The sequence below is a fragment of the Sphingobium sp. B11D3B genome, assembly GCF_025961735.1.
Lineage (GTDB): Bacteria > Pseudomonadota > Alphaproteobacteria > Sphingomonadales > Sphingomonadaceae > Sphingobium.
Genome location: NZ_JAOQOF010000001.1, coordinates 3,582,546 through 3,638,666, shown reverse-complemented (window position 1 = coordinate 3,638,666; position 56,121 = coordinate 3,582,546). Strand labels below are relative to the sequence as shown.

At 65.7% G+C, this 56,121-nt stretch carries 55 protein-coding genes and 1 tRNA gene (1 of these 56 cut by a window edge); 32 read left to right on the top strand and 24 right to left on the bottom strand.

The features are described 5' to 3' along the window. Window positions 1–45: 45 nt before the first annotated feature. Window positions 46–999 carry a hypothetical protein gene (locus tag M2333_RS16855; RefSeq protein WP_264612519.1) on the top strand — a complete coding sequence of 318 codons (954 nt, stop codon included), beginning with the start codon at window positions 46–48 and terminating at the stop codon, window positions 997–999. A 192-nt stretch (window positions 1,000–1,191) separates the two neighbouring features. Then, window positions 1,192–2,520, top strand: coding sequence for an MFS transporter (locus tag M2333_RS16850; RefSeq protein WP_264612518.1), 1,329 nt, complete (start codon window positions 1,192–1,194; stop codon window positions 2,518–2,520). A 21-nt stretch (window positions 2,521–2,541) separates the two neighbouring features. Here the strand turns inward: M2333_RS16850 and M2333_RS16845 are convergent, their stop codons facing one another. Continuing rightward, window positions 2,542–3,819, bottom strand: coding sequence for a sugar MFS transporter (locus M2333_RS16845; RefSeq protein WP_413716511.1), 1,278 nt, complete (start codon window positions 3,817–3,819; stop codon window positions 2,542–2,544). A 203-nt stretch (window positions 3,820–4,022) separates the two neighbouring features. On the opposite strand from M2333_RS16845, the gene M2333_RS16840 reads away from it, so the two are divergent. The 4 genes from M2333_RS16840 (at window position 4,023) to M2333_RS16825 (ending at window position 10,234) form a co-directional block, all read left to right on the top strand. Continuing rightward, window positions 4,023–5,132, top strand: coding sequence for an aldose epimerase family protein (locus M2333_RS16840; protein ID WP_264612653.1), 1,110 nt, complete (start codon window positions 4,023–4,025; stop codon window positions 5,130–5,132). After that, window positions 5,129–6,925, top strand: coding sequence for an IlvD/Edd family dehydratase (locus tag M2333_RS16835; protein WP_264587788.1), 1,797 nt, complete (start codon window positions 5,129–5,131; stop codon window positions 6,923–6,925). The genes M2333_RS16840 and M2333_RS16835 overlap by 4 nt, the downstream gene beginning before the upstream one ends. A gap of 18 nt (window positions 6,926–6,943) precedes the next feature. Further along, window positions 6,944–7,801 (top strand): SMP-30/gluconolactonase/LRE family protein, encoded by an 858-nt coding sequence (locus tag M2333_RS16830; protein WP_264612516.1) that lies wholly within the window; start codon window positions 6,944–6,946, stop codon window positions 7,799–7,801. Between the two features lie 129 nt (window positions 7,802–7,930). Further along, window positions 7,931–10,234, top strand: coding sequence for an arylsulfatase (locus M2333_RS16825; RefSeq protein WP_264612515.1), 2,304 nt, complete (start codon window positions 7,931–7,933; stop codon window positions 10,232–10,234). A 68-nt stretch (window positions 10,235–10,302) separates the two neighbouring features. On the opposite strand, the gene M2333_RS16820 is transcribed toward M2333_RS16825, so the two are convergent. Next, on the bottom strand, window positions 10,303–10,539 hold the full coding sequence (locus M2333_RS16820) for a twin transmembrane helix small protein (RefSeq protein ID WP_181560534.1): 237 nt from the start codon (window positions 10,537–10,539) through the stop codon (window positions 10,303–10,305). A gap of 24 nt (window positions 10,540–10,563) precedes the next feature. After that, on the bottom strand, window positions 10,564–11,454 hold the full coding sequence (gene gluQRS / locus M2333_RS16815; protein WP_264612514.1) for a tRNA glutamyl-Q(34) synthetase GluQRS: 891 nt from the start codon (window positions 11,452–11,454) through the stop codon (window positions 10,564–10,566). 96 nt (window positions 11,455–11,550) lie between these two features. On the opposite strand from gluQRS, the gene M2333_RS16810 reads away from it, so the two are divergent. Together M2333_RS16810 and murA are read left to right on the top strand one after the other, a co-directional pair. Next, a complete protein-coding gene (locus tag M2333_RS16810; RefSeq protein ID WP_264573529.1) occupies window positions 11,551–12,117 on the top strand; it encodes an HNH endonuclease in 567 nt (188 codons plus the stop codon). 62 nt (window positions 12,118–12,179) lie between these two features. After that, window positions 12,180–13,463 carry a UDP-N-acetylglucosamine 1-carboxyvinyltransferase gene (gene murA, locus M2333_RS16805; RefSeq protein ID WP_264573530.1) on the top strand — a complete coding sequence of 428 codons (1,284 nt, stop codon included), beginning with the start codon at window positions 12,180–12,182 and terminating at the stop codon, window positions 13,461–13,463. Window positions 13,464–13,831: 368 nt separating this feature from the next. On the opposite strand, the gene M2333_RS16800 is transcribed toward murA, so the two are convergent. Next, window positions 13,832–15,283 carry a sigma-54-dependent transcriptional regulator gene (locus tag M2333_RS16800; RefSeq protein WP_264612513.1) on the bottom strand — a complete coding sequence of 484 codons (1,452 nt, stop codon included), beginning with the start codon at window positions 15,281–15,283 and terminating at the stop codon, window positions 13,832–13,834. A gap of 147 nt (window positions 15,284–15,430) precedes the next feature. Here M2333_RS16800 and M2333_RS16795 point away from each other — a divergent pair, with 147 nt between their 5' ends. The 9 genes from M2333_RS16795 to M2333_RS16755 all read left to right on the top strand — a co-directional run bounded on the left by M2333_RS16795 (window position 15,431) and on the right by M2333_RS16755 (window position 21,284). Beyond that, on the top strand, window positions 15,431–15,553 hold the full coding sequence (locus M2333_RS16795) for an aa3-type cytochrome c oxidase subunit IV (RefSeq protein ID WP_181560539.1): 123 nt from the start codon (window positions 15,431–15,433) through the stop codon (window positions 15,551–15,553). A 23-nt stretch (window positions 15,554–15,576) separates the two neighbouring features. After that, on the top strand, window positions 15,577–16,704 hold the full coding sequence (locus M2333_RS16790; RefSeq protein WP_264612512.1) for a Re/Si-specific NAD(P)(+) transhydrogenase subunit alpha: 1,128 nt from the start codon (window positions 15,577–15,579) through the stop codon (window positions 16,702–16,704). Next, window positions 16,701–17,177 carry an endonuclease domain-containing protein gene (locus M2333_RS16785; RefSeq protein WP_319801318.1) on the top strand — a complete coding sequence of 159 codons (477 nt, stop codon included), beginning with the start codon at window positions 16,701–16,703 and terminating at the stop codon, window positions 17,175–17,177. The genes M2333_RS16790 and M2333_RS16785 overlap by 4 nt, the downstream gene beginning before the upstream one ends. 3 nt (window positions 17,178–17,180) lie before the next feature. Next, complete coding sequence (locus M2333_RS16780) at window positions 17,181–17,465, top strand: NAD(P) transhydrogenase subunit alpha (RefSeq protein ID WP_264573533.1); 285 nt, start codon at window positions 17,181–17,183, stop codon at window positions 17,463–17,465. Next, entirely contained in the window at window positions 17,465–18,883 is a 1,419-nt protein-coding gene (locus M2333_RS16775) for an NAD(P)(+) transhydrogenase (Re/Si-specific) subunit beta (RefSeq protein WP_264585690.1), read from the top strand. The genes M2333_RS16780 and M2333_RS16775 overlap by 1 nt, the downstream gene beginning before the upstream one ends. A gap of 19 nt (window positions 18,884–18,902) precedes the next feature. Then, complete coding sequence (locus tag M2333_RS16770; protein ID WP_264571221.1) at window positions 18,903–19,598, top strand: aspartate/glutamate racemase family protein; 696 nt, start codon at window positions 18,903–18,905, stop codon at window positions 19,596–19,598. An 89-nt stretch (window positions 19,599–19,687) separates the two neighbouring features. Beyond that, entirely contained in the window at window positions 19,688–20,284 is a 597-nt protein-coding gene (locus M2333_RS16765) for a nuclear transport factor 2 family protein (RefSeq protein ID WP_264612510.1), read from the top strand. 22 nt (window positions 20,285–20,306) lie between these two features. Then, window positions 20,307–20,843, top strand: a complete 537-nt coding sequence (locus M2333_RS16760) for a nuclear transport factor 2 family protein (protein WP_264612509.1) — start codon at window positions 20,307–20,309, stop codon at window positions 20,841–20,843. 15 nt (window positions 20,844–20,858) lie between these two features. After that, complete coding sequence (locus M2333_RS16755; protein ID WP_264612508.1) at window positions 20,859–21,284, top strand: VOC family protein; 426 nt, start codon at window positions 20,859–20,861, stop codon at window positions 21,282–21,284. 154 nt (window positions 21,285–21,438) lie between these two features. Here the strand turns inward: M2333_RS16755 and lon are convergent, their stop codons facing one another. From lon to M2333_RS16720, 7 genes are all read right to left on the bottom strand, one after another. Continuing rightward, window positions 21,439–23,883, bottom strand: a complete 2,445-nt coding sequence (gene lon / locus M2333_RS16750; RefSeq protein WP_264612507.1) for an endopeptidase La — start codon at window positions 23,881–23,883, stop codon at window positions 21,439–21,441. Further along, window positions 23,883–24,299, bottom strand: coding sequence for an Hsp20/alpha crystallin family protein (locus M2333_RS16745; protein WP_264612506.1), 417 nt, complete (start codon window positions 24,297–24,299; stop codon window positions 23,883–23,885). The genes lon and M2333_RS16745 overlap by 1 nt, the downstream gene beginning before the upstream one ends. Window positions 24,300–24,507: 208 nt before the next feature. Then, entirely contained in the window at window positions 24,508–26,985 is a 2,478-nt protein-coding gene (locus M2333_RS16740; RefSeq protein ID WP_264612505.1) for a TonB-dependent receptor, read from the bottom strand. Beyond that, complete coding sequence (locus M2333_RS16735) at window positions 26,967–27,950, bottom strand: FecR family protein (protein WP_264571229.1); 984 nt, start codon at window positions 27,948–27,950, stop codon at window positions 26,967–26,969. Before M2333_RS16735 ends, M2333_RS16740 begins: the two co-directional genes overlap by 19 nt. Continuing rightward, on the bottom strand, window positions 27,940–28,482 hold the full coding sequence (locus M2333_RS16730; protein ID WP_264587800.1) for a sigma-70 family RNA polymerase sigma factor: 543 nt from the start codon (window positions 28,480–28,482) through the stop codon (window positions 27,940–27,942). Before M2333_RS16730 ends, M2333_RS16735 begins: the two co-directional genes overlap by 11 nt. 305 nt (window positions 28,483–28,787) lie before the next feature. Then, on the bottom strand, window positions 28,788–31,997 hold the full coding sequence (locus M2333_RS16725) for an autotransporter domain-containing protein (protein WP_264612504.1): 3,210 nt from the start codon (window positions 31,995–31,997) through the stop codon (window positions 28,788–28,790). 150 nt (window positions 31,998–32,147) lie between these two features. Continuing rightward, window positions 32,148–32,483, bottom strand: coding sequence for a c-type cytochrome (locus tag M2333_RS16720; RefSeq protein ID WP_264612503.1), 336 nt, complete (start codon window positions 32,481–32,483; stop codon window positions 32,148–32,150). Between M2333_RS16720 and M2333_RS16715 the strand changes: the two genes are divergently transcribed. The 5 genes from M2333_RS16715 (at window position 32,473) to M2333_RS16695 (ending at window position 35,363) form a co-directional block, all read left to right on the top strand. Then, the gene (locus tag M2333_RS16715) at window positions 32,473–32,646 is read left to right on the top strand and encodes a hypothetical protein (RefSeq protein ID WP_264612502.1); all 174 of its coding nucleotides are present in this window, start codon (window positions 32,473–32,475) and stop codon (window positions 32,644–32,646) included. The genes M2333_RS16720 and M2333_RS16715 overlap by 11 nt on opposite strands. Before the next feature lie 30 nt (window positions 32,647–32,676). After that, the gene (locus M2333_RS16710; RefSeq protein ID WP_264612501.1) at window positions 32,677–33,105 is read left to right on the top strand and encodes a GFA family protein; all 429 of its coding nucleotides are present in this window, start codon (window positions 32,677–32,679) and stop codon (window positions 33,103–33,105) included. 136 nt (window positions 33,106–33,241) lie between these two features. Further along, window positions 33,242–33,469, top strand: coding sequence for a hypothetical protein (locus M2333_RS16705; RefSeq protein ID WP_413715145.1), 228 nt, complete (start codon window positions 33,242–33,244; stop codon window positions 33,467–33,469). Window positions 33,470–33,483: 14 nt separating this feature from the next. Then, window positions 33,484–34,413 (top strand): EamA family transporter RarD, encoded by a 930-nt coding sequence (gene rarD, locus M2333_RS16700; RefSeq protein WP_264612500.1) that lies wholly within the window; start codon window positions 33,484–33,486, stop codon window positions 34,411–34,413. Beyond that, window positions 34,410–35,363 carry a DMT family transporter gene (locus M2333_RS16695; protein WP_264612499.1) on the top strand — a complete coding sequence of 318 codons (954 nt, stop codon included), beginning with the start codon at window positions 34,410–34,412 and terminating at the stop codon, window positions 35,361–35,363. The genes rarD and M2333_RS16695 overlap by 4 nt, the downstream gene beginning before the upstream one ends. Here the strand turns inward: M2333_RS16695 and M2333_RS16690 are convergent. The 7 genes from M2333_RS16690 to M2333_RS16660 all read right to left on the bottom strand — a co-directional run bounded on the left by M2333_RS16690 (window position 35,326) and on the right by M2333_RS16660 (window position 40,737). Then, entirely contained in the window at window positions 35,326–35,985 is a 660-nt protein-coding gene (locus M2333_RS16690) for a class I SAM-dependent methyltransferase (RefSeq protein ID WP_264577419.1), read from the bottom strand. The two genes, M2333_RS16695 and M2333_RS16690, sit on opposite strands and share 38 nt — an antisense overlap. A gap of 78 nt (window positions 35,986–36,063) precedes the next feature. Beyond that, complete coding sequence (locus tag M2333_RS16685; RefSeq protein WP_264612498.1) at window positions 36,064–37,050, bottom strand: zinc-binding alcohol dehydrogenase family protein; 987 nt, start codon at window positions 37,048–37,050, stop codon at window positions 36,064–36,066. 51 nt (window positions 37,051–37,101) lie between these two features. Next, window positions 37,102–37,875 (bottom strand): exodeoxyribonuclease III, encoded by a 774-nt coding sequence (xth, locus tag M2333_RS16680; RefSeq protein ID WP_264612497.1) that lies wholly within the window; start codon window positions 37,873–37,875, stop codon window positions 37,102–37,104. A 98-nt stretch (window positions 37,876–37,973) separates the two neighbouring features. Continuing rightward, window positions 37,974–38,297: an iron-sulfur cluster insertion protein ErpA gene (gene erpA / locus M2333_RS16675; RefSeq protein WP_181560559.1), complete on the bottom strand. Its 324-nt coding sequence runs from the start codon at window positions 38,295–38,297 to the stop codon at window positions 37,974–37,976. 122 nt (window positions 38,298–38,419) lie between these two features. Next, window positions 38,420–39,109: a M23 family metallopeptidase gene (locus M2333_RS16670; protein ID WP_181560560.1), complete on the bottom strand. Its 690-nt coding sequence runs from the start codon at window positions 39,107–39,109 to the stop codon at window positions 38,420–38,422. A 93-nt stretch (window positions 39,110–39,202) separates the two neighbouring features. Next, complete coding sequence (locus M2333_RS16665; RefSeq protein WP_264612496.1) at window positions 39,203–40,009, bottom strand: ferritin-like domain-containing protein; 807 nt, start codon at window positions 40,007–40,009, stop codon at window positions 39,203–39,205. Then, window positions 40,000–40,737, bottom strand: a complete 738-nt coding sequence (locus M2333_RS16660; RefSeq protein WP_264612495.1) for a sulfite exporter TauE/SafE family protein — start codon at window positions 40,735–40,737, stop codon at window positions 40,000–40,002. Before M2333_RS16660 ends, M2333_RS16665 begins: the two co-directional genes overlap by 10 nt. 190 nt (window positions 40,738–40,927) lie before the next feature. Between M2333_RS16660 and M2333_RS16655 the strand changes: the two genes are divergently transcribed. The 7 genes from M2333_RS16655 to M2333_RS16625 all read left to right on the top strand — a co-directional run bounded on the left by M2333_RS16655 (window position 40,928) and on the right by M2333_RS16625 (window position 46,631). Beyond that, the gene (locus M2333_RS16655) at window positions 40,928–42,148 is read left to right on the top strand and encodes an MFS transporter (RefSeq protein ID WP_264612494.1); all 1,221 of its coding nucleotides are present in this window, start codon (window positions 40,928–40,930) and stop codon (window positions 42,146–42,148) included. Window positions 42,149–42,234: 86 nt separating this feature from the next. After that, window positions 42,235–42,717 carry a UPF0262 family protein gene (locus M2333_RS16650; RefSeq protein WP_264612493.1) on the top strand — a complete coding sequence of 161 codons (483 nt, stop codon included), beginning with the start codon at window positions 42,235–42,237 and terminating at the stop codon, window positions 42,715–42,717. 18 nt (window positions 42,718–42,735) lie between these two features. Next, window positions 42,736–43,473, top strand: coding sequence for a glycoside hydrolase family 25 protein (locus tag M2333_RS16645; protein ID WP_264593899.1), 738 nt, complete (start codon window positions 42,736–42,738; stop codon window positions 43,471–43,473). Next, entirely contained in the window at window positions 43,470–43,949 is a 480-nt protein-coding gene (locus tag M2333_RS16640) for a cytidine deaminase (protein WP_264612492.1), read from the top strand. The genes M2333_RS16645 and M2333_RS16640 overlap by 4 nt, the downstream gene beginning before the upstream one ends. Window positions 43,950–44,006: 57 nt before the next feature. Further along, on the top strand, window positions 44,007–44,561 hold the full coding sequence (gene dcd / locus M2333_RS16635; RefSeq protein ID WP_181560566.1) for a dCTP deaminase: 555 nt from the start codon (window positions 44,007–44,009) through the stop codon (window positions 44,559–44,561). An 86-nt stretch (window positions 44,562–44,647) separates the two neighbouring features. Then, on the top strand, window positions 44,648–45,427 hold the full coding sequence (locus M2333_RS16630; protein WP_264612491.1) for a metallophosphoesterase family protein: 780 nt from the start codon (window positions 44,648–44,650) through the stop codon (window positions 45,425–45,427). Between the two features lie 373 nt (window positions 45,428–45,800). Beyond that, window positions 45,801–46,631, top strand: a complete 831-nt coding sequence (locus M2333_RS16625; protein WP_264612490.1) for a 23S rRNA (adenine(2030)-N(6))-methyltransferase RlmJ — start codon at window positions 45,801–45,803, stop codon at window positions 46,629–46,631. A 426-nt stretch (window positions 46,632–47,057) separates the two neighbouring features. Here the strand turns inward: M2333_RS16625 and ctrA are convergent, their stop codons facing one another. Continuing rightward, window positions 47,058–47,771 carry a response regulator transcription factor CtrA gene (ctrA, locus tag M2333_RS16620; RefSeq protein ID WP_181560569.1) on the bottom strand — a complete coding sequence of 238 codons (714 nt, stop codon included), beginning with the start codon at window positions 47,769–47,771 and terminating at the stop codon, window positions 47,058–47,060. Between the two features lie 337 nt (window positions 47,772–48,108). Here ctrA and M2333_RS16615 point away from each other — a divergent pair, with 337 nt between their 5' ends. Then, window positions 48,109–48,792: an RluA family pseudouridine synthase gene (locus tag M2333_RS16615; protein ID WP_264574917.1), complete on the top strand. Its 684-nt coding sequence runs from the start codon at window positions 48,109–48,111 to the stop codon at window positions 48,790–48,792. A 9-nt stretch (window positions 48,793–48,801) separates the two neighbouring features. On the opposite strand, the gene M2333_RS16610 is transcribed toward M2333_RS16615, so the two are convergent. Further along, window positions 48,802–49,566, bottom strand: coding sequence for a queuosine precursor transporter (locus tag M2333_RS16610; RefSeq protein ID WP_413716510.1), 765 nt, complete (start codon window positions 49,564–49,566; stop codon window positions 48,802–48,804). Between the two features lie 132 nt (window positions 49,567–49,698). Here M2333_RS16610 and M2333_RS16605 point away from each other — a divergent pair. Beyond that, window positions 49,699–49,775, top strand: a tRNA-Arg gene (locus M2333_RS16605). A gap of 34 nt (window positions 49,776–49,809) precedes the next feature. Here M2333_RS16605 and M2333_RS16950 read toward each other — a convergent pair. The 3 genes from M2333_RS16950 to M2333_RS16590 all read right to left on the bottom strand — a co-directional run bounded on the left by M2333_RS16950 (window position 49,810) and on the right by M2333_RS16590 (window position 53,593). After that, entirely contained in the window at window positions 49,810–50,910 is a 1,101-nt protein-coding gene (locus M2333_RS16950) for a GGDEF domain-containing protein (RefSeq protein WP_319801317.1), read from the bottom strand. Between the two features lie 124 nt (window positions 50,911–51,034). Then, entirely contained in the window at window positions 51,035–52,093 is a 1,059-nt protein-coding gene (locus tag M2333_RS16595; protein WP_264612489.1) for a TauD/TfdA family dioxygenase, read from the bottom strand. Window positions 52,094–52,114: 21 nt separating this feature from the next. Then, complete coding sequence (locus tag M2333_RS16590; protein ID WP_264573560.1) at window positions 52,115–53,593, bottom strand: FAD-dependent oxidoreductase; 1,479 nt, start codon at window positions 53,591–53,593, stop codon at window positions 52,115–52,117. 146 nt (window positions 53,594–53,739) lie between these two features. Between M2333_RS16590 and M2333_RS16585 the strand changes: the two genes are divergently transcribed. Continuing rightward, entirely contained in the window at window positions 53,740–55,143 is a 1,404-nt protein-coding gene (locus M2333_RS16585) for an MFS transporter (RefSeq protein WP_264612488.1), read from the top strand. A 122-nt stretch (window positions 55,144–55,265) separates the two neighbouring features. Here M2333_RS16585 and pgi read toward each other — a convergent pair whose 3' ends face one another. Then, window positions 55,266–56,121 carry the 3' portion of a glucose-6-phosphate isomerase gene (gene pgi / locus M2333_RS16580; protein ID WP_264573562.1) on the bottom strand. It continues 659 nt past the right edge of the window, so the window shows 856 of its 1,515 coding nt (coding positions 660–1,515); its start codon lies beyond the right edge, outside the window — the gene reads right to left on this strand; it ends in the stop codon at window positions 55,266–55,268.

The following is a 56,121-nucleotide window of genomic DNA, read 5'->3' as shown; positions in this document are numbered from 1 at the left end:
TTCAGCCGAAGGGAACCGCAAGCGATGCCCAAAAGGGAGACGAGCATGAACCGACTGAGCCAGATTTCCTCGATTGCCGCGCTCACCTTCATCCTTGCGGGATGCCAGGTGTCGCCCGATGCGGACAATCAGGCCAATGGCATGAACGCGGCGCAGGCGGACGAAGCCCTCGATAACGCGCTCAATGCCAATGACAGCGGCACCACTTCGGTACAGCCGGAATTTCTCGGCACGCTCGTTCCCCCTGCCCCTGGCGAGCAGGGCGGCCTGCCCGATGACCGCACCCCGCTCAACGAGGCGGCCGCGCGCGTGCCGACCAGCGTCGAGGCTTCCGGCGCGACCATCCAGCTTTGGGGCCTCGCGCTGGCGCAGGGCCGCTTTGGCGATGCCTACCGGCTCTACGCCGATTCCGGGCGGGGCAGCGGCATGACGGAGGCCCAGTTTTCGAGCGCCTATAACCGTTATAACGATGTCCAGGTTCTGGTCGGCCGGCCCCAGTCGACCAGCAGTCAGCGCGTGAAAGTGCCGGTGCAGATGTATGGCCGCATGCGCGAGGATGGTCGCCCGTTCAACATGATCGGCACGATGACATTGGTGCGCAACCCGGGCGGACAGAAAGGCGAGAGCGGCCAGATGGCCTGGCTGATCGCGGAGTCGGATCTCTCGCCGCGCGGCACGGTGAAGATCATCCCGCCGGGCGGCGAGACAGGCGCCGGCGCCATTCCGCAGGCCTTCCGGGGCAACTGGTCGTCCAGCACCGCGGCATGCGGCAAGCCCGGCGACAATATGCGGCTAGCGGTGGGCGCGGACGACATCACATTCTACGAGAGCGTGGGCAAGGTGACGCAAGCCCGCCCGCTCTCGCCCAATCGCCTGAGCGTCACCGCCACTTACTCGGGCGAGGGCGAAAGCTGGACGGATACTGCCGCGCTGACTCTCTCCGGCGGGGGCGACGTGTTGACCATCGGGTCCGTCAAGCGCGTGCGCTGCCCGAGCTAATGCCCCGCACGAGGCTGGCGCAATAGCAGGACATTTAGCGGCCAGCGTTTGAATAGCCGGGCAGAGAAATGTCCGGATTGATAGCCTTGCGTGTGTCTACGATCCGCTTTACGCCCGCCACCGCCGCCCTGTTTGTCAGACAGTATCCGCCTCCGAAGGGGCGGACATGCAGCGCCGGCAGGGAGAGGCGCGATGAGTCAAACGACCAGGCTGTTGGCAGGCCGGCTTCGCTGGGGCGTCCTCGCCGTGCTGTTTGGCGTCACCGTCATCAATTATGCGGACCGGGCGATCCTCTCGCTGGCGGCGCCCCTGATGACGCGCGATCTCGATATCGATCCGCTGCAACTCGGCATCGTCTTCTCGGCCTTTGGCTGGTCCTATGTCGCGGCGCAGCTGCCGGGCGGATGGTTGCTCGACCGGTTTGGCGTTCGGCGCGTCTATCTCGTTGCCATTGTGGGCTGGTCGCTGTTCACGGCCGCGCAGGGCCTGGTGGTGTTCCTCTCCGGCGCCGCCGCCATCACCGCGCTCTTCCTGCTCCGACTCCTCGTTGGTCTGGCCGAAGCCCCGTCCTTCCCCGGCAATGCGCGGATCGTCGCCAGCTGGTTTCCGGCCAGCGAACGCGGCCGCGCCACCGCCATTTTCACCTCCGCGCAATATTGCGCGACGATCCTGTTCGCGCCCATCATGGCCTGGATAATCGGGGTCATTGGCTGGCCGGAGGTCTTCCTGTTCATGGGCGGGGTCGGGCTGGTCGCGGCCATGGCCTGGGCGCGCACAGTCCACGAGCCCCATCGTCACCCGCGCATCCAGCCCGCAGAGCTGGCACTGATCGTCGATGGCGGCGCCTTGATCGAAAAGGCCGAACCGGCAGGCCGGCCGGATGGCGAGACGGCGCGGCACGTGCGGGCCCTCATTCTCGCCCCGTCGCTTTGGGGGCTCTATCTCCACCAATTCTGCGTGAACGCCCTCACCTATTTCTTCATCACCTGGTTCCCGGTCTATCTCGTGCAGGAGCGTGGCCTCTCGATTATCGAGACCGGGCTGATGACCGCCATTCCATCGATCTGCGGCTTTCTTGGCGGCTTGCTGGGCGGCCTGTGGTCGGACTGGCTGCTCAAGCGCGGGCATAGCCTCACGCTGGCCCGCAAACTCCCCATTGTCACCGGCATGATGGGGTCGCTCGCCATTCTCGGCTGCAATTACACCAGCGCACAGACCATGATCATGATCTTCATGAGCCTCGCCTTTTTCGGCAAGGGCTTCGGCGCGCTGGGGTGGGCCGTCATGTCCGATATCGCGCCACCCGGTGCGGCGGGTTTGAGCGGCGGCATCTTCAACATGTTCGGCAACATGTCGTCCATCGTGACGCCGATCGTGATCGGCTTCATTCTGCAGCAGACGCAATCTTTCGAGCTGGTGCTGATCTTCCTCGCCGGCTGCGGCTTCACGGCCGCCTTCAGCCTGCTCTTCCTGTTCGGCAAGGTCGAGCGCATGAAAGCGCTCGCCCCTGCCGCTGGATAACCCGAAGCAATTTAGTCAGAGTTATTGATCGATCGGCTGCGGCTCGGGCAAGGCGTTGGTCGGCTTCGCACCCCACAACGCATAGAACAGCACGTAGAGTTCGCACGCCGCCGTCAGCAGGAACGACATTTGCAGGCCGTAGCTGTCCGCCAGCCAGCCCTGCACGATGACCAGCGCGCCGCCGGCAATCGCCATGATCAGCAGCCCCGAGCCTTCCTCGGTCAACGGTCCCAGCCCCTTGATGCCGAGCGTGAAGATGGTCGGGAACATGATCGAGTGGAAGAAACCCACGAGGATCAAGGCCCACATCGCCGCCGGGCCGGTGGTGAAGACCGTGACCAGCATCACCACGAACGCACCGATGGAGAAGGCCGCCAGCACCGTCTCCGCCGGAATCTTCTGCATGATCGCCGAACCGACGAAGCGGCCGACCATCATCCCGCCCCACAGGAAGGTGAGGTAGCGACCGGCCTGCTCATGGGTGAGGTTGGCGATGTGCGGCTGACTGACGAAGTTCACGAACAGATTGGCGACGCCGATCTCGGCAATCAAATAAATGAAAATCGCCGGCACGCCGAACACCAGATTGCGGTGCCGCCAGAGCGAGTGGTTGCGGCGCTCCTCCTTGCTCGCGCGATTGGCGGCCGACCCCATGGCGGGCAACGGAAAGCGCGCAATGACGATGGCGAGCACGATCAGCACGACCGCGACGAGGCCATAAGGCAAGATCACCGATTGCGCATCGGCAAGGCGCTCCGCCTGGGTGAGCACGACGCCTGCTTCCGCTGTGCCGCCCTTTGAGCGCCCGAGGATCAGATAGGCGCCGAACAAGGGCGCGAACATCGTGCCCGCCGAGTTCATGGCCTGCACGAGATTGAGGCGCGAGGATGCCGTCTCCGGCGAGCCGACCACCGCAACATAGGGATTGGCGGCAACCTGCAGCAGCGTGATGCCGCTCGCGATCACAAAGAGCATGACGAGGGTGACGCCATAAGACGGCACGCTGGCGGCAAGCATCATGCCCAGCGACCCCGCCGCCATCACCAGCAGGCCGACGACCAGCGACTTCTGATAACCGATCCGCTTGATCAGCCAGGCAGATGGGATCGACGCGACGAAATAGGCGATGAACCAGACCGATTCGATCAGCGTTGTCTGCGTATAATTGAGATCGAACACGCTGCGCAGATGCGGCAGCAGCGTGTTGTTGATGACGGTGATGAAACCCCACATGAAAAACAGGCTGGCCAGCAGCACCAGGGCCGGGGTGTAATTGACCCCGCCGCTGTCCTTGCTCACCCCATTTGCAACCCCTGCCGGTCCGGCCATCGGCTCCATCCCCTCATCAATTTTACCGAGGCGTTTTCGCCGGAATGTCGGCTTGCGTCAATGTCATTTGTCTGACTATAAACCCGCACAGCGCGGATAGAGACAAAAGGATTAGGGCAGGGATGCGAAGTGCATATTGGATAGCGATCATCTCCGGAACGCTGGCGATGGCGATGCCGGTTTCCGTGGTTCAGGCCGCCGAGGCGCACCGCGCAGCTGCCGGCACCCTCGCCGATGGCACCGCCATTGAGGCGGTCACGCTCAAGAACGCGCAAGGCGTGGAAGCGAAGATCATCACTTATGGCGCCACGCTGCAGTCGCTGCTCGTCCCCGGGCGAGACGGCAAGCGGGCTGATGTCGTGCTCGGGTTCGACAGTGCGGCCCAATATGAGGCGCACCCCAATTATCTCGGCGTTACCGTCGGGCGGTTCGCCAACCGCATCGCCAATGGCCGGTTCGCGCTGGATGGCAAGACCTACCAGCTGACGCAAAATGACGGGACCAATTCGCTGCATGGCGGCGGCAAGGGCTTCGATCGCGCCGTATGGAAGATCGTCTCGGTGGAGAGCGGCCCGACCGCGCGTGTCGTGCTCGCCCATGTCAGCCCGGATGGCGATGCCGGCTACCCCGGCAAGCTGGACGTCACCACCACTTACACGCTGGATGAGAGCGGCGCGCTCGGCATTGCCTTCGAGGCCAGGACGGACAAGCCGACCATCGTGAACATGACCAACCATGCGCTGTTCAACATGGCCGGCGAGGAGTCACCCGGCGGCGCGCTCGACCAGTTGCTGACCATACCCGCCAAGGCCTTCACGCCCGTTGATGCCAAGCTGATCCCCACCGGCGAGTTGCGCCCGGTGGCCGGCACGCCTTTCGATTTTCGCAAGCCGCGCCGCATCGCGCAGGACATTCGCGATGGCCGGGACGATCAGATCCGCGCAGGCCGGGGCTATGATCATAATTTCGCGCTCGACAAGGGCGTGACAGCCAAGCCGGAACTGGCCGCGCGTCTCGAAGACCCCGCCTCCGGGCGCGTGCTCGAAGTGCTCACGACCGAGCCGGGCGTGCAATTCTACGCCGGCAATTTCCTGGATGGCACGGTCCCCGGCAAAAGCAGCCGCCTGTACCGCATGGGGGATGGTATCGCGCTCGAACCGCAGAAATTCCCGGATGCGCCGAACCATCCCGATTTCATTTCCGCCCGCGTCGATCCCGGCAAGCCCTATCGGCATGCCATGATCTACCGCGTTTCAATCCAGCAGGGCACACACCACAAATGACAGACCCAAAGGGCTCGCGCCTGCGCTCGCGCGCATGGTTCGACAATGACGACAATATCGACATGACGGCGCTCTATCTGGAGCGTTACCTGAACTTCGGCCTCAGCCTCGAGGAACTGCGCTCGGGCAAGCCGATCATCGGCATCGCCCAGACCGGCAGCGATCTCTCGCCCTGTAACCGCCACCATCTCGTGCTGGCCGAGCGGGTGCGCGAGGGCATTCGCGAAGCCGGCGGCATCGCCATCGAATTCCCCGTCCACCCCATTCAGGAGACGGGCAAGCGCCCCACCGCCGGGCTGGACCGCAACCTCGCCTATCTCGGTCTGGTCGAGGCGCTGTATGGCTACCCGTTCGATGGCGTGGTGCTGACCACCGGCTGTGACAAGACCACGCCCGCCGCGCTGATGGCCGCCGCAACGGTGAACATTCCGGCCATTGCGCTCTCCGTCGGCCCGATGCTGAACGGCTGGCATGAGGGCGAGCGCACCGGATCCGGCACCATCGTGTGGAAAGCGCGGCAGATGCTCGCCGCCGGCGAAATCGACGATGAGGGCTTCATCAAGCTCGTCGCCTCCTCGGCCCCCTCGACCGGTTATTGCAACACCATGGGCACGGCGACGACCATGAACAGCCTTGCCGAGGCGCTGGGCATGATGCTGCCCGGCTCCGCCGCCATTCCGGCGCCCTATCGCGACCGGCAGGAAGTCGCCTGGCGCACCGGCAAGCGCATTGTCGAGATGGTGGCGGAAGACCTCAAGCCGTCCGACATTCTGACGCTCGACGCCTTCCACAATGCCATCGTGGTGAATTCGGCCATCGGCGGCTCGACCAATGCGCCCATCCACCTCGCGGCGATTGCGCGCCATATCGGCGTCGATCTGCCGCTCAAGGATTGGGAGCGGCTCGGCCACAAGGTGCCGCTGCTGGTCAACCTCCAGCCGGCCGGCGAATATCTGGGCGAGGATTATTATCGCGCCGGCGGCGTGCCCGCCGTGGTCGCGCAGCTCATCCGCCACGGCCTGATCCGCGAAGGCGCGCTGACCGTGAACGGCGCCAGCATGGGCGACAATTGCCGGGATGCGCGCATCATGGACGAGCGCGTCATCCATCCGTTCGAGCAGCCGCTGGTCGAGGACGCCGGCTTTCTGGTGATGAGCGGCAATCTGTTCGATGCCGCCATCATGAAGACCAGCGTGATCAGCCAGGAATTCCGCGACCGCTACCTTTCCAACCCGGACGCACCGGGCGTGTTCGAAGGCCCCGCCATCGTGTTCGACGGCCCGGAGGATTATCACAAGCGCATCGATGATCCGGCCACCGGCATTACCGAGAACACGCTTCTCTTCATGCGCGGCGCCGGCCCCATCGGCTATCCCGGCGCGGCGGAGGTGGTGAACATGCGGCCGCCGGCCTATCTCATTACGGAAGGAATCAGCGCCCTGCCCTGCATCGGCGACGGGCGCCAGTCCGGCACCAGTGCCAGCCCGTCGATCCTCAATGCCAGCCCGGAAGCGGCGGCCATGGGCGGTCTTGCCCTGTTGCGCGACGGTGACCGGGTGCGCATGGACCTGAATGCCTGCACGGTGGATGTGCTGATCGCCGACGCGGAGCTTGCCGAGCGCCGTGAAGCCCTGATAGCCAAGGGTGGCTATGCCTATCCCGCGTCCCAGACCCCATGGCAGGACATCCAGCGTTCGCTTGTCGGGCAGCTGGACAAGGGCGCGATTCTGGAAGGCAGCGAGCAGTTCCAGCGCATCGCGCAAACCCAGGGCCTGCCGCGCGACAATCACTAAGGCCGAAAGGGCAGCAGGATGACGGGCTGGCGGATCGTCGAGCGCGACGTGCGCGACGAGCTGGGCGAGGGGACGCTGTGGAGCGCGCGCGACAACGCGCTCTACTGGACGGACATTCTCGCGCCGGCTCTCAACAGGCTCTCGCTCGCCGATGGCACGGTCGACCGCTGGGCGATGCCCGAGCGGCTGGGCTGGGTGGTCGAGCGCGATCAGGGCGGTTTCATTGCCGGGTTCGCGAGCGGCTTTGCGCGGCTCTCGCTCGATCCCCTCACCATCGAGCCAATTGGCAACCCCGAGCCGCATCTGCCGGACAACCGTATGAATGACGGTAAGGCCGATGCCGGCGGGACGATCTGGTGCGGCACCATGCACAGCCGGATCGAGGGCGAAAGCGGCACGCTCTACCGGTTCACGCCGGATGGTCGCTGGACGCCGATGGACAGCGGCTACACCGTCACCAACGGCCCTGCTTTCTCAACCTGCGGCCGCTGGCTCTACCACACCGATACCATGCGCGGGCTCATCTACCGGTTCGCGCGCACGCCGGATGGTGGCATCGCCGACCGCGAGATCTTCGTCCGCTTTGGCGAGGGAGATGGCGGGCCGGACGGCATGACCGTCGATGCCGAGGACGGGCTGTGGGTCGCGCATTGGGGCGCCGGCCGGGTGAGCCGCTTCCGCCCCGATGGCACGCTGGATCACAGCATTTCGCTACCCGCCTCCCAGATCACCAATGTCGCCTTTGCCGGTGAGAAGCTCGACCGGCTTTTCGTTACCTCTGCTGCGACCGGTCTGCCTCCTTCTGACTATGATGGCGCCCTGTTCGAGATCGAGACGCGGTTCACGGGCGTCGCGCCGGGCCTGTTTCCGGCCTGACATCGACGCCAAGCTTCATCCGTCCTGCCCTGATCCTATTAGCGAGTGGCTATAACTTATAGCCTCGCAGGCCGTTGCTTCTACCTGTCTCTCCGCATGACAAGGTGGTTCAAAATAGGGAGAGGAACGATGAGCTATTCAAGGAAGATGGCGTCCAAAGCCGCATGGCGGGGCGCCAGCCGGCTGATTATCGCGGCATGTGCGGGCCTTGGGCTTTCCGCCGCGACGGCGCAACAAGGCGCCAACTCGCAGCAGGCCTCGCCGCCGGTCGGCCCTGACTGGACCTACTATCCGCAGCCGACCAAGGCCCCCAAGGGTGCCCCCAATATCATCCTCATCCTTATGGACGATGTGGGCTTCAGCGCCTCCACCTCTTATGGCGGCCCCATTCCGACGCCAGTGTTCGACAGTCTCGCTGCCTCCGGCCTGCGCTACACGCGCTTCCACACCACCGCCATGTGCTCTCCGACGCGGGCCGCGTTGCTTACCGGCCGCAACCACCATGCCGTCGGCAATGCATCGATCTCCAACGTGTCGATCGATGCCCCGGGCTATACCTCTGTGATGCCGGACAGCGCCGCGACGCTGGGCCGGGTGCTGCGCGATAATGGCTATGACACGTCGTGGTTCGGCAAGAACCACAATATCCCCGACTGGGAAACCGGGCCGATGGGACCGTTCAAGCGCTGGCCGATCGGTCTGGGCTTTGATTATTTCTACGGGTTCAACGGTGCGGGCGCCGACCAGTTCAACCCGACCATTGTCGAGAATATCAACCCCGTGCGGCGCGACCGGACGGACGATAATTATATCTTCGACCGCGATATGACCGACAAGATGCTGGGCTGGCTGGGCGCGCAGCAGGCGCAGGACCCGAACAAGCCCTTCTTCCTGTATGTCGCGCCCGGCGCCATGCACGGTCCGCAGCAGGCCCCGGCCGATTGGGTGGCCAAGTTCAAGGGCAAGTTCGACATGGGCTGGGACAAGATGCGCGACCAGATTTTCGCGCGTCAGAAAGCCATGGGCATCATCCCCAAGGACGCCCGCATGGCGCCGCCCCTGCCCGGCGTGCCGCGCTGGGATAGCCTGCCTGCCGATCAGAAGGCGCTTTACGCGCATATGATGGAAGTGGCCGCCGCGCAGCTTGCCTTCTTCGACAATCAACTGGGTCGCGTGATCGAGCGGGTGCGTCAGGATGGCGAGCTGGACAACACGCTGGTGATCTTCATCAACGGCGACAACGGCGCGGCGCTGCACAATATGTACGGCTCGATCAACGCTTACTCGCAGTTCGCCGGCATCAAGGAAACGCCCGAGACGCTGCTGCCGCAGAAGGACAAGTTCGGTACGGAGGAGAGCTTCGGCAACTATCCGGTCGGCTGGGGCTATGCGCTCAACACGCCCTACCCATGGGGCAAGACGGTCGCCTCCCAGCTCGGCGGGCTGCGTGTGGGGATGGTCGTCTCCTGGCCTGACAAGATCAAGGACAAGGGCGGCATCCGCACCCAGTTCAGCCATGTCATCGACATCGCGCCGACCATCTATGACGTGGTGGGGATTACCCCGCCGGCCACGGTGGACGGTGTGGCCCAGCAGCCGATCGACGGCATTTCGATGAAGTACAGTTTCGATGCCCCCAAGGCCCCGTCGCAACGGCGCGAGCAGTATTTCGAGATGCTGGGGAGCCGCGGTTATTACAAGGATGGCTGGTTCGCCGGGACCGAGGTCAATTGGGAACCATGGGGACCGAACAAGACCGACCCGACCAAGGCCGGCTGGGAGCTGTATAATCTCAACGAGGACTGGTCGCAGACCCGCAATGTCGCCGCGCAGTATCCCGACAAGCTGGCCGAACTGAAGGCGGACTTCGAGGCGGCGGCCCAGAAGTTCCATGTCTATCCGCTCTCGGCCGACTTCTTCGAGCGGCTGAACTACAAATATCGCCCCAACGCCCTCGCGCCCGAGCGGACGCGCACTTATTATACGAGCGACATCCGCTATCCGGCCGTGACCTTCCCGGAACTCAACCCCAACTGGACTGCCGAAGCCCGCGTCAAACTCAGCGGATCAGCGGTCAGCGGGCCAATTCTGACCCAAGGCGCCAAGTTCGCGGGTTATACGCTCGCGATGGAGAACGGCGTGCCGGTCTTCACCTACAACCCCTCGGGCCGCGCGCAGGAACGCAAGGTCCTGCGGGGCACCCAGGCGCTCGGTGCGGGCGACCATGTGATCACCGCCCAGATCGCCCCGGCGAGCGAAGGGCTGACGATCTCGTTGCTAGTCGACGGCAAGTCGCAAGCAACAGCTTCGATCCCCCGCGTCATCAAGATCGTGACCGGCGAAGCGATGATCGGCCACGCGCTGATCGATGATCGCACGGGGCCGCTGAACTTCCCCGATACGATCGAGAAGGTGACGATCACCAGCTACTGAGACCAGCACTTGCCCATGGCCGCCTGCCTATCGGTGGGCGGCCATGTCATTTGGGGTATGCAGGCCGCTTAGCGGCCGCTGTTGACCAGCAGCAAAATGGCCACGATCAGGATCGCGAGTGCCTGGAAGGTCACGCGGCCCATCATCGCCTTGTTCTGGCGCAGGCTGGACTGGCTCGGGCCGGTGCCATCGCCTTTCAGCTCCGCCTCGGTCGTGCGCAGGAACGTCACGATACCGCGAACGAGCATGAAAAGTGCGCCTAGCATGGCGAGCACCAGCAGGATGATCATGAGGGCATTGCCCATAGCTTGTCTCCTTGTGGCCCCGATTTAGGAGGCTTCGACCCTGATTCCAACCGGAAAGCGGCCAGCCCGCAAATCTTCGGCGAGCGCCGGCCCGGAAAGGCCCTGATCGCGCAGTTCCGCGAGGCTCAGGCCATCGGCGCGCTTGGCAAGGCGCTTGCCCGCCGCATCCACGATCAGCCTGTGATGCCGGTAGCGCGGACTGGGCAGGCCGAGCAGCGCCTGCAGGGTGCGATGGGCGTGGGTGGAGGCGAACACGTCCCGCCCCCGAATGACATGCGTGACGCCCTGCGCCGCATCGTCCACCACCACAGCAAGATGATAGCTGGCCGGCCGGTCCCGCCCCTTGATGATCAGATCGCCCAACGCGTCAGGCTCGACGGGGACGGTGCCGGCAAAATCATCCTGCCAGGCCAGTGGACCGGTGCGCGCCAGCGCGGCGCCCATGTCCAGCCGCCAGCTATGCGGATCGCCCGCCGCGATCCGTGCCGCGCGCTCGTCCGGCGACAGCGCGCGGCAGGTGCCGGGATAGAGCGGCCCGTCGGCGCCATGCGGGGCGTGCAGGCTCGCGGCCAATTCCCGCGCGATATCGCCGCGCGTGCAGAAGCAGGGATAGACGACGCCCGATGCTTTGAGTCGGTCCAGAGCCTGCTCATAGGCATCGAAGCGCGTCGACTGGATCATCAGCCCGTCCCAGCCGATGCCGAGCCAGCGCAGGTCTTCATAGATGCCCTCGGTAAATTCGGGCCGGCAGCGGGTGACGTCGGTATCCTCGATGCGCAGCAGGAAGGTGCCGGCATTTTCCCGCGCGAAGTCATGAGCCTGCAACGCCGACCAGCCATGGCCGATGTGCAGGCGCCCGGTCGGGCTCGGCGCGAAACGGGTCACCACATGTCGTGGAGAGTCGTTTTCCATCATACAAGGCCTTGACGAAGACTCATCGTCTCTGCTGTCATATGCACGTCACGCTTCTCTTGGAGAGAGTGCGGCGAAACGAAAGGGGCAAGAGCGCGCATGTATCATCCCGATCGAATACGCCATCCAGAAAATTGCCCGGCGCTCGTGTTGAACGCCGACTACACCCCGCTTTCTTATTATCCGCTGAGCCTCTGGCCCTGGCAAACCGCCATCAAGGCGGTTTTTTTGGATCGGGTGGACATCGTCTCCAGCTATGAGCAGGAAGTTCATTCGCCGAGTTTCCAGATGCAAATCCCCTCGGTGATCGCGCTCAAGCAATATGTGCGGCCGAGCGAGCATCCCGCCTTCACCCGCTTCAACCTCTTCCTGCGCGACAAATTCTCCTGCCAGTATTGCGGATCAACCAAGGATCTCACTTTCGATCATGTCGTGCCGCGCCGCGCGGGTGGCCGCACGACCTGGGAGAATGTCGCCACCGCCTGCTCGCCGTGCAACCTCAGGAAAGGTGGACGCACCCCGCGCGAGGCGCATATGCCGCTGCGCCAAATGCCGATCCGCCCGACGACCTGGCAATTGCAGGACCATGGCCGCGCCTTCCCGCCCAACCATCTGCACGAGAGCTGGCACGACTGGCTCTATTGGGATGTCGAACTGCTGGCCTGAGCCAGGGAACCCGTCTCCGCCCTGCCCCTTGCACGCGGCTCTGGAGCCGCTAAGAAGCCGCGATGGACCGTATTCTCATCCGCGGCGGCAAGCCGCTCTCCGGCAAACTCCCCATCTCCGGCGCGAAGAACGCCGCGCTGACGCTGCTGCCTTGCGCGCTGCTGACCGAGGAACCGGTGACCCTGCGCAACCTGCCCCGCCTGGCGGACGTGGACAGCTTCGGCCATCTGCTCAACCAGCTTGGCGTCTCGACCACCATCGAGGGATCGCGGCAGGAAGATTTCGGCCGGGTGATGACGCTCAAGGCCGCGCGCGTCACCTCGTCGGTCGCGCCCTATGACATCGTGCGCAAGATGCGCGCCTCCATCGTTGTGCTGGGGCCACTGCTGGCGCGCACCGGCGAGGCGACCGTTTCGTTGCCCGGCGGCTGCGCGATCGGCAATCGCCCCATCGACTTCCACCTGCGCGCGTTCGAGACGCTGGGCGCGACGATCGAGATGGCCAATGGCTATGTCCGCGCCATTGCGCCGGATGGTGGCCTTAAGGGCGCGCTCGTCACCCTGCCCTTCCCCTCGGTCGGCGCCACCGAGAACACGCTGATGGCCGCCGCGCTCGCCAATGGCGAGACGATCATCGAGAATGCCGCGCGCGAGCCTGAGATTGTCGACCTGTGCGGCCTGCTTGTCGCCATGGGTTGCGAGATCGAGGGCATCGGTACGGACCGGATCGTCATCCACGGCAAGCAGCGCCTCTATGGCACCACCTATCGGGTGATGGCAGACCGCATCGAGGCGGGAAGCTATGCCTGCGCCGCCGCGATCACCGGCGGGGAGCTGGATCTGATCGGCGCCAATGCCGATGACATGCACGCGATCCTCAAGGGCCTGCGCGATGCCGGCGTCCACATCGAGGAAAGCAAGACGGGCATTAAGGTCGCGGCCGACGGCCCGCTGAAGCCCCTGACGCTGACCACGGCGCCGCACCCCGGCTTCCCCACCGACATGCAGGCGCAATTCATGGCGATGCTGACGCTGGCCGGTGGCGCGAGCGTGCTCACCGAAACGATCTTCGAGAACCGCTACATGCACGTGCCCGAGCTGGCCCGCATGGGCGCGGACATCACCGTAAACGGCCGCACCGCCGTGGTGCGCGGCGTGGAAAAGCTGACCGGCGCCCCCGTGATGGCGACCGACCTGCGCGCCTCGATGAGCCTGATTCTCGCCGGCCTCGCCGCACAGGGAGAGACGGTGGTGAGCCGCGTCTACCATCTCGACCGGGGCTATGAGCGGCTGGAAGAGAAACTGAGCGCGGTCGGCGCCGACATCGAGCGCGACAGCGACGGGTAAGCTCGCGACGGCTAGGCTCGCGCCGGCCGTGCAATCCCCGGCTGAGTGACGTCTGCAGACAAACCCAGACCCTCCCCGAGCGTGCTCGGGGAGGGGGACCGCCGGCAAAGCCGGTGGTGGAGGGGGCAAAATCCGACGCTGCGCATCCGCCCCTCCACCATTTGCTACGCAAACGGTCCCCCTCCCCATGCAGATATGGGGAGGAACCTGGAAGGCGGTTGCAAACCTCCCCTTTTCGTCATTTCCGCGAACGCGGGAATCCAGGGGCGCCTGCGCAGTGCGGCTGGATTCTGGATTCCCGCGCTCGCGGGAATGACGGTGAAGGCTATGCCGCCGATCTTACCAGTGCAGACTTAAAACGGTGCCGCTCAGGCCGCCGTATCGATGCCCAGTTCGGCGAGCTTGCGGTAGAGCGTCGAGCGGCCGATGCCGAGGCGGCGGGCCACTTCCGTCATGCGGCCGCGATAATGGCCGATGGCGAGGCGGATGACGTCGGCCTCGATATCGGCCAACGCGCGCAGATGGCCGTTCGGCTCGTAGAGCGTGACGCCGATGCCGCTTTCCTGCGCGTTGCGGACCATGGGCGTGACCTGCCCGTTCTCGCGCCGCACCGGTTCGCTCTGGTTGAGCTTGCCGGAGAGTTGCGGGAAATCCGCGGCCGTGAGGGCATCCCCCTCGCACAGCACAGCCGCGCGGAAGAGCGTGTTGTGCAACTGGCGGACATTGCCCGGCCAATCGTGCAGGGCGAGCAAATTGATCGCCTCATTGGTGATGCCGAGGCTGCGCATCCCCGGCTGCGCCACCACGCGCTCCAGCAAATGACGCGCCAGCGCGGGTATATCGCCGCGACGATCCCGCAGCGGCGGAATGGTCAGCTGGACGACGTTGAGGCGGTAATAGAGGTCTTCGCGGAAACGCCCCGCCTCCACCTCGTCGAGCAGGCGTTTGTTGGTCGCCGCGATCACGCGGACGTCGACCTGACTGGGCAGGCGCGCGCCGACGGGCTGGATCTCGCCATCCTGCAGCACGCGCAGCAGCTTGACCTGCGCATCGAGCGGCAATTCGCTGATCTCGTCGAGAAAGATCGTGCCGCCATTGGCGGTGCTGAACTTGCCGACATGCCGATCGAACGCGCCAGTAAAGGCGCCGCGTTCGTGGCCAAACAGGTCCGATTCGACCAGATTGGACGGGATCGCGCCGCAATTGACCGTCACCATCGGCGCGCGGGCGCGCGGACTGGCGGCGTGGATGGCGTGGGCGATGACTTCCTTGCCGACACCGCTTTCCCCCTCGATGAGGATGGGCACGCGGGCACGCGCTGCCTTGGCGGCGATGGCCAGGGCGGAGCGGAAGGTGGGCGATGAGCCGACAATCTCGTCGAAGCCGAGCGGTGCCCGGTTCTTCTCGGTGAGCGGACGCAGTTCCCCTGCGCTGCCGGCATGATTGAGCGCGGCTTGCAGCGCGCTCAGGAAACTGTCCGGCGCGATCGGCTTAATAAGGAAATCATGGGCGCCGGCGCGCATCGCATCCACCGCCCGCTCGGCAGAGCCATTGGCGGTGATGACCAGAACCGGTAATTGCGGGCGACGGACGCCGATGGCACGGATGAGGTCGCTGGCCTCGCCTTCCTGCGTCCAGTCGTCAATCATCACGGCATTGATGCGCGCGCCTTCACGGGAATCGAGCAGCTCGAGCGCATCCTCCGCCGTGCTCGCGCTCATCGCGCGCCAGCCCGCCCGATGGGCCATGGCAATATTGAGTCGGCGCTGCGCCGGCTCATCATCGACCAGCAGCAGAACAGGATTTTCGGGATCGGTCATGCTCTCTTCCGCTCGTTGCAGCCGACGGAATTAAAGAGAGGGGGTAAAGAGGCTGTTAAGCCGACCTGTCTTTGCGGCAAGCTGCTTGAGGCCGCCAAATAATGCCGCTAGGACATTGCGAAGACGACAATCTGGAACAGGATAGCCATGGCGCACGAACAGGACATGAATCAGGCAACCGGCAGCTACAGCGGCTTCGTGACGCTGATGAAGTGGGGCACGATTCTCAGCGCAATCGCCGCGCTCATCGTCATCATGATCATCGCCTGATCCCTCCGAACGGGGGGATGTTCATGAAAATCGCCGTCATTCGCGAGACCGCCGCTGGCGAGCGGCGCGTGGCCGCGTCGCCTGAAACCGTCCGCAAGTTCAAGGCGCTCGGGGCGGAGCTGGCGGTGGAAACGGGCGCGGGCCTTTCTGCCAGCGTCTCCGATGCCGAGTATGAGGCCGCGGGAGCGACGGTGACCGACCGGGCTGCCACCGTGCAGAACGCGGGCATTATCCTGTGCGTGCAGGGGCCGGAGCCCGAGAGCATTGCGGGCGCGGCGCCGGGCGCATGGCTGGTCGGATCGCTCAACCCATTTGGCGAGCGCGCGCGGATCGACCGTTATGCGGCCGCCGGGCTGGAAGCGCTGGCCATGGAGTTCATGCCGCGCATCACCCGCGCGCAGAGCATGGACATTCTCTCCTCCCAGTCCAACCTCTCGGGCTACAAGGCGGTGCTGGACGCCGCCGCCGAATATGGCCGCGCCTTCCCGATGATGATGACGGCGGCCGGCACCGTGTCCGCCGCCCGTGTCTTCGTGATGGGCGTAGGCGTCGCGGGGCTGCAGGCCATCGCCACCGCCCGCCGGCTCGGCGCGCAGGTGAGCGCGACGGACGTGCGCGCCGCGACCAAGGAACAGATCGAATCGCTCGGCGCCAAGCCGATCTTCGTCGATGCGGTGAAGGGCATCGAGGGCGAAGGCAGCGGCGGCTATGCCACCGAAATGTCGCCGGAATATCAGAAAGCGCAGGCCGAGCTGGTCTCCAGTCATATCGCCAAGCAGGACATCGTCATCACCACGGCGCTGATCCCTGGCCGCGCGGCGCCGCGCCTGATCTCGGACGCGCAGATCGGGACGATGAAGCCGGGCAGCGTGATCGTGGATCTGGCCGTCGAGCAGGGCGGCAATGTCGAGGGCGCGGTGCCAGGCGAAATCGCCCTGCGCCATGGCGTGAAGATCGTCGGCCACCGCAACATGCCCTCGCGCCTCGCGGCGGACACCTCGGCGCTTTTCGCGCGCAATCTCTACAATTTCCTGTCCGCTTATTGGGACAGGGACGCCAATGCGCCGGCGCTGCCGGATGACGACGAGATCGTGAAAGGCATCCGCGTCACCCAGGGCGGCAAGGTGGTGAATGAGAGGCTATTGGGATGAGGACCGATCCTCCCCATGCCCCGCATGGGGAGGGGGACCATTCGCGGACAGCGAATGGTGGAGGGGTTGCACCCCGAACCCTCGCAAGACGGCTACGCGCGTCGATGTCGCTCCCCGAAGTGCTATTATGGCAGCAGCTGCGCCGGCGCTCGCTTGGGCTGCGCTTTCGTCGCCAGCACCCGATCCCGCCCTATGTCGTGGATTTCTACTGCGCACGGCAGCGGCTCGTCGTCGAGATCGACGGCGAAGCGCATAACCGGGGCGATCGCCCGGCGCGGGACGCATCTCGTGATGCCTTTCTGACCGCCAGAGGCCTTCGTCCCTGCCGGATCAATGCGGCCGAAGTTCTCGCCGATCCCGTCGCGGTTGCGCAGGCCATTGCCCAAATGGCCGCCCACCCCCTCCACCATTCGCTGGACGCGAACGGTCCCCCTCCCCATGCGCTGCATGGGGAGGATCATGCCGGAGCCTGACCCATGGACTTCATTGCGATTCTTTCGATTTTTGTGCTGGCCTGCTTCGTCGGCTATTATGTCGTGTGGTCGGTCACGCCCGCGCTGCATACGCCGCTGATGGCAGTGACCAACGCGATTTCCTCGGTCATTATCGTCGGCGCGCTCATCGCGGCGGCGGAGGCTGGCAATCCCCTGGCTGAGTGGCTGGGGCTGATCGGGGTGGTGCTCGCCTCGATCAACATCTTCGGCGGCTTTGCCGTGACCGAGCGGATGCTCGCGATGTACAAGAAGAAGGAGCGCAAGTGATGCTGGCGTTCCTGCCTGTCGGCCCGCTGGCGGCACTCGCTTATCTCATTTCCGGGGTGCTGTTCATTCTGGCGCTGCGCGGCCTCTCTAACCCGGAGAGCAGCCGGCGCGGCAATCGCTTCGGCATGCTCGGCATGTTCATCGCGGTGGGCACCACCGTGGCGACGCATGATGCGGTGGCGATGCCGCGTATCGGCATCGCGATCATCATCGGCGGCGTGCTCGGTTTCGTGATCGCGCGGCGGATCGCCATGACGGCCATGCCGCAGCTCGTCGCGGCCTTTCACAGCCTCGTCGGCCTTGCCGCCGTGCTGGTCGGCGTCGCCGCCTTCCTCAGCCCGGTGTCCTTCGGCATTGCTGACGAGCTGACCGGCGCGATCCATGCCGCCAGCCGCATCGAGATGGCGCTGGGCGTGGCAATCGGCGCGATCACTTTCTCGGGCTCGGTCATCGCCTTTCTCAAGCTCAACGGCAATATGAGCGGCAAGCCGATCCTGCTGCCGGGGCGCCACATCATCAACATCGGCACGCTGCTGGCGATCCTCTTCTTCACCTACGGCTTCTGGCACAGCCAGGCGCCGATGGACTTCTGGATTATCCTCGTCCTCGCCTTCGTCATCGGCTTCCTGCTCATCATCCCCATTGGCGGAGCCGACATGCCGGTCGTGGTGTCGATGCTGAACAGCTATTCGGGCTGGGCCGCCGCTGCGATGGGCTTCACGCTGGGCAACAGCGCGATGATCATCACCGGTGCGCTGGTCGGCTCTTCGGGCGCGATCCTCAGCTACATCATGTGCAAGGCGATGAACCGCAGCTTCCTGTCCGTGATCGCCGGCGGGTTCGGCGCAGAAGCGGCGAGCGGCGATAGCGAGGCCAAGGAGCAGCGCCCATGGAAGCGCGGCAGCGCGGAAGACGCGGCGTTCCTGATGAAGCAGGCGGACAGCGTCATCATCGTGCCGGGCTATGGCATGGCCGTCTCCCAGGCGCAGCACGCGCTGCGCGAGATGGGCGATATGCTCAAGGCGGAGGGCGTGAGCGTCAAATATGCCATCCACCCGGTGGCAGGCCGCATGCCTGGCCATATGAACGTGCTGCTGGCCGAAGCCAATGTGCCTTATGACGAGGTGTTCGAGCTGGAGGACATCAACAGCGAGTTCGCGCAGACCGACGTTGCCTTCGTCATCGGCGCCAATGACGTGACCAATCCCGCGGCCAAGACGGACAAGTCCTCGCCCATCTACGGCATGCCGATCCTCGATGTGGCCAATGCCAAGACCGTGCTGTTCGTGAAGCGCTCCATGGGCGGCGTGGGCTATGCGGGGGTGGACAATGACGTCTTCTACATGGACAACACGATGATGCTGCTCGCAGATGCCAAGAAGATGGTCGAAGAGATCGTCAAATCGCTCGGGCACTGACACGCAAGATGGAGTTTTGATGCGCAAGCTTGGACTGATCGGTGGCATCTCCTGGACGTCCACGGCCCGCTATTACGACCTCATCAACCGCTCCGTGCAGCGCGAGCTGGGCGGGCTGCACAGCGCGACCCTGCTGATCGACAGCCTCGACTTTGCCGATGTCGCCCGCTGCGCCTCGGCCAATGACTGGGATTGCGGGGCCGGCCACATGGTCGGCGCAGCCAAGCGGCTGCAGGCGGCCGGCGCGGAAGCGCTGATGATCTGCGCCAACAGCCTGCACAAGGTGGTGCCGCAGATCGAGGCGAGCGTGGACCTGCCGGTCATCCACATCATCGACGAGATTGGTGCGCGGCTGAAGGCGGACAAGGTGAAATCGGTCGCGCTGGTCGGCACCAGCAATGTGATGAGCGACCGCGATTATCGCCAGCATCTGGTGCAGGAGGGCGGCGTCTCACTGCTGCCCGCCGAGGCCGATCTGGCCGAGGGCATCGACAAGCTCGTCTATACCGAGCTGGCTGCCGGCATCATCACCCGCGAGGCCGAGCGCTACATGAAGACCGAGCTGACCAACATCGCCAAGGAGGATGTGCAGGCCGTGGTTCTCGCCTGTACGGAGCTCGACCTGATCGTGGATGTGAACGCCAATGTGCTGCCGATCTACGACAGCACGACCATCCATGCCGAGGCCGGCGCCCGCTTCGTGCTGGGCAAATAGCCGGGCCGCTTTGGGCTTGTGCCGGGGTTCGCGCCGGGCGATACATACGGTCCTAATGGTTTAAAAGACCAAGCGAGAGGATCTGCCCGATGCGTGTCTCCCCGACCAAGATCTCGTTGCCTTTGATCGCCGCTGCGCTGTTGCTGGGCACGGCGCCTGCTCATGCTCAGATGCGTGCACTCAATGACGCGGTGGTGGCGCATCCCGACCCCGAATCGCTGTTCACGAGTCCCGACCCGAAGCTGCATCGCAACAAGCAGACCGCGCTCAAGATCGTGAAGGAGTTGCTGGAGGCCAATCACTGGGACCGCGCGCCGCTGTACCTCACCGATCGCTACATCCAGCACAATCCGATGGCGGGATCGGGCCTCAAGGCGGTGATGGACTTCTTCATGAACGTCGCCAAGCGCACGCCCACGCCGATCCCTGAGAAGATGAAGACGCCGGTGGTGGCGGTGCAGGCCGAGGGCGACTTCGTCACGGTCAGCTTCGTGCGGGAAGTGCCCTACCCCAACGATCCCTCCAAGACCTACACGACGACCTGGTTCGACATGTGGCGCTTTGTAGACGGCAAGGCCGACGAGCATTGGGACCCGGCGACGCTGCCCGCCGCCCCGCCGCCCGCCGCATCCCCGACGGCGGCGCCCGCCGCGCCGTCCCAGCCAGTGCCGCCGCCGGCCGGCTGAACCATAAACAGGGAGAGGACAGATGACGACACGCACAACTCTGACCGGCGTGGCGCTGAGCGCACTCATGCTGGTCGCTCAGCCTGCCCCGCTGCTCGCCCAACATGCCGGGCATGGCGATCAGGCCGATCACGCCCGCATCCTTCAGGAAGTGCAGGACCGCACCCAGATCGAGAAGCTGATGTGGGATTATGTGCGCGCGGCCGACAGCCTGAATGCCGAGGCCTACGCCGCGCAGTTCACGCCCGACGGCGCCTTCAACGACGTCAAGGGCAGCGAGGCGCTGCGCAAGATGATCACCGCCATGAAAACCAGCCAGGAGGAGCGGCGGGCCAAGGGCGAGCACATTGGCGCGATGCATCACATGATGAGCAATCAGACCATCACCTTCATCGACCGCGACCATGCGCAGGTGAACTATTACTGGCAGACGGTGTTCGCCGACCGCGCGCTCACTCCCCCGCCGCGGCTCGCCGCTGCCGGTCGCGGGCGCGACGATGTGGTGCGCGTCAATGGCAAATGGCTGATCCAGCTGCGCAATGTCGCGGTAAAGGACTGACAGCGGAGGCCGCCGGTGCAGCAACAGGTCGCCGTCATCACGCTGGGCATCGGCGATCTGGCACGCGCGCGGCGCTTTTATGGCGAGGGTTTCGGCTGGACGCCGGTGTACGAGGGGGAGGACATCCTCTTCTACCAGATGAACGGCTTCGTCCTCGGGCTTTGGGCGAAGGACGCGTTGGCGCAGGACATGCAGCGTCCGGTGGCTGGCCATGGCGCTGCTTCGGTGGCGCTGGCGCATAATGTCGCGACGCAAGCGGAGGTCGCGCCGCTGATTACCCGGCTTGTCGAGGCCGGCGGCGTACTGCTGCGTGCCGCCGACGCGCCGCCCCATGGCGGCATGCGCGGCTATGTTGCCGATCCGGACGGCCATGCCTGGGAGATTGCGTGGAACCCGGCCTGGCCGATCGATGCCGAGGGGCACGTGACCTTCGCGCTTTGAATGGGGGTTAAGCTGTTTGTGCGCGCCTTAGCCCCTCCCCTTCAGGGGAGGGGTTGGGGTAGGGCTCAACGCCCACGAATGTTCGCAAAGCGAGCGATGCTGCGCATCGCCCCCACCCCCTTCCCCTCCCCTGAAGGGGAGGGGCTGATGGACGTCAGGCGTCCGTCGGCTCGGCAGGCTCCTTGGCAAGCAGGATCGGATCGTCCAGCCCCGCCGCGAGCGCATCCTCGACCGTCTCCAGCCAGATGAACTCCAGTTTCTCGCGCGCATTGGCGGGGATGTCGTCATAGTCGCGCTTGTTGCGGGCGGGGAGCATCACGCGGGTGATGCCGGCACTCGCAGCGGCGACGACCTTCTCCTTGATACCGCCCACCGGCAGCACAAGACCGCGCAGGGAAATCTCGCCGGTCATCGAGGTATCGCTGCGCACCGTGCGGCCGGTGAGCAGGGAGGTGAGCGCCATGAACATGGCGACGCCCGCGCTCGGCCCGTCCTTGGGCGTGGCGCCTGCGGGGACATGGACGTGGATGTCGCTCTTCTCCAACAGTTCCGCCGAGACGCCGAGGCTGTCGGCCCGGCTCTTGAGCAAGCTCAGCGCCGCCTGCGCGCTCTCCTTCATCACGTCGCCGAGCTGGCCGGTGAGGATGAGCCGGCCGGAGCCGGACATCTTCGTTGCCTCGATGAACAGGATGTCGCCGCCGACGGGCGTCCAGGCCATCCCGGTTGCCACGCCGGGCACACTGGTGCGCTGCGCCACCTCATTCTCGAAGATTCGATCGCCCAGCACCTCGTGCAGATCATCGACGCCGATGGAAACCTTGTCCGCACTGCCCTCGGCAATACGCACGGCGGCGTTGCGGATGGTCTTGCCGATCTCCCGCTCGAGGTTCCGCACGCCCGCCTCGCGGGTGTAATAGCGGATGATCTCGCTCAGCACGGCATCGTCCACCGTCACCTGCTCGGCGGTGACGCCATTGGCGGCGAGTTGGCGCGCAACCAGATAGCGCTGGGCAATCGCCAGCTTCTCATCCTCGGTATAGCCCGAGAGGGTGATGATCTCCATGCGGTCGCGCAGCGGGCCGGGAATCGTCTCCAGCATGTTGGCGGTGGCGATGAACACCACCCGCGAGAGATCGAACGGCACGCCGAGATAATTGTCCCGGAAGCTGCCGTTCTGCTCGGGATCGAGCACTTCGAGCATGGCGGCCGAAGGATCGCCCTGCACACCGCGGCCCATCTTGTCGATCTCGTCCAGCATGATGACGCAATCGCGCCGCCCGGCCTTGCGGATCGCCTGGATGATGTTGCCGGGCATGGCGCCGACATAGGTCCGGCGGTGGCCGCGGATCTCGGACTCGTCATGCACGCCGCCCAGGCTCACCCGCTCGAACGGGCGGCCCATGGCCCGCGCGATGGATTGGCCCAGCGAGGTCTTGCCGACGCCGGGCGGGCCGGCGAAGCACAGGATCGGCGCCTTGCCGCCGGGCGCAAGCTTGCGCACGGCGAGATATTCGACGATCCGCCGCTTGATCTTGTCGAGGCCATAATGATCCGCATCGAGCGTCTCGCGCGCCTTGGCGATGTCGATAGGCTGCTCCTCGGGAATGTCCCAGGGCAGCTCCGTCAGCCAATCGAGATAGGTGCGGATGATGCCGTGTTCGGCGGCGGCCTCCGGCATCCGCTCAAGCCGGCGCAACTCCTTGCGCGCTTCCTTCTCGACCGCCTCGGGCATCCTGGCGGCCTCGATCTTCTCGGTCAGCTCCGCGATTTCCGCCGCGCGGCCATCATCCTCGCCGAGCTGGCGCTGGATGGCGGCCATCTGCTCGCGCAGGATCGCCTCGCGCTGGCGGCTGGTCAACGTCTCCTGCACATCCTTGCCGATCTCGGCCGAGAGGCGCAGCACCTGCAGGCGCTGCTCCAACAATCGGGAGACACGGTCCAGCCGCGCGGGCAGCGAGACGGTCTCCAGCAGCTCCTGCTTCTGGGTGGTATCCACGTCCAGATAGGCGGAAACAGTATCGGCCAGCGTTGATGCCGACGCGATGTTCTGGATCGCCTCGGCCAGACCCTGCGGCGCCTGCGGCAGCAGCTGCACCGTCTCCAGCGCCTGTTTGCGCACATGGATCAGCCGCGCCTCGACGTCCGGCGTCTTGTCCTCCTGCTCGGCGAGCTTCTCGACCCGCGCGACCATGAACGGCCAGCCTTCCAGAAACTCGACGATGCGAAAGCGCGTCTCGCCCTGCAGGATGAGGTGATGGGTGTCATCGGGCGCCGTCACATAGCGCAGCACATTGGCGAGCGTGCCCATGGCGTGCATGTCCGCCGGGACGGGCGCGTCGACGCCCGCATCGCGCTGGGTGAGCACGCCAATCGGCAGGCTCTCGCGCACGGCAGCCTGTGCGGCGTTGACCGAGATGGCCCGGCTGAGCGCCAGCGGCATCACCACATCAGGGAACAGCACGAAGCCGCGCACTGGGACGATGATGATCGCATCCTCCGGCAGCGGCCGGAAAGGCTGCGTCTCGCCGGGCGCGGCGCCCTGGGGCTGCGCGGCGCCGGTGGACGTGGGATTGGCGGTGTTCGTGGTCAGAACGTCCATCAGAAGCAGCCTCCATCGACCTTGCTGAGCGTAACGAGCAGGCAGCCATTCACGGCGGCGCGACGCACGCCGTGATACTGGCCGCCGGGGAGGGGCAGGCGGCGCTCGAAGCGGCCCTGCGGCAGTTCGAGGCGATGAATGCGCGCGGTGCGCAGCTCCGGCGGCAGGATGCGCTGGCCGCGCACGATGAGCACGCCATCCTCGATGAATGCCTCCGCCTTCTCGGCATCGACACCGGGCAGCGCCACGATGACCAGCACCTCATGCGCGGTCTCGATCATGTCGGCGGGCGGCTCCCAGGCCGGCGGACCACTGGCGGCGCGGACGGGCGCATAATTCTGCTGCTGGAGGCGCTGCATGCGATCCAGCAGGTCGACCGCATCGGCCCACATCCAGTGCCTGTTCCGCGAAGTCATGCGCGCCCTCTTCCCCTTGGGTCACCGGGCGAGATGCGCGGCGTGCATCCAATAAGGTTGCTCGCCGGACCGATTTCAAGCCCGGGAGAAGGGGGCGGGAAGACTGGGCGGAGGACTGGAGGCGACACAGTGCTCCTGCGAAAGCAGGAGCCTAGAGCAGACAGGGTTGGGCCCTGGGCTCCTGTTTTCGCAGGAGCACGCGGGGGACCTAATAGCGATAATCCACCGCAATGCGCACGGTGCGCGGGCGCTGGGGGGTGGTGTAGCCGCCGGTGCCGGTGCCAAAGGGCGTGCCGAGCGCGAAGCGGTTGCCGGTTGTGTCCAGCAGGTTGGTGAGGGACAGCGCCACTCCCCGTCGCGCATCGCCGTAGCGGGCGGTGACGCCGGTATCGACATAATCGCCCTGCTCGTCGCCCAGCACCGGCCCGATACCAAGGCGCGAGGGGCCGATATATTTGAGCCAGCCGGCCAGCCGCAGATCCGCCGCACCCAGGGGCACGCGATAATCGATGCGCGCCTGCGCAGCATATTCCGCGACATTGGGAATGCTGCCGGGCGAGGCATCCGCGCTGAGCTGGCCGAGCGAGCCCAAAGCGGGAAGCTGGGCCAGGGCATTGGTCACCGGCAAATCGGTGGCCCGCAGCGCGGCGAGCCGGAACGCCTCGGGCGTCAGCGCGATGACGCGGCTGTGATTGTAGACGGCGTTGAGATCGATCTGCAGCCCGTCGAGCGGGAAGAGCGACAGGCTGCCGGCGATGGAGGTGATGCGGCCATTGCCGATATTGGCCGTAGTCGGCAGGCCGGTCCCGTCGATGAAATCGGCCTGAATGTCGCGCCAATAGGCGTAAGCTGCCGAAAGGCTGGCGGCGAAGCCATAATAAGCGCTACCCATCCGCACCCCGCCTTCCAGGCTCTGGATGTGATCGTTGCGGAACTGGCGGACGAACTGGGATTCGATGGCAAGGCCGCCGGGCCGGAAGCCCTCCTCATAGCGGGCATAGACGGTGAGGCCCGGCACCAGATGCGCCAGCACCTCGCCGGAGGGCAGCAGCTTGGTCTCGGTCCGGCTCGCGACAATATCGCCGCCCTGCAGGGCGAACAGCGGCTGCACATCCTCCGCGCTGCCGCTCAGCCGGCTGTGCGTGATCCGCCCGCCGCCGCTCAGCAAAATGCCGCGCGAAACCTCGATGCTGAGCTTGCCATAGCCGGTCAGCTCCGTGACACGATTGCGCACGCCCGTAGTCGCAGCACGCAGCGTGGTGAGCCCGAAGGCGCGGCGCTGCTCGGCTTCATTGTCGATAGCGCTGACGCCGAGCACCCAGCCAAAGCCATTCTCGACCGGACGCCACAGCCGCGTCTCGCTGGTCAGCATCCGGGTGCGGTTGCGCTGCTCAAACACGCGCGGGAGCGTGTCCGTCTGCGTCGCGTCGAACCGCTCGTCCAGCCCGTGGCTGACATAGGCATTGGAGGACTGGAAGCGCAGCCCGCCGAAATCCTTGCGGACCACCAGCGTCGCCATGCCATAATCGGCATTGGCATCCTCGACGACAAAGCTGTTGCGGGTGAGCGGCGGGGCATCGCGGTCGGCATATTGGGAATCGTCGATGAGCGTCGACTGATAGATGCCACCGACATCCACCGTCCATGCATCGCCCAGGTCCAACCGCAGCACGGCGCGCCCGCCAGCAATGCGCGTGCGGTTGACATCGTTCACGCCGCGCACCGGATTGTCGATATAGCCGCCGTCGGTGATGCCATAGCCGGTCAGGCGCAGGGCATGGCCGCGCGTGCCGATCGGCATGTTGACGGTCGCGGCGACATCGGCGCCCGGCTCGCCATGCTGGGTGACGCTGAGCCCCGCGCTGGTCTCAACCGTAAAGCCGCGCGGATCGGGATCATTGGGCACAAGCCGGATGATGCCGCCGAGCGAGCCGGCACCATAGAGCGTGCCCTGCGAGCCCTCCAGCACCTCGACCTGCTTGATGTCCTGCAGGCGCAGATCCGGGTCCGGCGCATTATAGGTGAGGCGCAGGTCGCCCAGATACTGCCCTACCGTCGCCTGCGTTGGCCCGGTGAAGCTGGAATCGGCGATGCCCCGGATGAACAGCTTGTTGCGCCCGGAGCCCAGATGCGTCGAGGCAACGCTGGCCAGGCGCGAGGCGATGGAGTCCGTGCCGCGCTCACCGCCAAACCGCAGGTCACTGCCATCGAGCAGATGCACCGCGCCCGGATAATCCTCATAGCGCTGATCGAGCTTGCTGGCGGTGACGACGAAGGATTCCACTTCGGCCGGCGGGGCCGGAGGGGGTGGCGGAGCGACCGGACGCCTGGGCCTTTGCGCCTGCGCTACGGCAGCGGGCGCGCTCACCGCATCGATCCGCCAGCTCGTGGCGCTCAACTGCACGGCCCGGCTGCGCGTGCCGGCCAGCATCCGCGCAATGGCCTCGGCCGGCGTCATGGTGCCGCGCACGGGCTTGACCTTTGTGCGCCAGAGCGCGTCGCTGGTCACACTGATGCTGATGCCCGCCTGCCGCGCGAGTTGCGGCACCCGATCGGACAGGCGCCCTGCAGGCACGTCGATGGGCCGGGTCTGCGGCGCCTGCGCGGCGGCCGGCCCGGCGACGCCCAGCAGCGCCGCCGTGGCGAACAGCGCCAGCTGGGCACGAGCTATCTTGAGAGCGTCCACCCTCCGCTTTCCTTTGTCGCAGAGGTGCCGGAAAGGGCCGCGAGATCGTTCACCAGCCGTTCCTCGGGCAGATCGGTGCGCAGGGCCCCGCGGAAGCGGATGCCTGCCGCGGCTGGCGTGGTGCGCAGGGCAATGCCGGTGGTGCGCGCGACTTCCGCCGCGACATCATCCAGATGCACACCATCATAGACGAGCTGGCCGGCGCGCCAGCCGCCTACCGCTGCGGGACTGACCGCGCTCAGGTCCGTCGCGCTGCCATCATCCCGCACGGTGAAGCGATAGCCGGCATCGACGCGGATCGCCGCGCCGCGCGGATTGTAGACCACCGCACCTTCCGACACGGCCACGCTGATCCGCCCGTCATTGCGCGCGACATCGAACACCGTGCCCACATCGACCAGCTCGGCGCCGCCGACCGAAACCCGGAACGGCGCAGCATCCTTGTGGACGACGGAGACGAGCACCTGCCCTTCCTCCAGCTCGATCCGGCGCGGATCGCTGCGGCTGAGCTTGACCGAGGAGCCGCCGTTCACCGCAATCTCGCTGCCATCGACAAGCGTGACCACTTGCGAGCGGCCCAGTGGGGTCTTCACCCGGTAGCTATCCGACGACGCCTGAAACAGGCCAATGCCGACCATGCCGGCGATGGAAGCCGCCAGCGCGCCCCCGACCCACAGCCGACGGCTGAAGCGACGCGGCATGGACGGTGTGGCGGGCGCGGCCCGGCCCCCGTCCCGCGCCACGGCGGCGCCCTCCGGCCAGATATCCTCCGGGCGGGCGGGCAAGGTATCAAGATCGGCATCCAGCGCGGCGAGCTGGTGATAGGCGGTCGCATGGGCCGGATCGCTCTCGAGCCAGTCGGTGAAGGCCTCCCAAGCATTGAAGGCCGGATCGCGCTGGCGCATCAGCCAGTCGATGGCCGCAGCGTCCGCCGGGTTCATCCCCGCCTGCCGATCATGCGTCATCGGACTGTCTCCTTGCGGCCAGCAGGGCAGCATAAGCACGGCGCAGATCGCTCTCGACCGTGCTGAGGCTTACCCCCAGCTCGGCGGCAATCTGACGTTGGGGCACGCCATCGAGGCGATAGCGGCGGAAAACCTGCGAAGCGCGCGTGCCCAGCGCGTCCAGCGCGCGGTCGAACCGCCGCAAATCCTCGCGCGCAATCAGCTGCGCTTCCGCAGTCGGCTCGGGTACGACCTCCCCCGTGCCGCGCGCCTCCGTCCAGGCCTGATCGCGGGCCCGCGCCTGCCGCTCGGCACGATAGCGATCGACCATGAGGTTGTTGGCGGCGCGATACAGATAGCCCAGCGGATTGCCGACCGGGCCGGTAGGGCGCTGGGTGACGCGCATCCACAATTCCTGAAACAGATCCTCGGCGGCATCCCCGGCGCCATGGGCAACCAGAAAGCGGATGAGCTGGACGCGATGCGCCATCAGCGCACTGGCCAGCCCCTGCCCTTCGACAGGACCGGTATCGGTTCCCGTTTCACCTCTCATGGTCCGTCCGTTGTGGCTTCCCTGTGCCTTCATCGCCCGGCACCCTGTGTCCCGGGTCGCACCTGAAGCTCCTGCGCGGTATAGCCCGCTGACACCGACGCGCAAGGGCCGGCGCGGCCCGCTCCACACAGGCTCCACGCCCCGTGAGCGAACGGCGCAAGGGGATTGTGAGCCAGCGTGCGTGCGGCGGTCGATCGCAAGGACGGTCATCTCCATTCAACTCCGGGTTGGGCAAGAGGGAGTTGGGGGGGTGGTGGGCACGGTTCCACGCTCCCTCTTGCCCGCACATCGGCCTCAAGAACCGCTTAGAGGCCGATGCGAAGACTGGCGCGCAGCGACAGAGCCCAATTGCCCTGATACTGCTCCGCGCCGAGTTCACCGCCGATCTGGAAGCCGCTGTTGCCGGCGACGCCGCGCAGGCGCCCGACCCAACCGCTTTCCCGATCATCGGGCAGCAGCGTGAACGCCTCGCCACCCTTGAACTGTGCCACCGTGGTGCCGAGATTGCCGCTCACGATCTCGCGGCGACCGGCCTCGACCTCCAGCCGGGACCAGCCGGACCACTCATCCTGGCCGCCCATGTCGATGCCCAGCACCGCCGTACCGGTGACCGCCAGCTCGTCGCTGGTCCGCGAGCGCACGATGAGGTTCATGGCATCGCCGCCGCCCGTCTCGGTGTAGCCATTCTCCTTCAGCCGGAAATAATCGAGCGACACGACCGGGCGGAAGGAGATTCCGCCCTGCGACACCCAGTCGTAGGAGAGCGTGCCCATGGCCGAATAGAGTCGGGCATTGCGATCGCTATTGGCGGTCAGCGTGGTGGCGGTGCCATCCTTCAGCCCGTCGAAACTGCGCTTGCCATCCAGATCGACAAAGCCGACCGACCCGCGCGCCGTCGCCCGCAAGCGCCCGGTCTTCAGGCGCCAGTAGCCGGCGACCTCGATCTGGTTGGCGGTCACCTGATTGGCCGTGTCGCCATCGCGATTGCGGCCCCACAGATAGGCCACCGACGTGCCGAAGCTGCCAAGGCCGGTCTTGATTTCGGCGCCGCCGCCAAAGCCCCAGCCGGAGGTCTCATAGGCCGCCGTGTCACCGCGCCCCTTTTCGACACCCCAAACGAGCTGGTTGATCCAGTAGCCCCATTTGCCTTCATCCTTGAACGGGCCGGTGGGGTCATCCAGCATCCGCCCGAAGGTGCGCGATCCTTGGGTGACGACCTGGAAGGTCCCGCCGGCATGATCCGGCAGGAGCTGGCGCAGGCTGGTGCGGAAGTCCTCGCCATCGGTGATGCCGAGGAAGGCGGTTTCCACCCGTTCGTCCTTGGAGAGGGCGGCATAGATCGCATCGAATGCCGCAGCCTCCGAGCGGTTGAGGCCTAGGTCCGCAGTGGTCTTGCGGCCGAGGGTCACGCTGAGCGTGTTGGCGCTGCTGCTGAGCGTCGCCTTGTAGAGATAGGGCACTAGCGCGGTTTCGGCATTGAGGTTGCCGGCGCCTGTGAGCGTGCCGGCGGTCAGCACCAGATGATTGCCCACTGCATTCTCGATATCGCTGACCCGCAGCACCAGCCGCGAGTCCGCCGCGAAGCTCGCGGTGCCGGCGACCGAGAGATAGGCCGTGCTGTTGCCCGCCGCCCCCAGCGTGATGCCGAGCGCGCCCTTGTCGGTCACGACCAGGCCGCCGATCTGCGCCGGGCCCGTGAGATCGAGTGCGCCGCCCGCAAGGCTGAGCGCCAGTCGGCCGGCATTGGCGAAGGTGCCGGAATAGACGGCAGTGCCGCCAATCGAGAGCGTGCTCGCGGTGCTGCCGAAATCGGTCGTGCCCTTGAAGCGCGACGTGCCGGCAAGGCTCATCGTGCTCGTGCCGGTACCGAAGGCGACATTGCCGGTGTAGACCGCATCGCCGCGTAGTTGGAGCGTGTCGGCTCCGGCCCCGAAGCTGGTGTTGCCGGTGACCGTGCCGTCCGCAATGTCGAACATGTCATTGCCGCTGCCGAAGCGGACATCGCCCACAATGCTGGGCGCGGTGGCGCTGGCGGCGACCTCGGTCTGCTTGACGGTCACGCCGCTGCTATTGGCGGCGAGATCGATAGCGATGTTGCGCCCCGAATCCGCCTTGGCGCCGGTCGCCGAGATGGCGCCGCTATTCTCGATCAGCGTCAGGCGGCCCGAGGCGTCGACGATGGCGACCGCGCTGCCGGCCTCGCCGGTCGTCGCCTTGATCGTGCCGGCATTGCGCAGGGTCGGCAGGCTGGCGCCGGCATCGACGCGTACGGCGGTCGCCGTCGCGCCATCCTTGCTGGTGCCGGTCGCCTCGACCTTGCCGGTAACGTGCAGCAGCGGCGTCGACGCCCCGGCGCCGAGGCGCAGGGCCGTCGCCGAGGCATCGCGGGCGGAGGCCTCGACGCTGCCACTGATGCCGATGCCCCCGGCGATGGTCACGGCGCCACCCTGGCCGCCGACGAGCAGGCCATTGCCCTGCACGCCGGTGTAGAGGCCGCTGCCGGACACGGTGCCGTCGATGATCAGGCCGTAGCCGCTGCCCGTCGCCGGCACCGCACCGATGGCGATATCCCGCCCGGCCGCGCCGATCCGCATCGCCGGTGCCGCGCCATAAGAGCGCACGACGGCGGAGCCTTCCTCGCTGTCCTTGATGCCGTCCTTGTCTTCGTCATCATCGGTGGTGCTGCTGTCTTTGGGGGGTACGGCAAGGATGATGCCGCCCGCGACATTGCCTTCCACGATGACGGCCGAACCGCCCTGCAGCAGGTCGTCCGCATCCAGCTTGGAGGGGTCCGACGGCGGCGTGGTATAGCGATAGCCGGTGGCGCTGATCGCGCCCTGAATGGTCAGCGTACCACCGACATTGCCCAGAAACGCAGCGCCGACCGCATTGACGCCCTGTGCGCCAACGGTGCCAGCAAGGCGGACATTGCCGCTGATGTCTCCGACCTGCACGCCGATCGCACGATCGCCCAGCACGCTGGTCGTGCCATCGTGCGAGAAGGCGCCAGTGAGCGGACCGCCCAGCCGGATGCCGAAGGAATCATTGCCCTCGATCTGGATCGTGGCACCGCGCGCCACGGTGATGGCGCCGGAATAGGCGCCCAGCGTCCGGATGCCGTAGCGCCCGGTTCCGACCGCGAACGGCCCGTCGAGATCGCCGTCATTGTCGCCATCGGTGGGCGTGTAGCTCTCATCGGTGATGATCTTGCCGCTGTGGACGATGCCGCCCGACGTGCCGACATTGGCGACGATGCCCGCGGCATTGTCCGCATTGCTGATCTGGATTGTGCCTTCATTGGTGATCTTGTTGGCACTGTTGACCGTGACCGCAACGCTGCCCGCACCGGTCAGTTCGATCGACCCGGCCGAGCCGATCTTGATATCGTCGGCCGCGCCATTGTTGGCTGTGGCCGTCGCGATTGCGGTGGTCCGCTTGGTCGTGATCGAGGTTTCCGCTGACGCCGCACTGGCAAGAGCGAAGGCGCAGGTGGAAGCAAGCAGGAAATGACGCATGAATACTCCGCTGGTCGTTCAGTAACGGGGAGTGTTCCCTCCCCCCTTGACCAGCAGGACGGAGCCGAGGGCATACAGCCTTGGCTCCGACCGATCTTCTACGCCGCGTGGTGCGGCGACCGGCGGACTGAGGCCCGCCGATCCCGCAGCTTATTGCGGTTTTGCCGCCACGCTCATCACATAAGTGGCGACGTCGTTGATGTCCTTCTCGCTCAACTGCCCCTCATAGCCCGGCATGGCGCCGGCGCCTTTCGTGACGCGCTCGACGATCAACGCGTGGGAGAGGTTGGCATTGCCATCCAGCGACGGACCGATGGGGCCGCTGGCATCAGCTGCGGCGAGCGTGTGACATGCACCGCACACGGTGCTCTCGAACACTTGCTTGCCATGGGCAGGATCGCCAGCCGGCGCATCGGCTGCCTGCGCCGGAATCAAAGCAAGCGGGGCTGCGGCGAGCAGGGCGGCAATCGCTGCTATGCTCGACATCTTGGCGGCGTTTGCGCGTGTCACAGAAAATCCCTCCGTCCGAATCATTGCCATTCTAATCATCTGCGCCCTAAGTCAGGATCGGCAAAAAAGTCCAGAACCGCGCCTGACGCTCAAGACCTTCGTCCCGACGCCTGAACCGGGGCGGCTGAACGGCGGCTGACGCGCGCGGCAAGACGAGAGGAGCAGAGCCATGGGCCAGGCAGACACAACGCGCTTTTCCGACGTGCGCTTTCCGCAAAGCGGCGGGTGCCAGTGCGGCGCGGTGCGCTATGAACTGAGCGCGCCGCCGCTGGGCATCTGGGCCTGCCATTGCAGCCTGTGCCGCAAGCAGAGCGGCAGCGCCTTTGGGCTCTCCATGGGGGTAGCTATCGAGAGCCTGGCGTTCACGCAGGGGACGCCGGCGATCTGGACGCGCAACACCGACTCCGGCCATCGGCTCGACTGCCTGTTCTGCGCTGATTGTGGGTCGCGGCTGGTCCATCGTCGCCATCGACATGAGGGCATGCAGACGCTCAAGCCGGGCACGCTGGACGATACGAGCTGGGTGGTGCCGGGGCGCCATTTCTTCGCGGAGACGGCGCGGGATTGGGTGAGGCCGCTGATTCAGCGCACGGACTAACCCACAACCTAAAACCTATTTGGAATATTTTTTGAGATTGATCATTCCAAATTGACGTGTCCGTGCCTGAGGCTGCAAACACCTCAAGTCTCTGGTGCCCCCTGCACTTGCCAATATCCCCGGTCAGGCCCATGGGATGGGGATGCTTTCGCTGCTCTCCATTCTGATCGGCGCGGTCGCGCTGATTCTTGCCATTCCCGCGATCATCCCCGGCCTTGGCTGGGCCAATTGGGTGATTGTGCCGATGGCCCTGTTCGGGGCGCTGATCGGCCAGTTCGCGGCGGGCACTGGCGCGCGCAATTTCTGCCTCGCCGTCGCCGCCTTCGGCATGTTGCGCCTGTGGGCCGGCGGCGGAATTTTCTGAACGAGAGCGGCAATATGAGCAGCCAATCCACCGACATCGCGGATGCCGAACAGGCGGCCCAACGGCGCGCGGGTCTGCTCGCCGGCGTCGGCGCCTATGCGATCTGGGGCCTGATGCCGCTTTATTTCAAGCTGCTCGGCCATGTCTCCCCCTTCGAAATCGTGGCGCATCGGGTGATCTGGTCCGTCGCCTTCCTCGCCATCGTGCTGGCGGCGATGCGGCAATATCGCGCCTTCGTCGCGATCTTCAGCCAGCCGCGCATTCTCGCCGCGCTGGCGCTGAGCGCGGTGCTCATCGGCATCAATTGGCTCGTCTATATCTGGGCGGTGGATACCGACCATGTCGTGGCGGCGAGCCTGGGCTATTTTCTCAACCCGCTGGTTAATGTGCTGCTCGGCACGCTGGTGCTCAAGGAAGTGCTGCGCCGCCGGCAGGCTGTCGCCATCGGCATCGCGGCGGTGGGCGTGGCATTGCTCGCCATCGGCGAGTGGCAGACGCTCTGGATCAGCCTCGCGCTGGCGATCAGCTTTGCCTTTTATGGCTTGGTCCGCAAGCTGACGCCGGTGCCCTCGACCTCGGGTCTGGCAGTGGAGACGCTGGTGCTGTGCGCCCCGGCCCTCGCACTGGTCAGCTTTTATGCGGCGCAGGGCACGCTGGCGTTCGGCGACGATCGCTGGGTGACGCTCGGCCTGATCGGCACCGGGGCGCTCACCTCCGTGCCGCTGATCCTGTTTGCCATTTCCGCGCGCGCCCTGCCGCTCGTGACCCTTGGGCTGATGCAGTATATCGCCCCCTCGCTGCAGTTCCTGTGCGGGGTGTTCCTGTTCGGCGAGCCGATGTCCGCCGGGCGCTGGGGCAGCTTCCTACTGATCTGGGTCGCCCTCGCGCTGTTCGTGTGGGATAGTCTGAGCGGCCCTCGCGCGCGGCGGCGCACGCTGGCATGAGCAGCGCCGCCGCTGCCGCGGCCCCCTCCGCGCCCGCACGCCGCGACCGGCCCCTGTTCGCGATCATGCTGCGGCTGCTGGCGATGATGATGATCGGCGCGACCTACGCCATCGGCAAGCTGCTGATCGAGCGCGGCGCCAATCTGGCCGAAGTCGTGTTCTACCGGCAGCTCTTTGCCTTCCCCGTCGCGGCGATCTGGGCGGTCGCACTGATGGGCACGGCCCTGCTGCCCAAGGCGCCGATGCGCACCCATATCACCCGCACCAGCCTCGGCATGATCGGCATGTTGCTCAACTTCGGCGCGGTCGCATTGCTGCCGCTGGCGGAGGCGACCTCCATCGGCTTTACCATGCCGATCTTCGCCACCATCCTCTCCGCGCTGCTGCTGCGCGAACAGACCGGTGTCCACCGCTGGAGCGCCGTTCTGCTCGGCTTTGTCGGCGTGGTCATTATGACCCATCCGGACTCCGCCAATTTCGCCTCCGCCGGCGTGTTCGTGGCACTCGGTGGGGCGATGGTGACGGCGCTGGTCGCCATCGTATTGCGCGATCTCGGCAAGCGCGAATCGGCGCCGATCATCGTCTTCTGGTTCACCCTGCTCTCGCTGCCGCCGCTCGGGCTGATGCTGATCTGGTATGGGCAAAGCCACGATCCCGTCGCATGGCTGCTGTTCATCGGCCTTGGGCTGACCGGCGGGGCGGCGCAATTGTTCATGACCTCGGCCCTGCGCTACGGGCCGGTCTCCATCGTCATCCCCATGGATTACAGCCAGATGATCTGGGCCACGCTGGCCGGCTGGCTGCTCTGGTCCTACTGGCCGGAACCTTCAACGTGGGTCGGGGCGGGCCTGATCGCGGCGAGCGGCCTCTACATCGCCTGGCGCGAGCATGTGCGCCGCCGCGCGCTCACCGTCAGCCCGGATGAGGACCGCGCCGGAAGATCAGGCTGAGATTATTGGCCGGCATCTCGACGACGCGCTTCAGCTCGAAGCCCTCGGACGCCGCCGCCGCCTCGACATCGTGCACCCAGCGCAGGCCCCAGGCGGGGTCGCGCGCGCGCAGCGACTCATCGAAAGCGAGATTGCTTGGGGCCGTCTCCGCCTCGCGGCGGAAATAGGGGCCGTAAAGAAAGAGCGGCGCGCCTTCCGGCAACAGCATCGCCGCGCCGTGGAGCAGGCCGAGCGTTGCAGCCCAAGGCGAGATATGCACCATGTTGATGCACAGGATCGCGTCCGCCTCGCCGATCGGCCACGCCTCGGGATCGGCAGCGTCGATCTGCAGCGGCGGAGCGAGATTGGGCAGCGCTACCTCATCCGCCCAGGCGGTGATCGAGGCGCGCGCGACCGGGTCAGGGTCGCTCGGCAGCCAGCGCAAGGCAGGGAAGCAGCGCGCGAAATGCACGGCATGTTCGCCGGAGCCGCTGGCGATCTCCAGCACGAGCCCGGTGGCCGGCAGGGTCTGCGCGAGCAATTGAGCGATGGCATCGCGGTTGCGCACCGTGGCGGGAGCATGACGCTTGCCGCCCCGTGCGGGGGCTTCACCGGTCAGCCAAGGCTTCGACCTGTCATCCATCGATCCATGCTCCCTGTTCAAGCTCACTCTATAACAGACCGGGCGACGAAAAGAGGCATCAAACTGACGTAAAATGGCTCAATCCCAGCGCATGACGGTCTTGCCGATCAGTGCACCGGCCTCCAGCGCGGCGTGCGCCTCGCGCAGCGTGTCGACACTGGCGGTGAGCGTTCGGGTGCGGGTGGAGACGAGCGTGCCCGCATCAACCAGCGCGGCTACCTGCCGCAAAACCGCCTGCTGCTCGGCCATGCGAGAGCCGTTGATCGACTTGGCGAACATGAACTCCCAGTGGACCGAGAGCGCCTTCTGCTTGAACGGCAAGATGTCCAGCGCGGCGGGATCGTCGATGACCATGAGATGGCCAAAGGGGCGTAACAGCGCGGGGATGACCGGCAGATAGGCGTCGGTATGCGTGGTGCTGAAGATGGCATGGAGATCATGCAAGCCAAGCGCCGCCAGTTCGGGCTGAACGTCGCGGCCGATGACATGATCGGCGCCCATAAGCTGCGCGAAGGCGACCGTCTCCGGCCGGGACGCGGTCGCGATGACGGTGGCCGGGGTCAGCGCCTTCAGCAGTTGGATCGCCATCGAGCCGACGCCCCCTGCCCCGCCGATGATCAGCACGCGGCTGTCCGCATCATAGACGATGCCGCGCTCCAGCATCGCCTCATAGGCGGTGAGCGCGGTCAGCGGCAGGGCGGCGGCATCGGCGAAGTCGAGGCTCGCGGGCTTGTGCGCGACAAGGCGATGATCGACCGCTTGCAGGCGGGCATAGCTGCCGGGCCGATTGAGATCGCCCGCATAATAGACCGCATCGCCAACTGCAAAGCCCTGCACCTGCGCACCCACGGCCTCGACGATGCCGGCAGCATCCCAACCGAGCACGACCGGCGCATCCGCCGTGCCGCCGCGGCGCTGGCGGATCTTGGTATCGACCGGGTTGAGCGCGAAGGCCTCAATCCGGACCAGCAGATCCTGCGGTCCGGGCACCGGATCGGGCAGGTCGCGCAGGGTGAGCGCAAAGTCCGTCAGCGGGTGGGCGGCGTCATAAGCAAAGGCCTTCATCGCGGGTCGACTCCTGGCACTGGATTGGGCATCTGGTTGGAAAAGGCGCGGTCAGTCCTTCAGGCGAACCCAGACCGGAGCGTGATCGCTGGCTTTCTCCCGCCCGCGATAGGCCTTGTCCACCTGCGCATCGGCCAGCCGGTCGGCAGTAGTGGGCGAGAGCAGCAAATGGTCGATGCGGAAGCCTGCATCGCGCTGCCAGGCCCCGGCTTGATAATCCCAGAAGGTCCAAACGCCGCCGAGCGGATGGCGGGCGGCCAGCGCATCGGTCCAGCCGTCGTTGAGCAGGGTCTTGTAGGCGGCGCGGCTCTCCGGCTGCATCAGTGCGTCGCTGGCCATGGCGGGCGGCGACCAGACATCGCGATCGAACGGGATGACATTATAATCGCCGGCCAGCACGGCGGGCACTTCCTCCGCCCAGATCTGCGCCGCACGGGCGCGCAGCCGCGCCATCCAGCGCAGCTTGTACTCGAACTTGGGGCCGGGCACCGGATTGCCATTGGGCAGATAGATGGAGGCGATGCGCACGCCGTTCACGTCCGCCTCGATGTAGCGGCTGTGCTCGTCTTCCGGCTCGCCCTCCAGCCCGCGCGTCACTTCCTGCGGAGTAGCGCCCTTCGCCAGAATCGCGACGCCGTTAAAGCCCTTCTGGCCGTGCCAGATGGCGCCATAGCCGGCATCTTCGATATCCTTGATCGGGAAGCCTTCATCCTGCGTCTTGATTTCCTGCAGGCAGGCGACGTCCGGCTGGGTTTCCGTCAGCCACTCGACCAGGCGCGGCAGCCGTGCCTTGATGCCGTTGATATTGAAGGTCGCGATCCTCATGAACTAAAGCCCTTTTGCCGGCACCTGCCAGTGAGGGTCCGTCTTAGGGAGAAGCATGGTGCTTGGACAAGCGCGTCCCGGCGCAAACGCTCAGAAAGTCAGACCGAGAAGCTGGTTCCGCAGCCGCAGCCGGCGGTGGCATTGGGATTTTCCACCTTGAAGGCGGCGCCGCCGAGATTGTCCACAAAATCGACCACGCAGCCCCGCACCAGATCGAGGCTCATGGAATCGACGACCAGCTTCACGCCGTCCGTCTCGACCATCACATCGTCCGCCTCGGGCGCATCGGCCAAGCCGAAGCGATACTGGAAGCCGGAGCACCCCCCGCCTTCCACCGCGAGGCGGAGAATGGCCGGCTTGCTCTGGCGCTCGGCGATCCAGGCGACCCGCGCGGCGGCGGTGGGAGAGAGGCTGATATCCATGGCTGCTAGATAGGGCGCACACGCCGCAACGGCAAGCGGCGGCCCGCAAGGGAGCCGCGCCGCGCTTGACGATGGAGAAAGAAACTCAGGACAGCCTGCTCACCCGAGCGGGCGAGCGGCGATCAACGATCGCGGTTGTCGGTGGGACGGTTGGCTTCCGGGCCACCCATGGCGACCTGACGATCGCTGTGCTCCTTGGCCTCGGCCAGAGCCAGCTCGTAATTGGTGCCTTCGAGATAGGGCATCGGGTTCACGGCGCTGCCGGCGATGCGGACTTCATAGTGAAGGTGGCTGCCGGTGGAGCGACCGGTGGAGCCCATCAGGCCGATGAGCTGGCCGCGACGCACGCGCTCATTGGGCTGGGCGATCAGCTTGGACATGTGGCCGTAGCGGGTCTCGAGGCCGTTGCCATGGTTGATCTCGACGAGATTGCCATAGCCATTCACCCACTGCGAGCGACGCACGACGCCATCGGCCGTCGCATAGATCGGCGTGCCGATCGGGCCGGGAATGTCGATGCCCTGATGCATGCGAGCGCGGCCGTTGAACGGATCGCTGCGGGTACCGAAGGAAGAGGTGAGACGCACATCGTCGACCGGCTGGCGCGACGGGATGGAGGCCTTGCTGTCCGTGCTCTGCTCGGTGGACTGCTCCATCTGGACCATCGCCGAGAAGAGCGAGGCAAACTGGGCGTCGTGGCCGGCATCGGCCAGGGCAGGAGAGGCAACCATCAGACCGGCAATCGCCAGAACCTTCGCGGCAGCTTTGAGGACACCCTCTTTGGCGAAGGTCATAGCGCTCGAATCGATCATTTGGACCCCGTGATGGGCCGTGACCGACCCCTCAATGTTTTTTGTGTTTCCGGCTCATGTGAACCGGCTGGGGCTTTTCGAGCGAAGAACGGGTTAAGGCGCAAGAGGCAGGTAGAAATCGCGCGTCAAACCGGCCTGACTCCGCGCTGAGTCGTTGAACGGCGGCTTAACGGCACCGCGAAAGTGGCGCCGAACCAACATTTGGTAGCTTTCCTGCGGGTTTGCGCCGGATCGATTCATCGACCACAAAAACCACTTCGTCCCTGCGCCGACATGACGAACTTCGTCGTCAACGATTCGGGTCAGCATCCGCGCGGTCCGCTCATCGTTGAAATGCCTGAACCGCACGATGGTTTCCGGCGTAATGTCCAGCGCCCGTGCTTCCAGCACCATCGGCACGATGGCGAGGCGAGCAGCAACGTCATGGCCGGTTTCGATCGCCGCCTCCCACAGACCATCATGGGCAGGCAGATCGCCATACGCGCTGCCCAGTTCCTCCAGCCGGCGCGCAAGCAGGGCGAAATGCATCGCCTCGTCGGCACCGACACGCAGCCAGTCGTCGGCAAAGTCGGGCGGGAAGTCCGCGCCAAAGCGCGCGATGAGATCGAAGGCCAGGTCGATGGCGACGAATTCGATATGCGCCAGCGCGTGAATCATGGCGATGCGGGCACGCTCCGAGCCACCCTTGCCGCGCTTGGGCATGCGGTTGGGCGGCAGAAGCTCAGGGCGCTCGGGCCGGCCGGGCCGGTCTGGCAGTGGCGTATCGAACCGGTGCGCGAGGCGCCCGAGGCGCCAGTCCCGCGCAGCCTTGCGCGCCGCCATCACCTTCTCGCGCGGATTGCTGCATTGCAGCACTGCAACGCAGGCCTCGCCCAGGGTAGCGGGTTCAGTCAGAGCCATTCCATCACCGCCTTCCCGATGTAGAGCATGCCAATCGCGGTGACGATCCACGCCGTATAGCGGCGGAAGTGGCCGTCACTGATCCGATCCAGCAGTCGTCCGCCCAGCATCGTGCCGACCATGGACAGTGGCACCGCGATGGCGAACACCCACCAGGGCGGCATGGCGCTCCGCCCCGCAAGCAGCATCGGCGTTCCGAACACGCCGATCTTCGCGATATGGCTGAAAACCTGACCTGCCGCCTTGGTCGAAACGATCTGGTGGCGGGTCAGCGGGGTGCGAACGAAGAACACGTCCATCATCGGGCCGGCAACGCCCGCCGTCAGGTTAAGGCCTGACACGGTGAACCCGGCGAGGAAGGCGTGGGAGGGCCGGGATGCATCGAGAGCGATCCAGCGGCGGGGCAGCCAGACGACCAGCGGCACCAGACCGAGCAGCAGGAACAGCAAGGGTCGCGAGGGCGAGAAGCCGACCATGGCGACCACCGCACCCGCAGCAAAAACGCCGAGCGCATAAGTGCGCATGATCGGCCAGACGACATGTTCGCGATGCACCACCGCGCGCCAGCCATTGGCGACAAGCTGGAGGATGCCATGCGTAACGAACGCCGCCGACACCGGCAGCAGGAAGGCGAGGATGCCCATCAGCAGCAATCCCCCCGCCATACCGAAGATGCCGGAAAGAAATGCGGTGGCGAAGGCCGCAATTATGATCAGGACACCCGTCATCGCGGGGGCGGTTAGCCGCTTTTGGTCGGCCCGTCACCCGCCTGCTTGCCCATCACCAACGCGCCGCCGCATCAGTCTTGCCGGGCGAGAACGACGCGCCTAGGGCGAAACCGTGTGACGGATCAATGATCGCGACAGCACGGAGGGGACCAGGCATGATGAGCGCGCAGCAGATGAGGGACCAACGGCCATGAGCAGCGGCGGCACCTTCTCTCCCTTGCGCCACCGGACCTTCCTGCTGATCCTGCTCGGCAGCCTGTTCTCGCACTTCGGCAATGCCATCCAGTCCGTGGGCGCCGCCTGGCAGCTCACCATCACGGGCCAGCCGGCCGACGTCATCGCCCTCGTCCAGAGCGCGACCAATCTGCCGATCATGCTGCTGGCGCTGCCGGCCGGGGCCTGGGCGGACATGTTCGACAAGCGACTGGTGATGCTCGGCGCGCAGACCGGCATGGTCTCGCTTTCCATCCTGCTGGCGGCGCTCGCCTTTGTCGGGACGACACCGCCGGGGCTGCTCATCGGCCTCACCGCCCTGCTCGCCTGCGGCGTGGCCTGCTTCAACCCGGCGCTCGCCTCCTCCATCGGCAGCATCGTGCCGCGCAGCGAACTGGCCGCGGGCGTCGCGCTCAACATTCTGGCCTTCAACATCGCCCGCAGCCTTGGCCCGGCCATCGGCGGCGGCATCGTCGCGCTGGGCGGCGCGAAGGCCGCCTTCGTCGTCAATGCCCTCTCCTATCTGATGGTCATCGTCATTCTGCTGCGCTGGCGCACCGCGCCGCCGGCGCCGGCCACAAGGCGCCCGCTGCTGACGGTGATCGGCGAGGGCTTCCGCTTTGCGCTTGGTTCCCCGGCGATCCGCACCGTGCTGGTCCGCGCCATCAGCTTCACGCTCGCCGGCAGCGCTGCCTGGGCGTTGATGCCGCTCGTTGCAACGCAGATGCTCGGCCGGGGATCGATGACCTTCGGCCTGCTCCTCGGCGCACTCGGCCTAGGCGCGGTGATCGGCGCGGCGAGCAGCACATGGTTCCGCCAGCGCTTCTCCAGCGAGGCGATCATCCGCGGCGCGGGGCTCCTCTATGGCGCGGTGTGCGTGTGCGTTGCGCTCGGCATCGGGCTGGTCCCCACGCTTGTGCTGCTGGTGATGGGTGGCGCCGGCTGGGTGCAGGCGCTCTCCGGCTTTGCCGTCGCCGGCCAGATGTGGTCGCCCGCCCCGCTTATCGGGCGCATTACCGCCATGGTGAGCAGCCTCACCTTCGGCGGGATCGCGCTGGGGAGCTGGCTGTGGGGCCATGTGGCGCAGGCCCATGGCGTTGCCAGCGCGCTGCTGTTCTCCGGTCTGGCGATGCTGGTTCTGCCGTTCATCGGCCTGATCTGGCCGATGCCCCGCCACGAGGGCGCCAAGCCCGCCTGAGGCGCTGCTTCCCCGGGGCCTCCCCCGCCCTCCTGCCCCCACGCTCTTGCCGCCGCTGGCCCACGCGCCTAGGGAAGCAAGGGACCATGGCCGATCCCCGCATCATCGACATCGAGCTCGACGAGAAGACGATATTGTGGCGCAGCGCGGATGTGGAGCAGGAGCGACGGATCGCGATCTTCGACCTGCTGGAGGACAATCATTTCGCGCCGGTGCGCCAGCATGAGGATGGCTATGCTGGCCCTTACCGGGTGTTTCTGCACGTGGCGGACGGGCGGCTGGTGATCGAACTGCGGCGCACGGATAACAGCGCGCTGGAAGCGATCATCCTCGGCCTCGCCAGCCTGCGGCGCGCGATACGGGATTATTTCGCGATTACGGAGAGCTATTATCAGGCGATCCGCCAGGCGACGCCGAGCCAGATCGAGACCGTCGACATGGCCCGACGCGCTGTCCACAACGATGCCGCCGAACTGCTGCGCGGGCGGCTGGAGGGGAAGATCGACGTGGATTTCGATACCGCGCGGCGGCTGTTCACGCTGATCTGCGTGCTGCATATCCGCGCATAACAGGACTGACGAAACGACATGAGCACCATAAAGGCCAAGCGCATGACCAGCGCTCCGGGCGCCCGGCGCCGGCGGATCAAGGTGACGCCGCTGCGCCTCTTCATGCTGCTGCTGGTGATCGGCGGCGGACTGGTGGCGGGCCTCTTCACGCTCGCCCGCAGCTGGACGCCCTCTGCCAAATATTTCCCCGTGCAAGGCATCACGCTGAGCGCGCAGAGCGGCACGATCAACTGGCGGATGGCCCGCGCGGCAGGTGCCGACTTCGTCTATCTGCGCGCCACTGATGGCGCGCGCGGGCGGGACAGCGCCTTTAATGATTATCTCGCCGGCGCGGTCGCCAACGACATGCGCCACGGCGCGATCCATCGCTATGATCTGTGCAGCAGCGCCTCGGCGCAGGCCACGCGGTTCATCGCCACCGTCCCGCGCGACCCACAGATGCTGCCGCCGGTGGTGGAAATGGGCTTCGACCTGCCCTGCACGGCGCGGCCCAACCGCGATACGCTGCTCGCCGAGCTGAACACCTTTCTCAACCAGATCGAAACCCACGCGGCCAAGCCCGCCGTGATCCGCACCAGCCGCGAATTCGAGGCAGCCTATGACGTGGCCGGTGGCATCAACCGCACCTTGTGGGTGGACGGCGACTTCTTCGTGCCCGATTACACCACGCGTCCCTGGACGATGTGGACCGCCTCCACCTGGAAGCGGATCAACGGCATCGAGGGGCCGATCGAATGGAATGCGGTGCGGCAATGAGCAATGAAGCGACCCGACAAGACCTGACAGCACCGACCCCGGACGAGCGCACGCTGATCGACGCCGCGCGCGTTGCCATGGCGCGGGCCCATGCGCCCTATAGCCGCTTTGCGGTCGGCGCGGCGCTACGATTGACCGACGGGACGATCCTCACCGGCGCCAATTTCGAGAATGCGAGCTACGGCCTGTCACTCTGCGCCGAGACCGTGGCCATCGCCGCCGCGAATGCGCAAGGACGGCTACGGGATATTGCAGCCATCGCGGTGACAGGCGGCGCCATGGGCGGCGGGGATGGCGGCATCATCACGCCTTGTGGCCGCTGCCGGCAGATCATCAAGGAAGCGCAGGATATGGGCGGACGCCCGCTCGCGATCCTGTGCGCCACGCCAGATGGCGGCGCCGTGCTGCGCCTTACGCTCGACGCGCTGCTGCCGCACGCCTTCGGCCCGGCCAATCTCGGCATCGGTCCGGGCTGATCCTCACCATATCATCGCCTCTGGCATTCGGCGCGGCGAGCGATTAGCAACGCCCCCATGGCCATACTCTCCGACAAATGGATTCGCCGTCAGGCGCAGGAAAACGGCATGATCGAGCCGTTCGTGGAAAGTCAGCGGCGCGAGGGCTGCATCAGCTACGGCCTCTCCTCCTACGGCTATGACGCGCGGGTGGCCGAGGATTTCAAGATCTTCACCAATGTCGACAGCGCCGTGGTGGACCCCAAGGACTTCGCCGCCAACAGCTTCGTCGACCGCAAGACGGACGTGTGCATCATCCCGCCCAACAGCTTCGCGCTGGCGCGGACCGTGGAATATTTCCGCATCCCGCGCGATGTGCTGGTGATCTGCCTCGGCAAATCCACTTATGCGCGCTGCGGGATCATCGTGAACGTGACGCCGCTGGAGCCGGGCTGGGAAGGCCATGTGACGCTGGAATTCTCCAACACCACGCCGCTACCCGCCAAAATCTACGCCAATGAAGGCGCCTGCCAGTTCCTGTTCCTGGAAGGCAATGAGCCGTGCGAGACGAGCTATGCCGACCGCGCCGGCAAATATATGGGCCAGCGGGGCGTGACGCTGCCCAAGCTCTGACGGGGGCCAACCTGTCGCCGGAAAGCTTTTGCTAAGCACGATTGCGCTGGCCGGATCGCGCCCGCTCGTTTTATATGGAGAGGCACATGTTTGGCCTCTTCAAATCCAAGTCAAAGCCTGAACCTCTGACCCATGCGCCAGACCTGGGCGAGGGCCGCCGCGTCTACGCGATCGGCGACATTCATGGCCGGCTGGATCTGCTGCTCGAACTCATCGATCTGATCGCGGCCGACGACCATAGCCGAGGCCCGACCGGCAGCACGCAACTGGTGTTCCTGGGCGATTATGTCGACCGCGGGCAGGACAGCAGGGGCGTGATCGACTATGTGCTGCAACTGCGCGACTGGTGGCCAAACATCCTCTGCCTGCGCGGCAATCATGAGGAAGTATTCGCCATGGCCGTGGAGGGCGATGAAAGCGCGCTGCGCTTCCTCACCCGCATCGGCGGCCGCGAGACATTGCTCTCCTATGGCGCGAGCGAGGCCGATCTCGACACGATGACGCTGGGCGAACTGCGCGACTGGCTGACGAGCGCGGTGCCGGACACGCATCGCGCCTTCCTCGCCGGGCTGACCGACAAGGCGATCATCGGCAACTACGCCTTCGTCCACGCCGGCGTCCGGCCCGAAGTGCCGCTGGACGAGCAGGACGAAAAGGACCTGCGCTGGATCCGCGAGGAATTCCTGTTCTACGACGAACCGCACGATTATTTCATCGTCCATGGCCACTCGATCACCGAAGCGGTCGAGCAGCGCGAGAACAGGATGGGAATCGACACCGGCGCGTACAAGTCCGGCGTGCTGACGGCTGCGGGGCTTGAGGGCACGGAGCGTTGGTTTCTCTCGACCGGTAGATCGGGGGGCTAGGTCGGCTCCGTCGGGCACAACGCAGACACTGCGATGAGTGCAGCCGAACTGCCCTCGCTTCCCGTCACCTACGGCTCCCCGCCGCTCCGTTCGTGTCGAGCGAAGTCGAGACATGGTTGGCACAGGCCTCGCGTGTCTCGACTTCAGCCAAAGGCTGAAGTTCATCCCGAGCGCTCGCCTGCGGGCAGTCGAAGGGCTCGACACGAACGGCGCGTCTGTTCTGAGCACATGATGCAATCGCACCGATGGTGCCATCGCCACGGGCTTGAGGCCGCGCGCAAGTGCTTTAAAGGCTTCCGCTCACGCTCCACGAGCGCCTTGTCGGTCGCTGCGCGTGCCCGCCCGGCCGCGCGTGTCAGGAATTTGAATCACCATGAATTATCGCCATTCCTTCCATGCCGGCAACAGCGCCGATGTCGTGAAGCACAGCCTGCTTATCGCCCTCGTGCGCGCCTTGCAGCAGAAGCCGGGCGCGCTAACCCTGATCGATACCCATGCGGGTTGCGGGCTGTACGACCTTGGCAGCGAGCAGGCCCAACGCACCGGCGAGGCCATGAACGGCGTGCTGCGCGCCTTTGCCGATCCTAACCCCTTGCTGAGCGACTATCGCGCCGCCGTGCAGGCGGTGAACGTGGGAGCCGAGCCGCGCCTCTACCCCGGATCGCCGCAGATTCTGGCGCAGCTTCTGCGCCCGCAGGATTTGCTGATCCTCAACGAAAAACATCCCGAAGACGCTTACTCCCTGCGCGGCGTAATGCGCGGCACGTCCGCCGCCGTGCACGAGCGCGATGCCTACGAGCTTTGGCTGGCGATGGTGCCGCCCCGCACCGCGCGCGGCGTGGTTGTGGTCGACCCGCCCTATGAGCAGACGGACGAACGCGCCCGCATCACCGCCACCCTCGCCGCCGCTCACCGCAAATGGGCGCATGGCGTGACGGTGATCTGGTACCCGCTCAAAGACCGCGCCACGCATCAGCGGTGGAGCGGGCAGCTCCGCAAGCTCCGCATTCCGAAATTCCTGCAGGTGGATCACTGGTTGTACGATGCCGACCAGCCGGGCATCTACAACGGCGCAGGGCTTTATATCGTCAACCCGCCCTACGCCTTCACGCAGGCGCTGCCGCCTCTGCTGGAAGCCCTGCGCGCCGCGTTGGCGCCGGAGGGGCACAGGGGCGAGATTAAGGCCGATTGGTTGAGCGAGTAGGGCAACATTCGAGCCGGGGCGGCAGTGGGCTCGAAAGCCCCCGTTTGCCGGTGGGTCAGCGCATGGCCGGTCCTTCGATACGCTGCTTCGACAGGCTCAGCAGCTACTCAGGACGAACGGAGGCTTGTCCGGATGCCGTTTTCGGTCGCAGATGACGAGGCCGCTATTCCGTCCAAGACTGCATCTGCCTGGGGTGCGCCAGGCCAAATCGAGGTGCTTGTCTGCCCTGGGCTCCTGCCTTCGCAGGAGCACGGGGTGGTTTTTTGGAGGTCGGGCGTGTCCGGTATATGGGGCGTATAGTGTGCCCGCATGCGGCTGCGTTTTCTGCACCCCTGTCCTGATCCACCGGTTCCGGCGAGGCCCACGTAGCAAAGGCCGACGGATCGCTCCGCCGGCCTTTCCTATAAATCCGTTCGCAGCGTGACGTCAGGCGACCTGCGCCGTCTCCAGCTCGTCGATGATCTCGTCGGGATCGCGCAGCACATAACCGCGGCCCCAGACGGTCTCGATGTAATTGTCGCCGCTGCATGCCAGGCTGAGCTTCTTGCGCAGCTTGCAGATGAACACGTCGATGATCTTGAGTTCCGGCTCGTCCATGCCGCCATAGAGATGATTGAGGAACATCTCCTTGGTGAGCGTGGTGCCCTTGCGGAGCGAGAGCAGCTCCAGCATCGCATATTCCTTGCCGGTGAGGTGGACGCGATTGCCATCCACTTCCACGGTCTTGGCATCGAGATTGACCGACAGCTTGCCGGTGCGGATGACGCTTTGCGAATGGCCCTTGGAGCGGCGGACGACGGCATGAATGCGCGCGACCAGCTCTTCCTTGTGGAACGGCTTGGTGACGTAATCATCCGCACCGAAGCCGAAGGAGCGGACCTTGCTGTCCATCTCCGCAATGCCGGAGAGAATGAGGACCGGGGTCTGCACACGAGAGGCGCGGAGCTTCTTGAGCACGTCATAGCCGTGCATGTCCGGCAGGTTCAGGTCGAGGCAGATGATATCGTAATCGTAGAGCTTACCGAGATCGAGACCTTCTTCGCCCAGATCGGTCGTGTAGACGTTGAACCCCTCGGTGGTCAGCATCAGCTCGATAGCTTTGGCAGTCGTCGGTTCGTCTTCGATCAGCAACACGCGCATACACCAGCCCCTTTGCTCAGTTGGCCGGAGAGCTGCTCGTCACTCAATCCAACCACCAGTAACTATTAACCATATGAAGAGTGAACGCAAAAGGTTAATTTTACGTAAACTGGCCTGAAAGCACGAGTCGCGGGCCGTTTGCGTGCTTAATGGGGTGAGAATCAATGCGGCCCCCCTCCGCCGGGGGCAAGTAAATGGAGCCCGTCCCTCCCTGCGTCTTCCCCCTGCGGGCGATAGCGCCTAGGGAGGCTGCATGTCCTTCACCCATGATCCCCGGAATAGCCGCAGAGGGTCGCCTGCCGGCGATCTGTCCCCCCTTACCGACCGGGTGATCTTCATGGATGGTGAGGCCATCGTGCTGGACAAGCCGGCGGGCCTGCCCGTCGACCGCCCGCGCGACGGCGCGCTGAGCCTGGAAAATCATCTCGACAGCCTGACCTTCGGCTTCCAGCGCTGGCCGGTGGCGGTGCATCGGCTGGACCGGGACACCAGCGGCTGCCTGCTGCTCGCCCGTAATCCCAAGGCTGCCAAGCGCTTCACCCAGGCCTTCGAAGCGCGCGAGGTGGAGAAGGTCTATCTTGCGGTGCTGGACGGCGTGCCGGCGGAGCGTGAAGGCGTGATCGACCTGCCGCTGGGCAAGACCAGCACGCGCGAGGATGGCTGGCGGATGCAGCCGGACCCGAAGGGCAAGCCGGCCGTCACGCGCTGGCGCCTGCTGGAGGCGCGCGATGGCCGCGCCCTCGTGCAGTTCCGCCCCGAAACCGGGCGCACGCACCAGCTGCGCGCCCATGCCCTGCACGGCCTTGGCCTCGGCATATTGGGCGACCGTTATTACCCCTCTGCTACACCCGGCGCGCCATGGGATGGCCGGATGCTGCTGCACGCGGTCAGCCTCAAGCTGCCCCGCCCAGGCAAGCCGCCCGTCGAGGCCGAAGCCTTGCCACCGGCCCCGTTTGCAGCGGCGGGCTTCCCGGATGCCGAGGCGCTTAACCGGGATGCGCCCTCACCGGCCGAGGGCTAACGGGGCTGGTCAGACCTGCGCCTTGAACGGCGTGAAGTCAGTCTGCTCATCATAGACGTCCAGCCCTTCGCGCCGCTTGAAGAAATTGACGGCGAGGTAGGTGACCGGCGTCAGCACCGCTTCCCAGCCTACTTTCAACGCCCAATTGGTGACCATCACGGTCAGCACCTGATCGGTGGACCACAGGCCATAAAAGGCCAGCGGATAGAAGAGCAGGCTGTCGACGCCCTGCCCGACGATGGTCGAGCCGATAGTGCGGGTCCACAGATGCTTGCCTTTGGTCAGCAGCTTCATCTTGGCGAGCACGAAGCTGTTGGTCAGCTCACCGGCCCAAAAGGCGAAAATCGAGGCGAAGACGATCCGCGGCACCTGGCCAAAGACCGACTCATAGGCCGCCTGCCCGTCCCAGCCTTCCGCCGGGGGCAGCGAGACGACCACCCAGCTCATCAGGGCCATGAACAGCATCGCGGCGAAGCCGGCCCAGATGCAGCGCCGGGCGCGGGCATAGCCATAGACTTCCGTCAGTACGTCGCCCAGCACATAGCCCAACGGAAAGAACAGGATGCCGGCACCGAAGGTGAAGCCCCACAGGCTCGCCAGCTTGGCGGCGCCGATGACGTTGGAGAGCAGCAGCACCGCGACGAAGGCGGCCATCACGAAATCATAATATTGCAGCCTGTGCCCGGCGAGTGCGCTGGCATCGACATGAGCGATCGAATGGGGAGCGATCGAGGGCGGAGTCGCGGCGGACGCGGCGTCGGAGGGAGCAGCCATGGCGCGGGACTATGCCGCGCGATATCGCGCCCTGCAATCGATCTTGCAGCCTCTTGCTCCCACGCAAAACCGCGCGCGGCATCGCTTTGCCATTGCCAGACGCCCGGCGATGCGGTTAGCGGATCGTTCCGTGGCCCCGTAGCTCAGCCGGATAGAGCATTCGCCTTCTAAGCGAATGGTCGCAGGTTCGAATCCTGCCGGGGTCGCCACTCCCTCCTTCGGCGCGGGCCAAGGCTGCGGAAACTACGCTCGTGCCGCCTGTGCCTGAGCGCGCCGTCGTTTGGCGGCATAGAGCGCCTCGTCCGCCTCGCGCATCAGCACCTCCATGTGGCTCTCCTCGGCGCGCGCGGTCGCGGTGCCGATGCAGGTGGAAATGCGGATGCGATTCCCCTCGATGACGAAGGGCTGCGCGATGGCGCGGACGACGCGATCGGACAACAGCGTGGCATCCTCCGGCTTATCGAGGCCGAACTGAACGATGACGAACTCGTCGCCGCCCAGCCGCGCCACGATATCCTCGCTGCGGATGGCACTGCTCAGTCGCTTGGCGACCATCTGCAGCAGCGTATCGCCGGCGGCATGGCCGTGGGTGTCGTTCACCGGCTTGAACCCGTCGAGATCGAGATAATGAACGGCCACGATTCCCTTTCCCCGCTTGAGGACCACGGCCTCATCGAACCGCTCGCGAAGGGCAAGCCGATTGGCGAGATTGGTCAACGGATCGCGCCGGGCCAATGATCCGGAGGTCAGCCGCTTGCTGATGCCTGTCACGGCAGATTCATGCCGCGTCGCCAGACTTTGCGCACCGGCATAGAGGAAGGCCAGAATGGAGGCGCCGGTGGCGATCGACATGGCATCGGCACGGATAAACGCGGCCAGAGCGGTGGGGAGGCTGGCCGCCAGCATGCCCGGCACGGCAACGGGAGGGCGCAGGCCCGATCCGGCGGCGAGACCTGCACAGAAACCGACGACCAGACACACCATCAACGGCTCACCCTCGGAATCCTGCAGGATGACAAGCCCGCTGAACAGGCCAAGCGCGAGGGCAAAGCTGAGCTGGGGTATGAGGAACATGAGCTCGAGCTGTCTGGCCCGGACCGGGTGAAGGTCGCTGGCGAGCGCCTGTCCGCGCAAACGCAGCGTGACGATGATCCGCACCCCCATCGCCAGCACCCCGGCCAAACCGAGCGTCAACGTGAGCCGGTCCCGCGTCTCGTTCACGATGAGGGCGACGCTGAGGGTAAAGGCGACCGCCATGATGGCAGACGGCGTCACATTGACGAACAGGCTGCGCACCAGTTCGACATACACCTTGTCTGCGAGCAGCACCTGCCGGTTGATCATTGGCCCTCTTCCCTGCCCCTTTGTACCAGCAAAACACACGGGCGCCGAGAATGTTCGCCGGGAGCCGGAAAAGACGGGAAATGCCAAGACGGCGCAGTGGTTCCCTACGCGCGGAGTTGGCACGTTATCCGCGGATCAATGCTCCGGCGGCCCGCAGGCTTTCGTCGCTATTGACCAGCATCGACCAGCCCTGCGCATGCTGCTGCTCAAGCAGGCGGCCGATCTCGCGATAGCCCTGCGCCAGCGGGTAGCGCTCGTGCGCCTCCAGCCAGAGCCGCAGCAGCAGCCGCTCGCGACCGGGCGTGTTGGTAAAGCCGGTGCGCGAGTGCATCACCCGGAAATTGTGCCAGAAGATCATCTCGCCCGGCTGCAGGGTGAAGGATACCTTCAACTCCGGCCGCGCCGCCACGCGCATCAGGACGCGCAAGGCCTCCACGAAACGCTCCGGCACCGGCTCGCCCCTGATCTGCGCGGCCTGCACGATGAACAGCACGTAATTGTAGATGCCGATATGCCCGTCGATCACGGAGAAGCTGGGCACCTTGTAATGGGTGACGCTCTCCAGGCTTGTCGGGTAATAATAGCCCTCCTCCAGCACCGCCAGAACGTCCGGTCGCTCCGCCTGGATCGCCGCATAGACGGCGGCAGCACTGACCAGCCCGCTTACCCCGCCCTCCGGCGAGGTGACGACGGAAGCCAGGCTGAGGATCTCGTGATAGTCGGTGTGCGGCCCGAGCTCGGTATCGTTGAGATAGCCGCGCCGTTCGGGATTGGGCTCCTTGCGCACCAGCCCGATGCGATCGTGGCGCGCGCTCTGTTCGACCGCGCGGCCCAGATGCGTGCCAAGACCGAAGTGCAGGCGCTGGAACGCTTCCAGGTCGTAGCGCGCGATGTCGATCCCGCTCAGCAACACGGCGCCGCGCCCGGCCATCAGGTCGTAATTCACCGCTGCCATCAGGCTCGCGATCTCCGGCGCGCCGAAATCCTCCCGCGTGACGGCGGTCGGCGCGCGGCCCTGCGTGGCGCGAACGGCAGCGTCCAACGCGTCGAGCTGCGCCGGTCCCAGCCGCCGGGTGAGGCCCTCGGCACCCCCGCCGAGCGTGCCGGTCCATGCGCCGGAGGGCTTGCCGAGACGGGTCAGTTCGCTCGGCTCGGGGCGGGATAGGGTCGCGCTGTCAGTCATCAATACTCTCAATTCACGGGATTATTCCGCCGCGGCGGCCTGTTCGGCTTCCGGCATCTTGCCTGCCTGGTCATGCAGGAACACGCCCTGCCTGCGCAACTCTGCCTGCAGGCTGGTCACATCGAGCGCACGAGGCTGGACGCCGGCGTTCACCGAAAGCGCCGCTGCGGCACCGGCAGCCTGTCCGGTCAGCCAGCATTGCGGGATCTCGCGCATGAAGCCATGCGAGTTGGCATCGCAGCTGATGTGCTTGCCGCCTGCCAGCAAGCCGTCGAGCTTGCGCGGCACCAGCGCGCCATAGGGCACCGAGATCACCGGATATTTGAGGCTGACCGATGGGCTGACCCCGACCTCGTCAGGGAGCGCAATGCCGTCGGCCCACTGGCTGCGCAGGATCTTGCCCATGCCGGCCAGACGCCGTGTGTGCCGCACGCCAAGCTGCGAGCCGCTCTGCAGCATATAGCATTGCTCGAACCCCGGCGCATGCGCGAGGAAGAACTCGCAATGCGTCTGCATGAAGCGGTGCGAGCGGATCTCCAGCTCGGTCTGGTCGTCCACATCCAGCGCCGAGAGGCCGGACTGGCGCGGGCCGAGGAACAGCGCGATATCATTGCGCCAGGAGACATAAGGCGGCTGGAAGAAGCCGAGCCGCTCGCGGCCGAGCTTGGCGAACTCGGCATATTGCTCGGGCTCATTGGCGCGGAAGGCCAGCCAGCGGTCCATGTCCACACCGCCCAGCATGAAGCCGGTGTTGGCGCTGTGGTGGACGTCGCCTTCCTCGATATCGGTATCGAACTCGGCCCCGGCGCGCGCGAAGATGTCGCCATCGCCGGTGGTATCGACGACCACCTTGGCACGCAGCGCCTGACGCCCGGCCTTGGATTCGAACACCACGCCCTCGACCTTGCCGTCGGCGACCATCGGCACTGCTGCCCAGCTGTGGAACACCAGCCGCACGCCGGCCGCCAGCAGCATCTCCTGGCTGATCAGCTTCAACCGCTCGGGATCGAGCGTGGGCGACCAGCAGACCGTGCCGTGGAACGCCGCAGTGCGCTGGCCCCAATAGCTCGCTTTCTTGGGATCGCGCGAGCCCCAGTCGGCGCGCGGTGGTCCGGCAAGGCCAGCGGCGGGCAGGCGCCCGAGCACATCATTGGCAAAGCCCTGGATGACCTGGCGACCGGTCCAGTCGGTCATCCGGTCGATCCAGATGACGAGGCCGCCGGTGGAAAGGCCGCCCAGATGATTGTAGCGCTCCATCAGCACCACATCGGCCCCGGCCTGCGCCGCCGCCCAGGCCGCCGCCGTGCCCGAAGGCCCGCCGCCGACCACCAGCACGTCGCAGCTGTGATACACCGGAATCTCGCGCGCGGGCTCGACCCAGGTCCCCGTGCCATTGGCCCGCGGCAGCACCCGACCACCCGTCTCGAACACGTCAGAGGCCAGAAAACGATCCTCCGACTGGCGAACCTGACGAACCTTCGGCGTCTGCTCTTCAGCCATCTGACATTCTCTCCTCACTGATTCGCCTTGCCTCATAGTCAAGGCAACAAATTTTCGCTCGTGTATAGAGAGCTTGCTAATTATTAGTTCAGATGTAGCTAAACAGGTAGCGAAATGATCGCGGTCCCGGCAAAGGACGGCGAGATATGGATAATCTGCGCGAAGAGGGAGATGCCTGCGGTATGGCCAGAGCGGCAAAAACGGTTGATCTTGCGACGTTGCTCGACGGACGCAAGCTCACGCCCTTCAACTATCTGCTGATCATGCTCTCCTGGCTCGTCACGCTGTTCGACGGGCTGGACATGATGATGATGTCGTTCACCGCCCCCTATATGCAGGACGAACTGCAACTGACCGACATCGAGATCGGCAATGCCTTCTCGGCCGGCACGGTGGGCATGGTCGTCGGCGGGCTGATCTTTACTTATGTGGGTGACCGTATCGGCCGCCGCCCGACCATCATCATGTGCACCTTCGCCTTTGGCATCCTGACCTTCCTCACCGGTTTCGCGACCAATTATCCCGCTTTGCTCACCCTGCGCTTCCTCGATGGTCTGGCCATTGGCGGCGCGCTGCCGCTCGCCTGGGCGCTCAATGTCGAATTTGTGCCGCCCAAGCTGCGCGCCACGGTGATCGCTTTCATCATGATGGGCTTCAGCCTCGGCAGCGCGGCCGCCGCCCCGCTCACCAACATGATCGCGCCCATCCATGGCTGGGAAGGCGTGTATTTCGCCGGCGGTATCGGCTCGGTCGTCTGCGCGCTCGCCATCGCGATCTTCCTGCCGGAATCCCCGCGCTTCCTGGCCAGCAAGGGCATCAAGCCCGAGCTGATCGTCGCAACCATCAAGCGGCTGGACAAGAGCATCGACGTGCAGGCGGACGATCAGTTCATTCTCGCCGACGAAGGCAAGCACAAGCGCAACTTCCGCTTCAGCGACCTGTTCGTCGGCAATCTGCGCCTGCTCACGCCGATCATCTGGATCGGCTATGGCGCCAGCGCCCTCGGCATCTTCTTCAAGTCCGCCTTCGGCCCGCTGGTGCTCGAGCGGATGGACGTGGCGCGGGAAACCGCCGCCAATGTCTCGGCCATCGGTGCGCTGCTCGGCGCGGTTGCCGGCGTGGTCATCATGCGCTTCTCCGCCCGCTACGGCCTCAAATTCGCGGCTGCCTGCACGCTGCTCATCGTGCCCATGGCCGTCGGCATCGGCATGGAGTGGATTCCGCGCGCGATGCTGCTGCCGACTATCGTGGTGCAGAGCATGCTGGTTGGCGGCTGCCATGCGGCGATCATCAGCCAGCTCGCGCTTTATTATCCGAGCGCGATCCGGGCGAGCGCCGGTGGCTGGGCCTCGGCGGTCGGCAAGATCGGCGGCATCGTCGGCCCTCTCATCGGCGGAGCGATTCTCGCGAGCGGCATCCCCGCCGTGCGTACCTATGCACTGGCGGCGATCTGCCCCTTCATCCTCTTCCTCTCGATCCTCGTGATCAACATGCTGCTCAAGCGGCCGGAACGCCCGGCGCCTGAGACTGCCGGCACTGCGGCGGCTTAACGAGATCCTCCCCGCTTGCGGGGAGGGGGACCGCCGAAGGCGGTGGAGGGGGTCTCGCCCGCCCCCTTCGTCAGCACTGCGCGCTGCCACCTCGCCATATATGGAGAGGATTTGAGGCGCGCTTAGCCGAGTGCGCGCTCAATGAGCGCCATGGTCGAAGGATCGAAGCCCTGCGCGCCGTTCTGTTCGATGGACTTGGCGATCTCCTTGCCGAGTTCCACGCCGAACTGGTCGAAGCTGTTGATCTCCATCAGCACGCCATTGGCGAAAGTGCGATGCTCGTAGAAGGCAATCAGCGCGCCCAGCGTGTGCGGGCTCAGCTCATCGATAAGGATCGTCGTCGAGGGGCGGTTGCCCGGATAGGCCCGGGCTGGATCGGCAGCATTCTCGCGACCCTGCATCAGCGCGGCGCCCTGCGCGAAGCAATTGACCAGCAGGGTCTGGTGATGGGCAGGATCGAGCGTGTCGCCCGGTTCGGTCACCGCGACGAACTCCACCGGCACGACATGCGTGCCCTGATGGAGAAGCTGGAAGACCGCGTGCTGCGCATCCGTGCCGACACCGCCCCAGGTGATCGCAGACGTCGGTCCATCGACCGGGCTGCCATCCGCCTTCACCGACTTGCCGTTGCTCTCCATCTCCAGCTGCTGGAGATAGGAAGGCAGCAGCCGCAGCCGCTGGTCATAGGCAAAGACGGCGCGGGTCTGGCAGGCCATGACGCGGGCATAGAACAGGTCGACAAAGGCAGCGCGCAGCGGGGCGTTGTCGCGAGCGTCGGCGTGGCGGAAATGCCGGTCCATCGCCGCAGCACCCTCCAGCAGCGCCTCATAGGCATCCCAGCCCAGCGCCAGCGCGGCCGGGAAGCCGATGGAAGACCAAAGCGAATAGCGCCCGCCCACGCTTTCGGAAAAGCCCAGGATGCGCGTCTCGTCCACGCCCCATTCGATCGCCTTGTCCGGCGCAGCGGTGAGCGCGATG

Coding starts and splice junctions, on each gene's coding strand:
- M2333_RS16855 (WP_264612519.1), top strand. CDS start 46: ATGAACCGACTGAGCCAGATTTCCTCGATTGCCGCGCTCACCTTCATC.
- M2333_RS16850 (WP_264612518.1), top strand. CDS start 1,192: ATGAGTCAAACGACCAGGCTGTTGGCAGGCCGGCTTCGCTGGGGCGTC.
- M2333_RS16840 (WP_264612653.1), top strand. CDS start 4,023: ATGCCGGTTTCCGTGGTTCAGGCCGCCGAGGCGCACCGCGCAGCTGCC.
- M2333_RS16835 (WP_264587788.1), top strand. CDS start 5,129: ATGACAGACCCAAAGGGCTCGCGCCTGCGCTCGCGCGCATGGTTCGAC.
- M2333_RS16830 (WP_264612516.1), top strand. CDS start 6,944: ATGACGGGCTGGCGGATCGTCGAGCGCGACGTGCGCGACGAGCTGGGC.
- M2333_RS16825 (WP_264612515.1), top strand. CDS start 7,931: ATGAGCTATTCAAGGAAGATGGCGTCCAAAGCCGCATGGCGGGGCGCC.
- M2333_RS16820 (WP_181560534.1), bottom strand. CDS start 10,539: ATGGGCAATGCCCTCATGATCATCCTGCTGGTGCTCGCCATGCTAGGC.
- gluQRS (WP_264612514.1), bottom strand. CDS start 11,454: ATGATGGAAAACGACTCTCCACGACATGTGGTGACCCGTTTCGCGCCG.
- M2333_RS16810 (WP_264573529.1), top strand. CDS start 11,551: ATGTATCATCCCGATCGAATACGCCATCCAGAAAATTGCCCGGCGCTC.
- murA (WP_264573530.1), top strand. CDS start 12,180: ATGGACCGTATTCTCATCCGCGGCGGCAAGCCGCTCTCCGGCAAACTC.
- M2333_RS16800 (WP_264612513.1), bottom strand. CDS start 15,283: ATGACCGATCCCGAAAATCCTGTTCTGCTGCTGGTCGATGATGAGCCG.
- M2333_RS16795 (WP_181560539.1), top strand. CDS start 15,431: ATGGCGCACGAACAGGACATGAATCAGGCAACCGGCAGCTACAGCGGC.
- M2333_RS16790 (WP_264612512.1), top strand. CDS start 15,577: ATGAAAATCGCCGTCATTCGCGAGACCGCCGCTGGCGAGCGGCGCGTG.
- M2333_RS16785 (WP_319801318.1), top strand. CDS start 16,701: ATGAGGACCGATCCTCCCCATGCCCCGCATGGGGAGGGGGACCATTCG.
- M2333_RS16780 (WP_264573533.1), top strand. CDS start 17,181: ATGGACTTCATTGCGATTCTTTCGATTTTTGTGCTGGCCTGCTTCGTC.
- M2333_RS16775 (WP_264585690.1), top strand. CDS start 17,465: ATGCTGGCGTTCCTGCCTGTCGGCCCGCTGGCGGCACTCGCTTATCTC.
- M2333_RS16770 (WP_264571221.1), top strand. CDS start 18,903: ATGCGCAAGCTTGGACTGATCGGTGGCATCTCCTGGACGTCCACGGCC.
- M2333_RS16765 (WP_264612510.1), top strand. CDS start 19,688: ATGCGTGTCTCCCCGACCAAGATCTCGTTGCCTTTGATCGCCGCTGCG.
- M2333_RS16760 (WP_264612509.1), top strand. CDS start 20,307: ATGACGACACGCACAACTCTGACCGGCGTGGCGCTGAGCGCACTCATG.
- lon (WP_264612507.1), bottom strand. CDS start 23,883: ATGGACGTTCTGACCACGAACACCGCCAATCCCACGTCCACCGGCGCC.
- M2333_RS16745 (WP_264612506.1), bottom strand. CDS start 24,299: ATGACTTCGCGGAACAGGCACTGGATGTGGGCCGATGCGGTCGACCTG.
- M2333_RS16735 (WP_264571229.1), bottom strand. CDS start 27,950: ATGACGCATGATCGGCAGGCGGGGATGAACCCGGCGGACGCTGCGGCC.
- M2333_RS16730 (WP_264587800.1), bottom strand. CDS start 28,482: ATGAGAGGTGAAACGGGAACCGATACCGGTCCTGTCGAAGGGCAGGGG.
- M2333_RS16725 (WP_264612504.1), bottom strand. CDS start 31,997: ATGCGTCATTTCCTGCTTGCTTCCACCTGCGCCTTCGCTCTTGCCAGT.
- M2333_RS16715 (WP_264612502.1), top strand. CDS start 32,473: ATGCTCGACATCTTGGCGGCGTTTGCGCGTGTCACAGAAAATCCCTCC.
- M2333_RS16720 (WP_264612503.1), bottom strand. CDS start 32,483: ATGTCGAGCATAGCAGCGATTGCCGCCCTGCTCGCCGCAGCCCCGCTT.
- M2333_RS16710 (WP_264612501.1), top strand. CDS start 32,677: ATGGGCCAGGCAGACACAACGCGCTTTTCCGACGTGCGCTTTCCGCAA.
- M2333_RS16705 (WP_413715145.1), top strand. CDS start 33,242: ATGGGGATGCTTTCGCTGCTCTCCATTCTGATCGGCGCGGTCGCGCTG.
- rarD (WP_264612500.1), top strand. CDS start 33,484: ATGAGCAGCCAATCCACCGACATCGCGGATGCCGAACAGGCGGCCCAA.
- M2333_RS16695 (WP_264612499.1), top strand. CDS start 34,410: ATGAGCAGCGCCGCCGCTGCCGCGGCCCCCTCCGCGCCCGCACGCCGC.
- M2333_RS16690 (WP_264577419.1), bottom strand. CDS start 35,985: ATGGATGACAGGTCGAAGCCTTGGCTGACCGGTGAAGCCCCCGCACGG.
- M2333_RS16685 (WP_264612498.1), bottom strand. CDS start 37,050: ATGAAGGCCTTTGCTTATGACGCCGCCCACCCGCTGACGGACTTTGCG.
- xth (WP_264612497.1), bottom strand. CDS start 37,875: ATGAGGATCGCGACCTTCAATATCAACGGCATCAAGGCACGGCTGCCG.
- erpA (WP_181560559.1), bottom strand. CDS start 38,297: ATGGATATCAGCCTCTCTCCCACCGCCGCCGCGCGGGTCGCCTGGATC.
- M2333_RS16670 (WP_181560560.1), bottom strand. CDS start 39,109: ATGATCGATTCGAGCGCTATGACCTTCGCCAAAGAGGGTGTCCTCAAA.
- M2333_RS16665 (WP_264612496.1), bottom strand. CDS start 40,009: ATGGCTCTGACTGAACCCGCTACCCTGGGCGAGGCCTGCGTTGCAGTG.
- M2333_RS16660 (WP_264612495.1), bottom strand. CDS start 40,737: ATGACGGGTGTCCTGATCATAATTGCGGCCTTCGCCACCGCATTTCTT.
- M2333_RS16655 (WP_264612494.1), top strand. CDS start 40,928: ATGAGCAGCGGCGGCACCTTCTCTCCCTTGCGCCACCGGACCTTCCTG.
- M2333_RS16650 (WP_264612493.1), top strand. CDS start 42,235: ATGGCCGATCCCCGCATCATCGACATCGAGCTCGACGAGAAGACGATA.
- M2333_RS16645 (WP_264593899.1), top strand. CDS start 42,736: ATGAGCACCATAAAGGCCAAGCGCATGACCAGCGCTCCGGGCGCCCGG.
- M2333_RS16640 (WP_264612492.1), top strand. CDS start 43,470: ATGAGCAATGAAGCGACCCGACAAGACCTGACAGCACCGACCCCGGAC.
- dcd (WP_181560566.1), top strand. CDS start 44,007: ATGGCCATACTCTCCGACAAATGGATTCGCCGTCAGGCGCAGGAAAAC.
- M2333_RS16630 (WP_264612491.1), top strand. CDS start 44,648: ATGTTTGGCCTCTTCAAATCCAAGTCAAAGCCTGAACCTCTGACCCAT.
- M2333_RS16625 (WP_264612490.1), top strand. CDS start 45,801: ATGAATTATCGCCATTCCTTCCATGCCGGCAACAGCGCCGATGTCGTG.
- ctrA (WP_181560569.1), bottom strand. CDS start 47,771: ATGCGCGTGTTGCTGATCGAAGACGAACCGACGACTGCCAAAGCTATC.
- M2333_RS16615 (WP_264574917.1), top strand. CDS start 48,109: ATGGATGGTGAGGCCATCGTGCTGGACAAGCCGGCGGGCCTGCCCGTC.
- M2333_RS16610 (WP_413716510.1), bottom strand. CDS start 49,566: ATGGCTGCTCCCTCCGACGCCGCGTCCGCCGCGACTCCGCCCTCGATC.
- M2333_RS16950 (WP_319801317.1), bottom strand. CDS start 50,910: ATGATCAACCGGCAGGTGCTGCTCGCAGACAAGGTGTATGTCGAACTG.
- M2333_RS16595 (WP_264612489.1), bottom strand. CDS start 52,093: ATGACTGACAGCGCGACCCTATCCCGCCCCGAGCCGAGCGAACTGACC.
- M2333_RS16590 (WP_264573560.1), bottom strand. CDS start 53,593: ATGGCTGAAGAGCAGACGCCGAAGGTTCGTCAGGTTCGCCAGTCGGAG.
- M2333_RS16585 (WP_264612488.1), top strand. CDS start 53,740: ATGGATAATCTGCGCGAAGAGGGAGATGCCTGCGGTATGGCCAGAGCG.